This window comes from Prevotella sp. RM4 (assembly GCF_000701965.1).
GTDB classification, from domain to species: domain Bacteria; phylum Bacteroidota; class Bacteroidia; order Bacteroidales; family Bacteroidaceae; genus Prevotella; species Prevotella ruminicola.
In genome coordinates, this window is the sequence record NZ_JNKG01000013.1 from 56,402 (window position 1) to 111,652 (window position 55,251).

Consider the following 55,251-nt stretch of genomic DNA (forward strand, 5'->3'; position numbering starts at 1 on the left):
CAACGACGGGTTTGCCCGATGCCATGTAATCACGAAATTCTTGTATTGTCATTGTTCTTTATTTCCATTTTACCACATCTAAATCATTCTTATACAGGCACATACTTTGAGCGAATAGCCTTTGGAAGTTTCGATGCAATGAGTTGGTAGGACTCTTTAATCAACCCCGTTACTATTGCTTCGTCCATTTCTTCGTAATAGACATCGCTCCAGTGCGTCTTGTTCCAATGGTAAGCGGGTCTCACGGCTGAGAATTGCTCTCTAAGTTCGATATTCCTGTCTGGAGATAGCTTCAAGGCAATTCTTGAAACTCCTTCCTTCATATCATACCTGCCACCGCCTAGCCATAGGCAGACGAATATCTTTCCCTCCAAGCGAAAGTTAAGAATATCATCACCAAAAGCTTGGTCTTCGGTCACTCTTGGGAGTGACAACGTGTACTCTCTGACCTGCTCAATGTTCATACCCACTCAAAATTCACTTCTCCGGCACCAATCTCAAAGTGGTATTTGGCAATGCCTAAATCCATCTTTGTATAGCCAATCATGGAGAATCCTTTCTTTGCTCTCACTTGATGGCGATTGTTACTTGTACCGACATACTCAAACGAAAATTTCTGCTGGTTTACGGCTGTTGGAGCAAGCAGGGCTGCTTCAACTCCCTTCTTGAACCATGACGGAGTGATGTCACTCACATTGCTCACTTGCTCGACGGTCTTGATCTTATGACCGACACCTTGCGTCTCACCATAGCCGATGGCAATGTAGCAGGCAATCTTTTCACCTTCGTCAAGCACATACGTTCCTGGCACCTTGGAGTAGGAGAGACCCACCCAGCAGGTGTTCAGTCCGAGAGTCTGAGCCAGCAGTACCAATTGCTCGCCATAATAGCCTACGCGCTCATCCAAGTCATCAGCTTTCTGTCCTGCCATGACGATATAGTTGCCTACATTACGGAACTTCCCATATTTGGCCATCGTTCCTAAGAATGCCTTCGGCTCGTTCTGAATAAGCTGTATATGCAACTTACCCTCACGGTTCAGTACCGCGATTTTCTCTTCTAGCACCTTGACTACATTCTCTGCCAACGGCTGTTCCTTATATGCCCTTACACTGTGACGGGCTTCAATAGCTTCTTCTAGGGTCATTTCACAAAACATATTAAATCTGGGTGTAAAGATACGAAAAAATGAAAAATTATTGCTATCTTTGTGCCAAGATTTGAGAATTATTAGGATTTGATTCAGAAACAGATATCTATAGAGAATGCTAACGATGGGCAATTGAAACAGCTCTACGAAACGGCATTCCCCAAGGAAGAACAGATTCCCTGGGATGACTTGGTGCGACTAATTGGTGAGATGCATCTTGACTTCACAGCCTATTACGAGGGAGAAGAGTTTATCGGCTTTACGATTGTCTATCCCAGACCCTCGTTTAACTGGTACTGGTATTTCGCCGTTAAGGAAGAACTGCGAGGGAAAGGTCTTGGTCAGAAGATTCTTAATCAACTGATAGAACGTTATAAGGGACAGTCATGTGTCCTGGACATGGAGTCACCTCGTCAGGAGTGTGACAACAAGGAGCAAAGGCAGCGCCGCCATGAGTTCTATCTCCGTAACGGGTTCCGCGATACTAGTGTCTATCGCTGTTGGGACGACTTGGAGATGACCATTATGATGATAGGGCCAGGAACGTTCACCCTACAGGATTGGGAGGAGATTGTTGGAGAATTAAGGAAATATTGGACATGGGATAAAAATAAGGATTAACTGCATGAGTGAGTTTCGTGAAATGAGGCGCAAGCGCCAACAGCTTTCAAAAGAGGAAAGCATCGCAATACTGGAGAAAGCAACGGCAGGAACACTGGCATTGCTTGGTGATGATGACTATCCCTATGCCGTTCCCATCAGCTATGTATATCATGAAGGAAAACTGTATTTCCACAGTGCTCTGGCTGGTCATAAGGTGGATGCTATCCGCAAGTGTGAGAATGCTTCGTTCTGCGTCATCGAGCAGGATGATGTGCAGCCGAAGAAGTACACCACTTTCTTCCGTAGCGTGATAGCATTTGGCAGAATCCATATCATCGAGGATGAACAGGAGAAGTTGGAAACAGCCCGAATGCTTGGCAACCGCTACAATCCAAACGATGAGGAGAACCTGCAAAAGGAAATAGAGAGTGGCTTCGCCCGTATGCTAATGATACGCTTTGACATCGAGCATTTGACGGGCAAGGAGGCAATTGAATTGGTAAGACAAAGAAATATATGACAGAAAAAGAGAAGATGTTGGCGGGCGAAATTTATTCCGCTGTTGACCCGCAGCTGATAGAAGAACTGACGGAAGTTAAGGAGATAATCCATGACTATAACCTGTTGCGCCCGTCGGAGAAGGAGGAGGCAAGGGAGATTCTGAAAGGTCTCTTGGGACACATCGCTGATGACAATATTCTGATTAACCAGCCCTTCTATTGCGACTATGGCAAGCAGATTAGTGTGGGCAAGCGGTTCTTTGCCAACTTCAACTTCACCGTGCTCGACGAAGCACGTGTCACCATTGGAGATGACTGTTTTATCGGCCCTAATGTAAGCATCTACACGGCCAGCCATAGTACAGACCCCGTGGAGCGCAACAGCCGTAGAGAGTGGGCAGAACCAGTCACCATTGGCAATAATGTATGGATTGGTGGCAGTGTGACCATCCTGCCTGGTGTGACAATTGGTGACAACGTGACCATAGGTGCAGGTAGTGTAGTGACGAAAGATATTCCTTCGAACTCCATTGCAGTAGGCAACCCCTGCAAAGTAGTAAAGACTATATGACACTACGTGAACTCATAAATTCAGTAGATTCTGAGCAGTACAGCGAATCAACGTTGTACCAGAAGCTACGTGAGACGAAGCCTGAGTATGGTTCCAATAGACGTATTCAGGTTAAGTTGGTAAATGGTGAGGTCGCTATTACCAACGTTCACGTCGGCTCGTTGGGCGATATTCTTACTTACCAGATTGATGTGGCTCCAGACCTGCAGGTTACGAAGATGCAACTGTTGGATGAAATCCTCAAAGAGATGGCTTCGAACACCTTCAGCGATGAAGAACAGGCAGAGTTCTGGGGTGACTTTGATAACCTGCAAAAAGCAAAGATAGTAAGATGACTGACTACGATTCCATATGGCGCACGCAAGATGAGATTCGAACGGTGGTGAATGCCGTTCTGGGTGAATGTATCTGGAATCTCAGCTACAGCGAGCGACGTATGGCCATTGAACTGGAGTTGACTGTCACCCTTGATGATGATGCTATCGGCAATCTCTGCTGCCAATTCTCAATTACTGCCGACTACGAGGGCGTCGGCGCAAAAGGATCGAAATTCGCATTCTATCTTTGAATGCCTAAATAATCGAAGTCATTGACCTTTGTCGCTTAGCAAGGCTAAGAACTTATCTGGCCAACAATTCATAATCAGCTTGTTTGGGAATTCCGTTTCTGCCAGCAGCGGATAGAGTCGTTCATAATCGGCTATCTGGAAAGAAATGTCGTATGAGCCTGAAATATTTGTATCAATAAACTTACGGAGTGTCTGAGTGTCGCAACATTCAGAATACACGTTTGAATGTCATGCTTGGTTATTGATAAGCCTTGAAAATCAGCAGTTTATATATCTTTTTGATAATGTGTGAGTCTTATTTTAGTAGTTCCACTTTTGGATATGATTACCATTTTTGGAAATAAAATTGGCGCAAAATGTTTTAGATATAATATATAAGTCGATTCCTTGGTATTTTGTAATGATGTAATTACTTAAGAATCAGATATTTGTAACTGGTTTCTATCTAAAGATTCTAAATTTGATTTTGCGCCAATATTTCCTGTTTTAACATAAAACCGTTGGAATTTAAGTTAACGTCTTAATTTAAGGATAAAAAGAAAAACCTTGTAAGTTGTTGACCTACAAGGTTTTATGAGGGTGCCCGGTGGGACTCGAACCCACGACATTCAGAACCACAATCTGACGCTCTAACCAACTGAACTACGGGCACCATTTCTGAATTGCGGGTGCAAAGGTACGGAGATTTTTTTAATCTACCAAACATTTGATGTAGTTTTTTATAAAAATTTAGTTTTTGGTTAAAAATGTATAACAAAGAGAGGCCGCTCGCGCGCGTTTCAATTATTCTTTGTAATTTTGCAGCCGTGAAGATAAAAGAAGTGCTGAGCGCCCTTGAACGTTTCGCGCCTCTGCCCTTGCAGGAAAGTTGGGATAATGCTGGCTTGCAACTGGGACTGACAGAGACGGAGGTTTCAGGGGCATTATTGTGTCTGGACGTGAACGAACGTATCGTTGACGAGGCTATGGCGAAGGGTTGCAATCTGATTGTAAGCCACCATCCGCTGTTGTTTCGTGGTTTGAAAACCATCAGCGATCTGACCGACGTTCAGCGCACCGTGATGCGTGCTATTAAGCAGGGCATATCGGTGGTATCGATGCACACCAATATGGATAATGCCCGTGGCGGCGTGAACTTTAAGATAGCCCAGAAGCTGGGTCTGCAGAATGTGGCGTTTTTCGCGCAGAAGCAGGTTGACGGCATTGAGGCTGGCAGTGGGGTAGTGGGCGAGTTGCCCGAAGCTATGGCTGCCGACGACTTTATTATTGGTGTGAAGAAAGCCTTTGGTGTGGAGTGTGCGATGTGCAACGAGTTGCTGCGCCGTCCCATTAAGCGCGTAGCCATCTGCGGTGGTGCGGGCGATTTTCTGCTCGACGAGGCCGTTAAGAATCAGGCTGATGCGTTTATTACTGGCGAGATGCACTACCATCAGTACTTTGGCTACGAGCAGCAGATACAGATTTGCGTGATAGGTCACTATCAGAGCGAACAGTACACTGCCGAAATCTTTGAGGAGATTATCCAGAAGGAGTGCCCCGGCGTAAAAACCTGCATAGCCGAAACATGTACGAATCCCATTTTGTACATTTGACATTGAACATTGAGAATTGAACATTAATATTATAAATTTATTAGAATTATGGCAAAGAAAGATCCATCAGAACTGTCAGTTGAAGAGCGCCTGAAGACGCTGTATCAGTTGCAGACCGCCCTCTCGGCTATTGACGAGAAGCGTATGTTGCGCGGTGAGCTGCCCCTGGAAGTACAAGACCTGGAAGACGAGATTGAGGGTTTGACCACTCGTGTTGAGAAGATTGCAAACGAGATTGCGGACTACCAGAGAGCTATCAGCCAGAAGAAGGGCGAGATTGCCGATGCCGAGGCCAGCGTAGAGCGCTATAAGGCTCAGCTGGATGAGGTTAAGAACAACCGTGAATACGACACACTCTCGAAGGAGATTGAGTTCCAGACACTGGAAATTGAGCTGTGTAATAAGAAGATTCGCGAGGCTAACAACAAGATTGCCGACAAGCAGCGTGAGCAGGAAAGCAGCGAGGCCCTGATTGCAGAGCGCCAGAGCGACCTGGAGGTTAAGAAGAACGAGCTTGAGGAGATTATGGAAGAGACTCGCGTAGAGGAGGAGAAGCTGAAGGAGCAGGTTAAGACACTCGAGGCTAAGATCGAGGGCCGTTTGCTTACTTCGTTCAAGCGCATCCGTAGAAACGCTCGCAACGGTCTGGGTATCGTTTATGTACAGCGTGATGCCTGCGGTGGTTGCTTTAACAAGATTCCACCCCAGCGCCAGTTGGATATCAAGATGCACAAGAAGATTATTGTTTGCGAGTACTGCGGACGTATCATGATCGACCCAGAGCTGGCAGGCGTTAAGATCGACAAGGCAACAGGTGCTACCGAGGAGAAGAAGGGTCGTGCAAAGCGCTCTATCCGCAAGACTTCGACCTCGAAGAAGTCGACCGATGCCAACGATATGGAATAATCGGAAATGTTATAAATTCTGATAGTCGGGGATATCCTCTAAAAAGTAATATTTTTGGTTGGCATAATCCATCTTACAGCAAATGTGCTGCATGCCGTTGCTAACTATCAGATAATCTACCTTCAGCAAAAGATTGTAGGCCGATATTTGGTTGAACGTCTTTTGCTGAAGTTTTATTTGTGGGGCTTTGTACTCGATAATCATCTGTGGGGCTGCCACCTTATTATATAATACGGTATCGCAACGCAGACGTTTTTCGCCCACGCTCAGTTCAATCTCGTTGCCCATCAGTCCGGCTGGGTAACCCTTGTGTTCAACCAGATAATGTACAAAATGCTGGCGAACCCACTCCTCGGGTGTCAGCGCTACGTATTTTCGACGTAAAAAGTCGAAAATTACCTGTTTATTGCCCTGCTGGGCTATTTTTATTTCGTATGTAGGGAGGTTTAATCGAAACATTTTTGTAAATTTGCAGGCAAAATTACAAATAATAAATGAAATAGCAACATGGCTGAGGCAAAAAATGTGAGTTTTGAGAGCATTATGCGCGATTTAGAGGCTGGAAAATTTGCGCCCGTCTATTATCTGATGGGCGACGAATCGTATTATATCGACAAGATTGCCGATTATATAGCCGACCATGCATTACGCCCTGAGGAACGTGATTTTAACCAGACTGTGGTGTTCGGATCGGACGTAAATGCGTCGCAGATAGCCGACCTGGCACGCCGCTATCCTATGATGGCCGAGCGCCAGGTGGTGATAGTAAAAGAGGCGCAGAATATTAAAAATACCGAGGCACTTGAGCGCTATTTTGCGCAGCCTATGGCCAGCACCGTTTTGGTGATGTGCCATAAGAACGGCAAGGTTGACGGTAGAAAATCGGGGTACGTGAAGGCTATCAAATCGCACGGCATACTGTTTGAGAGTATGAAACTCAAGGATAGAGAGCTGCCAGGTTTTATTGAGAACTATCTGAAAAAACACCAGATCAGGATTGATGCCAAATCTGTTCAGATGATAGCCGAGAATATTGGCGCCGATTTGAGTAGACTGACAGGTGAGCTGGATAAAGTGATCATTTCGTTGCCCGAAGAGAATAGGGTAGTGACCCCACAGGTGGTTGAGGAGCAGATTGGTGTGAGCAAAGAGTTTAATGGATTTGAACTTCGCGATGCCATTGTGAACCGAAATGTTTTTAAGGCAAATCAGATAATAAAATATTTTGACGAAAATCCAAAGGCTGGTTCCATCTACTCGTTTCTCCCTTTGCTCTTTAATTACTTCCAGAATTTAATGATTGCGTTTTACGCGCCAAATAATAAGAGCCAGGAGGGCGTTGCAGAGTGGCTGGAATTCAAAAATCCATGGCAAGCCAAGGACTATATGACGGGTATGCGAAACTACTCTGGAATGAAGGTGATGCAGATCATTTCGAAGATGCGAGAGATTGACGCCAAAAGTAAGGGTCTGGATAACCCAAATACACCTGCTGGAGAGCTTATGAAAGAACTGATTTTTTACATTTTGCACTAATTTAGGGCAAAATGTTATTCTAGAATTTATAAAAATGGCGCTTTTGATGAGCGCCTTTTTTATGCCTAAATGTCTGTAAAATAGGGGAGTTACGGCATTTTGCACCCTCTCAAAACTCGCGTATTTCCAGTTTTTCGACCGATGGTTCAGAATACGCGAGAAATGGCAAAATCTGGAATTTTGGAGCTTGTGGAATTCGACGTTTACATTTATTAGGATTTAATTCCGTTGATTTAAATTCTTAAATCCGAATACCTGTTTAGGGATTTATTGGTTTATGGATGTTGATTTTAGAATTTAAAAGGTTAAATCAGATATTTAGATTCGGATATTAATATCTAAATACTATGATTCTGTTTTGTATATTGATATTTATGCATACTAATTATTGTGCATTTAAGTAGTTAAATATCAATTAGTTATGTGATTTATTTATAAATACCTTGCAGAAATAGCCACCTTATTAAACCGAAAGCTGCAAAATGGGCTTTAAAAGTATAAAGTTTACGTAACTACCTTATTTACATCCAATTAGTTAGCTTGAAACATTAAAATAAACCTTTGTACAGATTTATAATCGCAAATTTAGATTTAAAAATATAAAGCCCCGATTTATTCCTAAACATCTTTTGATTTACAAATATAAAACTATAAACTAAAATTATAAAATCTTAAATTGTATCTACATTTGTTGTATATTTCAATTTTTTGTTTTACCTTTGTAAACTGAAAGAAAACAGGGCCTAATAGCCCCATTAAGCACTTAGTTACAGCAATGAAAGATAGAATCAGGCAAATTATGGAGAGCCAGCACATGACTCAACAGCTCTTCGCCGACTACATCGGTCAGAGTCCAGCTACCCTTAGTAGCATCTTCAACGGTCGTACCCGTCCTACCCTAAACATCGTTGAAGCCATCAAAAAGAAAATTCCTAACATCAATACCGATTGGTTGATGTTTGGCTCGGGTGACATGTATCTGCCCCAAAACAACCCCGATCAGGATCTGTTTTCGGAGGCTGAAGGTACCCCTGGTACCCACCCTATCGAGCAAAATCTGATGTTGAATTTTGATGATGCACCTGTACAAGCCCCCCAAAATGTGGCTCAGCAGCCCCAAAATTATAATAGTGTACGTAATACACACCAAGAAATCGTTCGCGAGGAGGTAAAATTCGTTGACAAACCGCAGCGTAAGGTTATCGAGATTCGTGTGTTTTACGATGATCAGACATGGGATACTTTTGTACCTGCGAAGAAATAAAGTTTTGTGGTTTCAAAAAATAATAGTACCTTTGTACCCGAATTAAAAATTTGAAGTATGAAGAAGTATATACTTGACCTCAAGGTGAAGCAGGTAGAGCAGATTCATCAGCGTTATGTACTTATAAAACTAACTGATGATAAACCTCTGCCCGATATGCTGCCCGGTCAGTTTGTCGAGGTGCGTGTAGATGGTTCAACATCTACCTTTTTACGCCGCCCCATTTCCATTAACTTTGTTGATCGCAACGCCAACGAGCTTTGGCTGTTAGTAGCTACCGTTGGCGACGGAACCCGAACATTAGCTAAACTGCAACCTGGCGACACGCTTAACTGTGTGCTGCCATTAGGCAACGGCTTTACTGCTGCCAAGGCTGGCGAAAAGGTGCTGCTGGTTGGTGGTGGCGTAGGAGTGGCCCCCCTGCTGTATATGGGTGCCGAGATGAAGCGCCTGGGTATTGAGCCTACATTCCTGTTAGGAGCGCGTACGGCTAACGACCTGCTGATGCTGCCTATATTTAATATGTACGGGCGCGTGTACGTAACAACCGAGGACGGATCGATGGGCGAGAAGGGTTTTGTAACTAATCACTCGCTGCTGAGCGAGGAGCGTTTCGACCGTATCAGTACCTGTGGCCCTACGCCGATGATGAAGGCTGTGGCTCGTTATGCCCGTCAGAATAGCATCGACTGTGAGGCCTCGTTAGAGAACCTGATGGCTTGCGGACTGGGTGCTTGCCTGTGCTGCGTAGAGAAGACTACCGAGGGCAATTTGTGTGTTTGTAAGGATGGACCCGTGTTTAATATTAAGAAACTGTTATGGCAAGACTAAATGTAAAGATTGCTGACTTGGAGCTGAAGAACCCTGTGATGACTGCATCGGGTACTTTTGGCTACGGATTGGAGTTTGCCGACCTGATGCCTCTGGATGGTATCGGTGGTATTATTGTGAAGGGAACCACCCTGAATCCACGTGAGGGAAACGACTATCCACGTATGGCCGAAACAGCTAGCGGTATGCTGAACTGCGTAGGACTGCAGAATAAAGGCGTAGATTACTTCTGTGAGCACATTTATCCGCAGATTAAGGATATAGATACCAATATGATTGTAAACGTGAGCGGATCGAGTCCTGAGGATTATGCTGAGTGTGCTGCCCGTATCGATGCATTAGAGAATATCCCTGCCATCGAGCTGAATATCTCGTGTCCTAACGTAAAGGATGGAGGTATGGCTTTTGGTGTTACCTGTGCAGGTGCTGCCAGCGTGGTAAAGGCTGTGCGCCAGCGTTACCACAAAACGCTGATAGTAAAGCTGAGTCCTAATGTAACTGATATAGCTGAGATTGCGCGAGCTGTAGAGGCTGAGGGTGCTGATAGCGTATCGCTGATTAATACGCTGATGGGTATGGCTATTGATATCGAGAAGCGCAAAACGCTGTTGAGCATTAATACAGGCGGATTGAGTGGCCCTTGTGTAAAGCCTGTGGCGCTGCGTATGGTATGGCAGGTGGCTAAGGCCGTTAAGATACCTGTAATAGGCTTAGGAGGCATTAGTTGTGCCAAGGATGCCATCGAGTTCCTGATGGCTGGTGCAACGGCCATCGAGATAGGTACAGCCAACTTCCTGGATCCGGCAGTAAGTATCAAGGTGAGGGACGGCATTAACGAGTGGCTTGATGCACACGGCTGTAAGGATGTTAGCGAAATCATAGGGGTTATTTAACCCCTTTTTTTGTGCCGTATAGATAAAAATTTGGGGGCTACCAATCGGCAGCCCCCAACCAACACAAAAACTAAACTAGACTTAACTAAAGCAATTCCGGGGTTTTCCCAAATCCCTGATTGCGGTGCAAAGATACGCATAGTTTTTGAAACTACCAAATCTTTTTTGCATTTTTTTGCAATCGGGGTGTCCTTTTCTATAAAATTACCGCATTTCGCAGTAAAATATAGTCTAAAATTGTCATTGCAGCCATCGATTCAACAACTGGTACTGCTCTGGGCAAAACGCACGGATCGTGGCGCCCGTGAGCAGTGAAAGTGGTGGCATTTCCTTCCTTATCTACCGTTTGCTGTTCGGTAAGAATTGTGGCTACTGGTTTAAAGGCCACACGGAAGTAAATGTCCTGCCCGTTGCTGATGCCGCCCTGAATGCCGCCACTGTGATTGGTTGTGGTGGTGATGGGCTGCTGATCGCCAGCTGATGGTACGAACACGTCGTTTACCTGACTGCCGCGCATGGTGGCACTGTTGAAACCATCACCATATTCAAAGCCCTTAACGGCATTGATGCTGAGCATGGCCTGACCTAACGAGGCGTGCAACTTATCGAACTCAGGCTCGCCTAAGCCTGTGGGGCATCCCTTAATCACACAAGTAATGATACCGCCAATGGTGTCGCCCTCGGCCTTTACCTTTGCTATCAGCGCCTCCATTTCGGCTGCTTTCTGCTGGTCGGGGCAACGTACGGCGTTAGTCTCGGTAAGACTAAGGTCGTAGCGGCTGTAATCCTTATCAAGTGCAATATCGCCTACCTGTGATGTGTAGGCCTGAATACTGATTCCCTTCTGGCGCAATACCAGTTTGGCCAATGCGCCGCCCACGCAACGGCTGATGGTGATACGTGCCGATGAACGGCCGCCACCACGATGATCGCGGATGCCGTACTTCTCGAAATACGTGTAATCGGCATGCGATGGACGGAAAAGATTGCGCATATTCTCGTAATCGTTGGAGTGCTGATTGGTGTTACGAACGATGAATCCGATGGGGCAGCCTGTAGATTTGCCCTCAAACACGCCGCTCAGCAGTTCTACACGGTCGGCTTCCTGTCGTGAGGTGGTGATAGCACTCTGACCAGGGCGACGGCGATTCAGTTCGCTCTGAATAAACTCCATGTCGATGTCGATGCCGGCTGGCATGCCATCAATCACGCCGCCAACGGCCTCGCCATGACTCTCGCCGAAGGTTGTGAGTGTGAATATGTGTCCAAATGTGTTGCGCATAGGGGTAGGGGGAATTTTTTATGGGTTAGTGACAGTGTCCGCAACCGCAACCACAGCCATCGTCGTGGTGGTGATGCTCGTGATCGCAGCCTTCGTGATTGCAGCCCTCGTGGTCGCCTCCGCAGCCACCACAACCGCCGCATCCACCTGTCATATGCTTAATCAGGTGCTGAATCTCCTCGTCGGTAGCCTCGCGGTTCTCAATCACCTTCCCCTTGAAGTTCAGGGTTTTGCCAGCCAATGGGTGGTTGGTATCAACGGTAACACCGTCTTCCTCGATCTTTACCACCTTAGCCATGAACTGATGGTCCTCGTTGTCCATCAGGGTGATAACAGCGCCCTCGAAGATGTTGTCGTGATCGAAATGACCGTTAACAGTAAATACCTCGCGGCTAACCTTGTGAACGCCCTCAGTTACATACTCGCCGAATGCCTGAGCTGGAGCCAGCTCGAAATCAAAGTCGCTGCCCTTTTCAAGACCCTTTACCTTCTCCTCGAAAGCATCGAGTGCTACGCTGAATCCGGTGATAAACTCAAATGGACGGTCATCGCCAGTCTGCTCCTCAAGCTCACTCTTGCCATCCTTCAGGCTGTACAACTGGTATACAACCGACATGAATCTGTTTTTTGTCTCTTCCATTATACCTATTATATATATTTAGTTTCAGCCTGCAAAGTTACGCATTTTCTGCCAAATACACGAACGTTTAATTGGAAAAAGTAAAAAAATACTTATTTCTGCCTTTCTTTGATATGTATCAATAAAAAAGCTGTGTTCGCACACAATTGCACAAAAATGCTTGTGAGTATCAAAAAATCGCCGTACCTTTGCACCGTCAAAAAGACAAAAGGATAACAAATTAAAGTATAAAAGTAGGTTGGCTGTAAAAAGTCACCGAGTAAAAAAAAGAAAGGGTAAAAAGATGAAAAAGATGATGATGACATTGGTAGCAATGCTGAGCATGACAACTGCATTTGCTGAGGGTGAGAACACTAACGCTGTAGCAAACGTAGAGGCTTACAAGATGGACGTAAACATGGATAAGCTCTCAAAGGTTCTGAACCTGGCTATCGACCAGCGCGAGGCTGTTGAGAACATCCACAATGTATTCAATACTGAGATCTCATATGCAGCTCAGGCTAGCAACAGCGAGCGCGAGGCTATGGTTAAGCACGCTATCGATACCGACGTTAAGCGTATGCGCTACGTACTCAGCGAGGATCAGATGCGTACATACCTGCTGCTGCTGAACACCACTATCAACAACCGTGGTTTGAACAAGTAAATTCGTAGTTTTTTAGTTATTATTGGTCATTCTTTATAGAGGCATTCCTTTGGGGATGTCTCTATTTTTATGCTTAAAATTTGCAAATGTCGATTTTTTTTGCTTACTTTGCACGCTGAAAACGATAATAACTAAATAATATCATAACAAGGTATGAAGAAAATTAAGTTTTTACTCATGTCGATGGTTGCCGCTGTGCTGGTTAGCTGCGGTACCACAAGTACTGTGCCTATCACAGGACGTAAGCAGAATCTGATGGTTAGCGATGGTGAGATGCTGAGCCTGTCGACCCAGCAGTATCAGGAGTTTATGAAAACAGCCAAGCTTTCTACCGATGCCACCAAAACCGCTATGGTTAAGCGCGTGGGACAGAATCTGGCCAACGCTGTGGTAAGCTATCTGAATGCTAACGGTATGCAGAACGATGTGCAGAACTACAAGTGGCAGTTTAACCTGGTGGCCGATAAGCAGGCCAACGCATGGTGTATGCCTGGCGGACTGATTGTGGTTTACGAGGGACTCCTGCCTATCACTCAGGACGAGGCTTCGCTGGCTATCGTGCTTGGACATGAGATTGCCCACGCTGTGGCACGTCACTCAGCCGAGCAGATGAGCACCCAGATTAAGCAGCAGTATGGTATTCAGGGTGTAGGTGCGCTGGCCAGTGTATTAGGTGTTGGTACCAATACCATTTCTCTGGGTCAGGCTATGGCATCGGCAGGTTTGAATCTGGCTAACCTCAAGTATTCGCGTAACCACGAGAGCGAGGCTGATTACATGGGACTGATTTTTGCTGCGATGGCAGGTTATAATCCTGAGGCTGCTGTTACTTTCTGGCAGCGTATGGCTTCGGCCAGCACCAGCAACACATCTGAGTTCCTGAGCGATCACCCATCAGATGCTACACGTATCAAGAACATTCAGGGATGGTTGCCCGAGGCTAAGAAGTACTACAAGCCAAAGACCACCACTACGGCTAAGAAGACAACCACCACAAAAAAGACTACAACTAAAAAAACTACAAAAAAGAAGTAAATAAATGAAAAGAAGTACAATTACTATCGCGTTTGCTGCCTGCGCAATGATGGCACAGGCGCAGACACAGGGTGGAGGCATTTCTGCCCAGATGTTACAGGAAATCCAGAAGGAGCAGAAACAGTGTGGCAAGGAGCGTGTTATCGCTAATGCCATCTATGGTATGAGCATTGATGCGCTGGCCAAGAATTACAAGGTGGCCGCCCTGCCTATCGACACTCATTTCTCGGTTGAAACCCGTAAGCAGTCGATTACCGACCAGAAATCATCTGGACGTTGCTGGATGTTCAGCGGACTGAACGTGCTGCGTTCAAACTATATGGCTCAGGCCGATTCAGTAAGCATCGAGTTCTCGCAGGCTTATCTCTTCTTCTGGGATCAGTTGGAGAAGTCGAACCTGATGCTTCAGGGCGTGATTGATACCGCCAAGAAGCCTATGGACGATCAGCGTGTGCAGTTCTTCTTCCATTCGCCTATTGGTGATGGTGGTACTTTCTGCGGTGTGGCCGACTTGGCACCCAAATACGGACTGGTTCCCTCGGAGATTATGCCTGAGAGTTTTACCAGCGAGAACACCTCGAAGGCTCGCAGCCTGATTTCGTCGAAGCTGCGTGAGTTCGGACTCCAGCTGCGTGATATGGTAGCTAAGAAAAAGAGTGCTGCCGATATCCAGAAGGCTAAGACTGAGATGCTGGGTCAGATTTATCGCATGCTGAAGCTGACACTGGGTGTTCCCGTTGAGAAGTTCACCTACGCTTTCCACGATAAGAACGGTCGCCAGCTGGGCGAGGCCAAGGAGTACACTCCACTGAGTTTCTATCAGGAGGTTGTTGGTGGCGATCTGAATGGCACCTTCATTATGGTTATGAACGACCCACGTCGCGAGTACTACAAGACTTACGAGGTAGAGTATGATCGCCACACCTATGATGGAAGCAACTGGCGCTATCTGAACCTGCCTATGGAGGAGATTGAGCAGTTGGCTATTGCCTCGCTGAAGGATGGCCGTAAGATGTATAGCTCGTACGATGTAGGCAAGTTGCTTGATCGTAAGCGCGGCTATGCTTCGTTAGATAATTTCGACTACGGATCGGTATTCGGGACTACCTTTAAGATGGACAAGGCTCTGCGTATTTCTACTTTTGACAGTGGTTCTACCCACGCTATGACATTGACTGCTGTCGACCTGGATAACCAGGGTAAGCCCATTAAGTGGAAGGTTGAGAACTCGTGGGGTGCTACCAGCGGCCAGCAGGGCTGCCTGATTATGACTGCCGACTGGTTCCGTGAGTATATGTTCCGCTTGGTTGTAAATAAAAAGTATGTGTCGGAGAAGATGCTGAAGGCATACAATTCCAAACCGGTTATGGTAATGCCCGAGGACCCATTGTTCTTGCCCGATGAGTAAAGCTATTATTGTAGGCGCCTCATCAGGTATCGGACTCGAAGTGGCCCGTCTATTCATCCAGCGCGGCTGGACGGTAGGCGTGGCCGCTCGTCGTTTAGACCTGTTGCAAACCATTGGCGCCGCCGATGTGGAGCAGATTGATGTGACCAGTGCTGATGCACCCGAAAAGCTGATGCAGTTGGTTGATCGCCTGGGTGGTATGGATTTGTTTTTCTATGCCTCGGGTATCGGAAAGCAGAATCGTGAACTAACGCCCGATATCGAGTTGGCTACAGTTGAAACCAACGGCTTGGGCTTTACCCGTATGATTGGCTGTGCCTATCGCTATTTTGCCCAGCAGGGCAGGGGGCATATTGCAGCCATCACCTCTATCGCTGGTACCAAGGGGCTAGGTCCCGCACCAGCCTATTCGGCTACCAAAGCCATGCAGAACGTGTATCTGCAGGCCTTAGAGCAGCTGGCCAACGCCCGAAAGCTCGATATCAGGTTTACTGATATCCGTCCTGGTTTTGTGGATACCGCCCTGTTGAGTGGTACGTTCCACTATCCCATGATGCTGAAGCCACAGGCTGTGGCACGCGAGATTGTGAGTGCTATCGAACATCATAAGCACATTCGTGTGATCGACTGGAAATATCGCATCCTGACTGCCGTTTGGCGCAGAATACCCAGATGCATCTGGCGTAGAATCAAGTTATAATTCAGTTAAAACTAAACTATATAATAATGAATAAGGTAGAGAAATATCAGTTGCTGCAGCAGCAGATTAAGGCGCTGAGCGCTGGTGAGACCGATCAGGTGGCTGTGATGGCTAATGTGGCTGCAGCCATACATTTGGAGATGGGATTCTGGTGGACAGGATTCTATCGTGTACAGAACGGCGAGTTGGTACTGGGGCCATTCCAGGGACCTGTGGCCTGCATGCATATCGGCTATGGCAAGGGCGTATGCGGAACCTCGTGGAAACAGGGTGAGACCATTGTGGTGCCCGATGTAGAACAGTTCCCTGGTCATATTGCCTGCAGCAGCGAGTCGCGTTCGGAAATCGTTGTGCCTGTAAGATCGGCCGAAGGCGAAATAATAGCTGTACTCGACATCGACAGCAAGGATTTGGCAACATTCGATGAGGTTGACAAGCAGTGGCTGGAAGAGATTGTCAAGGTGTTCGAATAAAAAATAAAAAAACGCAGAGAAATTTTTGGCAGTGTGGGCAGAAATGCTTAAATTTGCACCCGATTTAAATAGTTAACGCCCAAGTCGCATCCTCGTGTAGGGTGTGAGCGAACTGACAAGACGACGGCTCTCGGGTAGGGCTGGCACGGAACGCAGGGATTAAGTACAACTCCTTGGCAAGCTTATTGGCGAGCCGAGTAAAAATTTAAAGCTATATGGCACAAATGAATTTCGGTGGCGTAACAGAAACTGTTGTCACCAGCAAAGAGTTCTCACTTGAGAAAGCACGTGAAGTATTGAAAAATGAGACCATCGCTGTAATCGGTTATGGCGTTCAGGGACCAGGTCAGGCCTGCAACCTGCGTGATAACGGATTTAATGTGATTGTGGGTCAGCGCCCAGGCAAGACCTACGACAAGGCTGTGGCCGACGGTTGGGTTCCTGGCGAGACTCTGTTCTCTATCGAGGAAGCCGCTGAGAAGGGTACTATCCTTTGCATGCTGCTCTCTGATGCTGGTCAGATTCAGCAGTGGCCCACCATCAAACAGTATCTGAAGCCTGGCAAGACTCTTTATTACAGCCACGGTTTCGCCATCAACTGGAGCGATCGTACAGGTGTAGTTCCTCCAAAGGATGTTGACGTAATTATGGTTGCACCTAAGGGTAGTGGTACCAGCCTGCGCACTATGTTCTGCGAGGGTCGTGGTTTGAACTGCTCGTATGCTGTTTATCAGGATGCTACTGGTAAGGCTAAGGAGAAGACTCTGGCCTTTGGTATCGGTATCGGTGCCGGATATATGTTTGAGACCACCTTCGAGCGCGAGGCTACATCAGACTTGACTGGTGAGCGTGGTTCGTTGATGGGTGCCATTCAGGGACTGCTGCTGGCTCAGTACGAGGTACTGCGTGAGCACGGACACTCTCCCTCAGAGGCTTTCAATGAGACTGTAGAGGAATTGACCCAGAGCCTTGGCCCTCTCTTCGGTGCTAAGGGTATGGACTGGATGTATGCTAACTGCTCGACCACCGCACAGCGCGGTGCGCTCGACTGGGCTCCACGATTCCACGATGCTATCAAGCCCGTTATGGAGTGGTTGTACTACTCGGTACAGACGGGTAACGAGGCACAGATTACCATCGACGCTAACTCGAAACCCGACTACCGCGCTGGACTGGAGAAAGAGTTGGAGGCTATGCGTAATCAGGAAATGTGGCGTGCTGGCGAGACCGTACGTAAGCTGCGTCCTGAGAACCAAGACGTATAACACTACAATCACGGGGGTGCACACGCATCCCCGTGATTCATTTTTAAATATGATATGGGAAAATTAGTAATTAATTCGTACGATGAATTCGCAGCCCACTTGGGTGAGGAGCTCGGCGCTTCTGACTGGCTGCAAGTAGACCAAGACCGTATTAATCTTTTTGCCGACGCTACACTGGACCATCAGTGGATTCACGTTGACGTGGAGCGCGCCAAGAAGGAGAGTCAGTATCAGAGCACCATTGCTCATGGCTATCTGACCTTGTCGCTGTTGCCTTATATGTGGGACCAGATTATCGAGGTGAACAACATCAAGATGCTGGTTAACTACGGTATGGACAAGATGCGATTCGGACAGCCTGTCATCACAGGCTCAAAGGTACGTTTGGTAACCAAGTTGCACAACATTCAGAACCTGCGTGGTATCTGTAAGGCAGAGATTGAGTTCAGAATTGAAATCGAGGGACAGCGCAAACCCGCACTCGAGGGTATCGCTTCGTTCCTGTATTATTTTAATTAATAGGTATGGGTGGATTTTTTGGAACCATTTCCACAAAGTGCTGTGTAAACGATTTGTTCTACGGCACCGATTATAATTCGCACCTGGGTACCAAGCGTGCAGGACTGGTAACATTCGATGAGGAGAAAGGTTTTAGTCGTAAAATCCATAACCTGGAGCGTGATTACTTCCGTTCTAAGTTTGAGGATGAACTCGACTCGTTTTCAGGAAAACAGGGTATTGGCGTAATTAGCGATACCGACCCACAACCCATACTCGTTAACTCACACTTAGGCCGCTATGCCGTAGTTACCGTAGCGAAGATTAACAACCTGGAAGAGATAGCACAAGAACTACTGGATCGCCGCATGCACTTTAGCGAGTACTCGGCCAATACCATCAACCAGACAGAGCTGGTGGCCCTGCTTATTAATATGGGTCGCACATTTGTTGAAGGTATCAACCTGGTGTACAAAAAGATTGAGGGATCGTGCTCGATGCTGATTCTGACCGAGAAGGGTATTATTGCTGCCCGCGACTTCCTGGGCCGCACACCTATCGTTATCGGACAGAAGGATGGCGCCTATGCCGTAAGTAGTGAGACTACCAGTTTCCCCAATCTCGACTATAAGCGTGTTCGTGACCTTGGTCCTGGCGAGATAGTATTCCTTACTGCCGATAAGCTGGAGGTACTGCAGGAGCCTTGGAAACGTGAGCAGATCTGCTCGTTCCTTTGGGTTTACTATGGTTTCCCCGCATCAGATTATAATGGTATCAACGTAGAAAACGTACGTGAGACCAATGGTAAGATGATGGGTGAGAAGGATGAGACTGAGGTTGACTGCGTTTGCGGTGTGCCCGATTCGGGTGTCGGTATGGCGCTCGGTTATGCAGAGGGTAAGGGTGTACCTTACAAGCGTGCCGTGCTGAAGTACACACCAACCTGGCCCCGTTCGTTTACTCCTGGCAACCAGGAGCGCCGTTCGCTGGTGGCTAAGATGAAACTGATACCTAACCCAGCTTTGCTGAAGGATCAGCGCGTGGTATTCTGCGACGACTCTATCGTACGTGGTACACAGCTCAAGGATAACGTAAAGACTTTCTTTGAGTATGGCGCTAAAGAGGTGCACTGCCGTATCTCTTGTCCTCCATTGGTTTATGGTTGTCCATTCATCGGCTTTACCTCGTCAAAGAGCGATATGGAGTTGATTACACGCCGTATCATCAAGGACTTTGAGGGCGACGATAAGAAGAACCTGGAGAAGTATGCTACCACCGACTCGCCTGAGTACAAGCGTATGGTAGATGAGATTGCCAAGCGTCTGGGCCTTACCTCGCTGAAGTTTGCTAAGCTCGAGGATCTGGTTAAGAGCATTGGTATGGACAAGTGCCGCGTGTGCACACACTGCTTTGATGGCAGTAGCTACTGTCACGAGCATGATAAGGAAGACGATCGTCAGCTTAAGTTGGATTTCTGATTTAAGACTTTGCGATACAACCATCCTCCAGTCGGATGATATATTCTTCGTCTGTGAGATATTCAATTGCAGCATCGAGTTCGCTTACGGGCAGCTCGATGCTTTTTAATTCGGTAATAAAGTGGGGTTTGCCATCATCCAGCAACTGCAGGATTTTCTGGGCAGCCGCATTTAGGCGGGCTTCAACCACCATGCCCTCTGCGCGATGAGCCAGACATACATCGCACTGCTCGCAATTATGATCGTTCTCCTCGCCAAAATAGCGTAACAGTTGTCGGCTACGGCACACCTTATCGTTGGTAGCGTAGCGAATCATAGCCTGAATATGTGCTCCGAACTGTACTTTGCGCTCTTCGTACACCTCAGGCATCAGCTGTATAAACTCCTTATCCTCGCGTCGCTGGGTGTAGCGTATGTAAGGTGTCTTCTTCTGTGGTATAAAGTGCAGGATATGTCGTTGCGACAAACTCTTGAGTATCAGGTAAACCTGCTGTGGCTTTAAGTTGGTGGCCTGCGCCAGGAAGGCCTCGTCGATAAAATTGTAATCGGTAAACAGGCCGCCGTAGTTGCGCAGCAGGGCCGTGATGATAGCCTCTTCGTTCGGACTGTTGTTTTCCAATCGATACAGGTCGTTACGGCTCACGGTAAACATAACACGTGCCTTGTTGTCCTGCTCTTCGGTATATTCCAGATAGCCTGCGCGCTGCAGAATCTTGAGGGCCGAATCAACACGGATAGGGAAGTGGTTGAAGTTGTGGCAGAACTTATCGATATTAAACTCGAACGTATGGTTATAACCCGAGCCCACACCTATCTGATAATAATAGGCCAGATGCTCATAAACCTGGCGGATGTAATCCTTATCAGGGAAGGTGTCGGTAATGCGTTTTTTCAGTTTGGTTTCGTCGTGACGGTTATACAGCAGCACAGCATACGCCTTGAAACCATCGCGACCAGCACGCCCTGCCTCTTGGAAATAGGCCTCGATACTATCCGGACAATCCATATGTATCACCACGCGTACATCGGGCTTGTCGATACCCATGCCAAAGGCGTTGGTGGCCACCATTACACGATACTTGTTTTCCTGCCACTCGCGCTGTCGCTCATCTTTCGTGCTGGCATCAAGGCCTGCATGATAGAATGTGGATGTGATGCCGGCCTCGCTGATAATCTGCGAAAACTCCTTAGTGCGCAGGCGACTGCGGGCATACACAATAGCCGAGCCCTTCACGTGTTTCAGAATGTGTATCAGTTGTTCAGTCTTATCCTCAGCATGCCTTACCACATAAGCCAGATTCTTGCGTTCAAAGCTCATCTTGAACACGTTGAAATCACCCGTCAATTTTGCTTGGATATCGTCAACCACTTGTGGCGTGGCTGTGGCGGTAAGTGCCAATACGGGCACGCCAGGCACCAGTTTGCGTATCTGGGCTATCTGCAGGTATGAGGGACGGAAATCGTAACCCCATTGCGAAATACAGTGGGCTTCGTCGACCGTAATAAAGCTCACCTTCATGTGGCGGAGCTTGGTTTGGAATAAGTCGGATGAGAGTCGCTCAGGTGAAACGTAGAGTAGCTTGATGGCGCCAAAGATGGCGTTTTCGAGTGTTACAATGATTTCTTCGTGGGTTAGTCCGCTGTAGATAGCGGCTGCTTTAATCCCTCTGCGGCGCAGATTCTCAACCTGGTCCTTCATCAGGGCTATCAGCGGGGTAATCACAATGCAAGTACCCTCGTGTGCCAAAGCTGGCACCTGGAAGGTAATGGATTTACCACCACCTGTAGGCATCAGTCCTAATGTATCGTGGCCACTACCGATAGACTCGATGATTTCGCGCTGAATACCGCGGAAATCATCGTAGCCCCAGTAGCGATGGAGAATCTCCCTATAATTATCAATTGTCAATTGTCAAATGATTAATTATTCCTCAGAAGGCTGAATATCTTCAATCTGCAGCTGCACTTCGGTGCGCTTGTAGATATTATCTTCGATCGTGTAGACAATATCGAACGAACGCTTTGATTTAATGTAGCGTGCCGATGCACTCTGTCCGAAGGCAATGCCATTGAGCACGTTGCTCGACTTTGAATCAACCAGCTCGAGTTTGATGTGCTCCTGCTGGCGGCCCACTACCTTCGAGGTGCCGTAATCGTAAACATTGCGTGTACAGAACAATGGTTTGGGATTATCGGGACCGTGAGGTGCAAACTTCTTCAGATCGTTGTGCAGACGCTTGGTAACATCCTTAAAGTCGATAACCGCATCGATATCGAGTGTAGCCTCAGTCTGTTCAGGCTGAATGTGCTCCATGACATATTTCTGGAAACGGCTGCGGAACTCAGGGATGTTCTCGATCTTGAGCGAAAGACCTACAGCATAGGTGTGACCGCCAAAGTTCTCGAGCAAGTCGCGACAGCTCTTGATGGCATCGTACACATCGTAGCCAGCCACACTGCGGGCCGAACCTGTAGCAATGCCGTTGAACTTGGTGAGTACTACCGTGGGGCGGTAGTAAAGCTCAGTGAGTCGCGAAGCCACAATGCCGATAACACCCTTTTTCCAGTTCTCGTCGTAAAGTACGATACTGGCGTGGTGCTTCTGGCTCTCCAGCTTTTCTACAATCTGGTTGGCCTCTTCGGTCATCTGCTTGTCAACATCCTTACGCTGCTCATTATACTCATTGATATGGTTAGCCTCGGCCAGCGCCTTGTTCAGGTCTTTCTCAACTAGCAGGTCGACAGCCTCGGTACCATTCTGCATACGTCCTGATGCATTGATACGTGGTCCAATCTTGAATACGATATCACTCATGGTGATTTCGCGACCGGTCAAGCCACAGATATCAATAATAGCCTTTAAGCCCACCGACGGGCTCTGGTTCAGCTGTTTCAGTCCGTGGTAGGCCAGAATACGGTTCTCGCCCATGATAGGCACGATATCAGCTGCAATACTTACAGCACAGAAATCGAGCAGAGGTATCAGTCGCGAGAATGGGATGCCATTGTTCTTGGCAAATGCCTGCATAAATTTAAAACCTACACCGCATCCACACAGGTCTTTGAATGGGTAGGTGGAATCTTCGCGCTTGGGGTTGAGTATTGCGACAGCATTGGGCAACTCATCATCGGGCACGTGGTGGTCGCAAATGATGAAATCTATGCCCAGACTCTTGGCATAGGCAATCTCTTCGATGGCCTTGATACCGCAATCCAGTACAATGATGAGCTTGATGCCTTTTTCTGCAGCATAATGTAGTCCTTTCTTGCTGATACCGTATCCCTCTTCATAGCGGTCGGGGATATAATATTCGATGTTAGAATAGAACTGCTGCAGGAATTTGTACACCAAGGCTACCGCCGTACATCCATCGACATCGTAGTCGCCGTAGACCATGATACGCTCTTTGCGCCCCATCGCATCGTTGAGCCTGTCTACCGCTACATCCATGTCGTTCATCAGGAACGGATCTATCAGCTCGTTGAGCATCGGACGGAAGAAGCGCTTGGCAGCGCTCTCCGTTTTGATGCCTCGCTGGATAAGGAGATTGGCGAGTATCGGACTCATGCCGATTTTCTCACCAAGCTCCTTAGCCGCCGTCTGTTGTTCTGATGTAGGTGGTTGGTAATTCCACTTAAAATGCATTAGATACCTAACTTTTTACGTATGTCGGCAGGAATAGCATTCTTATTAATCAGGAAGTCCATCGTGTTCAGAGCGATGTAATCCTTTGTCATATACCAGATTCCCTTGTAGGCACCAGTCTCGCCCCAAGAGTTCTTCACCAGATAATACTCCTTACCATTCTGATCCTTGGCAACACCGTAAATCAGCATACCGTGGTCGTCGGTCAGCTCCCAGTTGTCGAAACGCTCCTGGCGCATCTCCTGTGTAGGCTTAACCTCAGGCACCTTGCAACCCAGTGAGTCGATGATGTTACGTTTCTTGTCCTGAGCCAGGTTCAGCCAGCGAGCCATATCGCTACCAGCGAGGCTCTGAGCAGCCTTACCGTCAACGGCATAAGCCAGACCGTTACGTGTGAATCCCTCTTCTGATACGTCGCCGCCCCATGCGATGGTGTAACCGTTCTCAACAGCGTTGTCGATTACGCGCATCATCTCGTCCATAGGCAGGTTGTAGCTCTGTGGGAAACGCCAGTTGTCCTGTACCTCTACAGCGAAAGTAGAGTAGAAGGGGTGGTGAGTATAGCTGGTAATGCTAACATAATCGTCGAGGTTGATACCTAACGAAGCCATGAAGCTCTTTGGAGTGTACTCCTTACCCTCGAAGGTGAACTTCTCAGGGCACTTACCCAGATAAGCATCCAGGATACCCTGCAATCCAACCTTCCACTGGTTAGAAATCTTGCGAGCGCTGCTCTTTGCAATAGCTGCAACGTATGGCTCCATCTGACCAAAGAACTCGTTGAAGTTGTTGAGTGAGTCGCCATAGAGTGAGCCTGGGAAAGGCATGATGCCCTGTGGCACGATACCGTGGGTCTTCAGTGTGTGGAGCACGTCCTCAGCACTTCCACCCTGAGAGAACTGGCAATCGCCATGGAAACGAACCACCTGAATGGCACGATCCATGTAGGTCTTGTTGGCTACGAACGACTCGTCGAGGTCGTAGCTCTTACCTGTTGCCTTCAGAATCTCAGCCTCAAAGAAAGAGAGGGTAGAGTAGTCCCAGCACGTACCCGAACGGTTCTGGTCCTTAATGCTAGTGATAGGGTTCTCCTTGATGGTTGTGAACACGGGTTTGTTCGCATCCTTTGCGGGCGCCTTTTTCTTGGCTGCCGAAGCACTCAAGGCCATGATAGCCACGAGTGCGAGTGTTGTCATTTTCTTCATTTTGTTTTTTATTTTTAATTTATTGATTATTCATTGCCATAAACTCCTCAACATCCTTGGGGTGATAAGGAATTCTGTTTTTGCCCAGGAATCGGCAACCGTCCTTGGTAATCAGGATGTCGTCCTCGATACGGATACCACCAAAGTCCTTGTAGGTCTCGAGCTTGTCGAAGTTCAGGAATTCCTTGCAGTGTCCGCTGGCTTTCCACTCGTCGATGAGCTGCGGAATAAAGTAGATACCAGGCTCGTCGGTAATCACAAAGCCCTCTTCAAGCTTGCGACCCATACGCAGACAGTTGGTACCAAACTGCTCCAGGTTAGGACGTGTCTCTTCGTCAAAGCCTACGTAAATCTGGCCCAGTCCTTCCATATCGTGTACATCCATACCCATCATGTGTCCCAGTCCGTGAGGTAGGAACATGGCATGGGCACCGGCACGAACAGCCTCGTCGGTATCACCCTTCATCAGGCCGAGCTCCTTCAGGCGCTCAGTCATCAGTCGGCATACTGCAAAGTGTACATCCATATATTTTACGCCTGGTTTAGCCACCTCGATTGCATAATCGTGACAAGCCTCTACAATCGAGTAGATTTCCAGCTGGCGCTGACTGAACTTACCGTTAACAGGCATGGTGCGGGTGTGATCCGAGCAATAGTCGTCCAGTTCGCATCCTGCATCGCAAAGAGCCAGTCGGCCAGCTTCCAGTTTAGCATCCGATGGGTTGCCGTGCATAATCTCGCCATGCTGGCTGAAGATAGTTGCAAAGCTGGTACCCTGAGCCAGACTGCGGGCGATACCGTCCACCTGTCCGCCGATATAACGCTCGGTTACACCTGGACGAATCAGCTTCTGGGCTGTGGTATGCATCATATAGCCCACCTCGCAGGCACGCTCAATAGCCTCAATCTCCTGTGGCTCCTTGGTGGCGCGCATTTTTACTACAGCCTTAATCAGCTGCAGCGAGGCCTGCTCCTTCTGCTGGTTGGGATGAATGCCCAGCAGGTCCATAATCTGTATCTTGGTATCGAAACGGTATGGGGGCAGGAAGTGATATTTGGTATTTGGTGAGAGGTGATGGATATATGTAGCCAGTTCCTTCATAGGAGCGGTCTTCTTTACACCAACCTCAGCAGCCAGATCGGCTACCGATGGTGTAAAGCCCATCCATACGATATCCTCTACGTCGATATCGTCGCCAAAAATCATCTCTTCGTTGTTGTCGATATCAATCACACCTACTAGTCCGTCGCGGTGCTGTCCGAAGTAGTAAAGAAATGAAGAATCCTGTCGCATAGGAGCATAAGCGTTGGCCGGATAATTAACCGGTGCATCGTTGTTTCCAAACAGAATAACAACTCCTTCGCCTACGAGTTTCTTCAGTTCTTCGCGTCTCTTAATATAAGTATCTATGCTAAACATTTGTGGAAAATACGTTTAATTTTATCAATTTGTCGGCAAAGATACACATTATTTATCAAAAAGCCATCCCTTTACTCCTATTTTTTACAATAATTATGCAGATTAGTAGAATTTATTTCGTACCTTTGCACGCAAAATTAGAAAAATAAGACTAAAAGACATATGGGAAAAGTAATTTTGACGGGCGACCGTCCCACTGGTAAACTTCACCTTGGACACTATGTCGGTTCACTCCGTCGTCGTGTTCAATTGCAGAATCAGGGCGATTTTGATCGCATGTTTGTGTTTATGGCCGATGTGCAGGCTCTGACTGATAATGCTGATAATCCTGAGAAAATTCGTCAGAATATCATCGAGGTAGCGCTCGACTACCTGGCTGCAGGTCTCGATCCTGAGAAGTGTACGCTCTTTATCCAGAGTCAGATTCCTGAGCTGGCCGAGCTTACCACCTATCTGATGAACCTGGTTTCGGTTAGTCGTGTACAGCGCAACCCAACTGTTAAGACCGAGGTAAAAATGCGTGGTTTCGAGGGCGAGAGTATTCCTCTCGGATTCTTCTGCTACCCTGTATCACAGGCTGCCGATATCACACTGTTCAAGGCTACCACCGTTCCTGCAGGTGAGGACCAGGAGCCTATGCTCGAGGTAACTCGCGAGTTGGTTCGCCGTTTCAATCAGATTTATGCACCTGTATTGGTTGAGCCTAACATCATGCTGCCTGAGAACCTGACTGCACGCCGCTTGCCTGGTACTGATGGTAAGGAGAAAATGTCGAAGAGCCTTGGCAACTGCATCTACCTCTCGGATACTGCCGATGATGTATGGCAGAAGGTTCGCTCTATGTACACCGACCCTGAGCATGTAAACCTGAACGATCCTGGTCACGTAGAGGGCAACGCTGTGTTTACTTATCTCGACGCTTTCTCTACCGATGAGGATTTTGCCAACTTCCTGCCTGAGTATCAGAATCTCGACGAGCTGAAGGATCACTACCGTCGTGGCGGTCTGGGCGACATGAAGTGCAAGAAGTTCCTGAATCAGGTGCTCAACCAGTTCCTGGAGCCAATGCGCCTGCGTCGTGCAGAGTTTGAGAAGGATATCCCAGAGATTTACAATATTCTGAAGAAAGGTACCGAGCAGGCCCGCGAGGTAGGCGCCCAGACGATGGACGAGGTTCGCAAGGCCATGCGTATCGACTACTTCAACGATGCAGAGCTTATCCGCCAACAGAGTGAGAAATTCGCAAAATAAATAAAAATGGTGCTCAAGTCGAGCACCATTTTTTTATTTCTCTTTTAGTAAGTCGGGACGGAGACGGCGTGTGCGCTCCATGGCTTTTTCAAATTCCCACTCGCGTATCTTGGCCTCGTTGCCGCTCAGCAGGATATCGGGCACCTTCCAACCTTTGTAGTCGGCAGGGCGGGTGTAGATAGGTGCTGCCAGAATATCATCCTGGAAGCAGTCGGAGAGTGCACTCTGCTCGTCGCCAATCACGCCAGGCACCACTCTTACAATGGCATCGGCAATCATGGCTGCCACCAGCTCACCACCCGTCAGCACAAAGTCGCCAATCGAAATCTCCTTGGTAATCAGGTGTTCACGAATACGCTGGTCGATACCTTTATAGTGGCCGGCCAATATGATCAGGTTGCCCTTCATGGAGAGGTCGTTGGCCATGTGCTGGTCGAAACGCTCACCATCTGGCGATGTAAAAATTACTTCATCATAATCGCGTTCAGCCTTCAGGGCTGTAATACAACGATCGATAGGCTCGCACTGCATCACCATGCCTGCGCTGCCGCCGTATGGGTAATCATCCACGCGGCGCCATTTATCCAGAGTGTAGTCTCTCAGGTTGTGTAAACGGATTTCGGCTAATCCTTTCTTTTCTGCTCTTGCCAGGATCGACTCGTGTACAAAGCCTTCCAACATCTCTGGCAGTACGGTTATAATATCAATTCTCATTTAAAAAATGCTTTAATTCGTTCTATGTATTTCATGCCTGTTTTGCGGCCAATATCGTAAACACGCTGCATTTCGTCGGGGTTATGCGAAATATGACCGATGGGTAGTTTCTCGTCGGGACGGATAACCAGCGCGCGGCCAGTACTCTCAGCCTGATAAACATATGCCAACTGCTGGTTGTACATCACGTGTCGCTTGTCCATAGCCTCAATCATCTTGGGATATTTTCTCAGCGCTATGCGCATCAGCGGCATCAGCTTGTTGTGCTCCTTCACGTAGCCATCGGGCTGGGTGAGTATCACCAGATTCTTTTCGTAGCCGATGCTTTCAAAATACTCTAGTGGTATCGAGTCGGCCACACCGCCATCCAGCACCTTCATGCCTTCCAACTCAACCACCTTCGACACCAGTGGCATCGAGGCCGAGGCGCGAATCCAGTCGTAGGTGGTGGGTGTCACCTTCGGCAGACTCTTATATACCGCCTTACCCGTCTCGACATCCGTACAAACGGCGATGAACTCCATGGGGTTGGCATCGTAGGCCGCATTGTCAAACACGTCATATTTGGTAGGGATCACATGGTAGCCGAACTCGGCATTGTAGAGATTGCCCGATTTCAGCAGCGACTGCCACGAACAGAATCTGCTGTCGTGGGCAAACGCCTTGTTATAGCGTATGGCGCGCCCTATCTGGCGACTCTTATAATTGCAGCCGAAGGCAGCACCGGCCGAAACGCCAATCAGTCCGTCGGGCTCAATCCTGGCCTCCATCATCACATCGATGATGCCTGCCGTAAACAGCCCGCGCATAGCGCCTCCTTCTAATACCAGTCCCTTTTTCATGGGTGCAAAGGTAATAAAAAAGATTGATATCTTGTTAAATTTTACTGATTATTTGGCGTTTTCGCTTTTTCTACTTACTTTTGCACACGTAATGAAAAAGTTTGGATTGCTTGTTTTCGTACTGATGGTGGTGCAGATGGCTTGGTGTCAGGCTATCTACGATCCTAAGTGTATCACCATGATGGATGCTCCTTTAGAGGGTACCGATTCGGCATTCGTACCTACACTTAAAAGTATAGGTTTTGTACCTGTTGATGACGAAGAAGCAGAGGAGGGTACCTATCATTTTACGGGCGACTTTTATGGTATTAAGGATGCTCGCCTTGAGGTAACGGTAAACGAAAAAACTAAACTGCTCAGTGAGGCTACTGTAACCTGTGGTCCTTATCGCACCCGCGAACTTTACGAGCGTAATCAGAAGTATCTGCTGGGTAAGCTGCAGCGCGAATGGGGAAACTTTAAGGCCAAAGGCGATGGTTCGCTCTATATCCTGACTGAATACGGCTATATCCGTCAGAGTGTGACGCTCCACGAGAATGGGGCGCACTCCATCAGCTACTATTACCTGAATATGGCACCTTATTATAAAGATGTGTCGAACATGGGACTGAAGGGCTTTGTGCAGGAGGTGATCACTGAGAATCCTGTGGCGGAGAACCCCATTGAGCATTTCGATGAGATGGGTAAGATTGAGTCAACTGAACTCACTGATCGAAAGTATAATCAGGTGGGCTATCTGATCTCAGCAGCTACCACCGATGGGGGCGAGAAAAAGTTGATTGCCTACGAGTATAACGACGAGGGTAATCTGAAGCGCACAATTCAGACAAACACAGTTTCAGGTTTGAAACTGGTTACCGAATACAAGTGGAACGATGATGGCGAGATGGTTCAGCAGAGTCAGAAAGCTTTTGACAAGACCAACGAGTGCATCATGAGCGTTACGATGAAATACGATATACAGGAACGCGACGATAACGACAACTGGACTAAAACGAATCTCCACATCACCAACTGGTTAAAAGGACAGCGTGCCCAGACGATGGAAGTCGTCCAGACACGCACAATCTCTTATTGGGATGAAGATTAACCTATCATCTCCAAAAATTCCTCTTCGCTTACGATTCTGATGCCTAATTTCTCTGCTTTCTGCAGTTTTGATGGGCCCATGTTCTCGCCGGCTAAGATAAACGATGTTTTGCTGCTGATGCTGCCCACGTTCTTACCACCATTCTGCTCGATGATGGCCTTATACTCATCGCGACTGTGCTGCGCGAACACACCACTGATCACGATGCTTTGCCCCTCAAGCTTAGTGGATAGTTGAGAGTTCTGCGTTGCCAGTTCCATCTGCAAACCGTAATTTCTGAGGCGTTCGATAATCTTCAGGTTTTCCTCGGTATGGAAGTAGGTGATGATACTCTTGGCCATCACCTCGCCGATACCTTCAATCTCTTGCAACTCCTCGATGCCGGCATTCATCAGCGCATCTATATTCTTAAAATGGCGTGCCAACAGCTTGGCTGATGTTTCACCCACAAAACGGATGCCAAGAGCGAATACCACGCGCTCGAAAGGTACTTTTTTCGAGGCGGCAATGCCGTTTACAATGCGCTGGGCCGACTTGGTTCTGCTACCGTCGCCATTAATCTGCTGCACATCAATGTCGTACAGGTCGGCAATGTTATGTATCAGTCCGTGGCGGTAGTAATCATCCACCGTCTCGGGACCCAGTGAATCGATATTCATGGCCTTGCGGGCAATAAAGTGCTCGATACGACCCTTAATCTGTGGCGGACACCCCGAGTCGTTAGGACAGTACCACGCTGCCTCACCCTCGTAGCGCACCAGAGGCGTGCCGCATTCTGGGCAACGCTTGATGAACTCTACCGGTTGGGCGATGATGGGGCGCTGATCGATATCCACACCCACTATCTTGGGAATAATCTCACCACCTTTCTCTACATACACGTAGTCGCCAATATGCAGGTCGAAACTCTTGATAAAATCCTCGTTGTTCAGCGTGGCGCGCTTTACGGTTGTGCCAGCCAGCTGTACAGGATCCATGTTGGCCACTGGGGTGATGGCGCCAGTACGGCCCACCTGATAGGTAACCTCGTTCAGGCGGGTGCAAACACGCTCGGCCTTGAACTTATAGGCGATAGCCCAACGTGGACTCTTGGCTGTAAAGCCTAAGGCACGTTGCTGACGGATAGAGTTTACTTTCAGCACAATACCATCTGTTGCTACAGGCAGTTTTTTGCGCTCAGTGTCCCAATAGTTTATGAAATCGTAAATCTCCTGCAGCGTTTTTACCTTCTTCATACCCTCCGAGATCTTAAAGCCCCACTGTCGAGCCACTTCCAGATTCTCAAAGTGTCCCTCGGCAGGCAGCTCTTCGCCTAGCAGATAATACAAGTAGGCATCCAGCTGGCGCGATGCTACCAAGCTCGACTTCTGACTCTTCAATGTGCCGCTTGCTGCGTTTCGTGGGTTGGCGAACAAGGGCTCCTCGGCCTCTTCGCGCTCCTTGTTAAGGCGTTCAAACACGCTCCAAGGCATCAGAATCTCGCCACGAATCTCAAATTCGCGAGGGTAGGCTGGGGCAGCAAACAAGTCGCCGGCAGCAGGTGGTGTAAGTACCAAAGGTATGCTTCGTATGGTTTTTACATTCGTGGTCACATCGTCGCCATGCACACCATCGCCACGTGTCACAGCCTGTGTCAGCTTGCCATCCACATAGGTGAGCGAAATCGACAGACCGTCGTATTTCATTTCGCAGCACACCTCAAAATCCTCGCCCGCCAGGCCTTTCTTCACGCTCTCGTACCAGTCGGCCACATCCTGCTCGTTGTAGGTGTTGGCCAGCGATAGCATGGGGTATTTATGCTCCACCTGTCGGAACTCTTCGTTCAGGTCGCTACCCACGCGCTGGGTGGGCGAATTTGGGTCCGCCATCTCAGGGTGCTTAGCCTCCAGATCCTGTAGCTCGTGCATCATAAAGTCGAACTCCTGGTCGCCTATAGTAGGTTGGCTCAGCACGTAGTATTTGTAATTATGCTCGTGCAGCTCTTTGCGGAGCTGTTCAATACGCTTAATTTCGTCCATTATTCATCTATTTTTGTTTGCAAAAATACAAAAAAACTCGAAATCGGAAAAATTTTCAATTATCAATTTTCAATTTTCAATTAATTTGCTACCTTTGTAGCCATTATGTGGATGATGTTTCGTGTGGTGCCCATCATGTGGCATGCTGTTCGTCCCAGTAGGGTGGTTGATATGCCTGCTGTGGTAAACTCTTTCTGGATGCGGAAGGGGTTCGAGGGGCTCACGTTCTTTGGTCATATCCTTACCCCGTCGCAAGCTGAGGCCGATCTATTTGGTCATCATCAAGAGATGAAGAACCACGAGATGATTCATCTGCGCCAAGCCCAGTCGTGTGGCGATTCGTGGTGGCGCTTCTACCTATTATATATATGGTACTGGCTCAAGGCCCTGCCTGCCAATCGGCAGCTAAAGCATGGCGCTTACCTGGTGAATCCCTTCGAGCTGGAGGCCTATCGCCACATGAACGATCTTACTTATCTGGCGAATGGCAAGGCCACTGAATGGCGCCAATACGCCAAAATGTCAATCAAAGAAAGAATCAAATTGTATGAACAAAAAACTCCAAGCGCATAGCGCTATCTTTTTAGCCAACACCATCTTCGGATTAGGTGTTCCTGTAACCAAACTGTTGCTCGATGAGTGGGTTACCCCTATGGGCTATATGGCCTCTCGTTCTTTGGGAGCTTGTATCGTGTTTTGGGCGATTGCGGCCTTTTTGCCTAAAGAGAAGGTTGAACGTAAGGACTTGATAACCATATTGTTAGGTGGTTTGCTTGGATTTGTAGTTTCACAAACCCTTACTGCCTGGTCGCTCGATTATACCAGCCCGGTTTACTTCTCGCTTATAGCCACACTTACCCCTGTTGCGGTAATGCTTTGTGCGGCACTCACCATTGGCGAGAAGATTACGCCTATGAAATCTATAGGTGTGTTGTTGGGTATAGCAGGTGCTGTGTTGATGGTGTTAATGAGTCAGTCGATGGGGTCGGGTAAGAACGATCTTATTGGTATCGTACTTGCCATTCTGAGTGTACTTACCTGGGCCATCTATCTCATTATCACCCGCAATGTGGCCTCCAAGTATTCCCCCGTTACCCAGATGAAGTATGTGTTCCTTATTTCAGCCATCGTTACCGTGCCCATCGCTTGGCCAGAACTCTCTGCCAATGCCCTCTATACCCCAGCGTGGGGCTGGGATGGTGTAGCCGAGATGGCCTTTATTGTGATTGGGGCCACAGCCTTAGGTTTCTTCCTCATTCCCTTTGCCATGAAGTATCTGCAGGCCACAACGGTAAGTATCTATACCAACCTGCAACCCGTTATCGCCTCGTTTGTGGCCATCCTTCTGGGACAGGATGTCATAACCTGGGATAAGCCCGTAGCTGGCGCCTTGGTGCTCATTAGTGCCTACATCGTCACCGTTGTTACCGAAAAGAAAAATAGTTGACAATTCCTACTTCGCTTATAAACTCCTTTTGTGCGTTGAATTAATTCAAAAAGGGTATTGAATTAATTCACGAGGGGTTTTGAATTAACTCAGGTGACATACTGTATTCTAAGTTCATGCAAAAACGTTTTTACGTTTTTTTACCTTACAGGCATTTGATGATGCTTGTTACTATGCCGATTATTGTGGTAAGGGCTAAATGAATGGCCCAGAGGATAATTGGGTGTAGCATACTGATTAAATTAAAATTGTGATTATTCGTCTCTATATTCAAGGATGTCGCCTGGCTGGCAACCTAACTCGCGGCAGATGGCTTCGAGTGTGCTGAAGCGGATGGCCTTGGCTTTACCAGTTTTCAGTATCGAGAGGTTGGCAAGGGTCAGACCTACGCGCTCTGCCAGTTCGCTGAGCGACATTTTTCGTTTGGCCATCTCAACGTCTAAGTTTACTACTATTTGTCCCATAGGCTTAAATCGTTAAATCCTGTTCCTCTTTCAACTTTAATCCGATAGCAAAAGCCTCGGCCATAATAAGGATAAAAATACCCTCGGCTGCGATAGTAATACAACTTCCCCAGGTTTCAATCAGATTATCTGTTTCTGGCGTCATCACTGCAGCTAATACAGTAGGCACAATAATGCTGCACCAACCTGCAATGCGTAGTAGCGATACATTATCCCATGTAAACACTTCGCCTTGATTCACACAAAGAATAAAACGGATAAAGCAGGCGATGGCGTATAAACCAACCAAAAAGCATATGAGTACTGTAAACATACACAATATGCCATAGCCGCCCATAGGTTCTTGGCTGTTGGAACCTTCCTCCCAGCCTCGGTGGAAATCGTCTGCACCAGCTATACAGCTCATTACAAAGCTGGCAATCATCAGCACCAGCAACAACACACACAGGATATTCAGTTTCTTTTTCATATAATTTATCGTTTATTATTGATTATACAGTAAGTTCTTGTTCCTTCTTAAGTTTGATGGTGTCCTTGATGAGTTTAGGCATGAAGATGAAGCTAAACACAATGAAATAGAGTGGGGCACCATATAGACTGCGGGCCATGGATGGTAAACGGTCAATGTATTCAGTTCCAATGTGGTTGAAAATATAGTCGAGCGTATTGCCTGCACATATATAATAAATAATAAACACTACTACTGCAAGATAATACAGCCATAGAATCCAGCGGCTGTACTGCTTATGTATATAAGTAAGGTAACACACAACGAAGTAGACACACCAGGTGATAGTCTTACCAATAAACTCAACCAGGTCGCAAAGGGCTTTACAATAATCGTAATCAGTTGTAGCTCGACGCATGGTCTGGATGTCGTCAATAATAGAATAGGCTACATAGCCAAAGAAGAGCAACAATAGAATTGTGCTAACTGGGTTCTTTTTGGCATTCTGAAATAAACTTGTACTCATAGTCGTATTTATCGTTTTAATTTGTTTATTTATCGTTTATCGATATGCAAAAGTAGAAATTAAATCAATACCAACCAAATAAAAACGATAAAAACTTATCGAAAAACGATAAATTTAACTTTCTATAACTAAATATTCCCCAAATACACATGCTTGATGCCCTCTTCTTCGGCTATCTGCTTGGCTGCATATAGTGTCTGACGAGGGGTAGGTGGGGTATCTTGCATTTTATAGCGAGGGTAGAATCGGCTGAAGTGCAATGGTGCTTCGGATAAGCCATTATCTTTCAACCATTTGCACATTTCTTTAATCATCTGCATATCGTCGTTGATGCCTGGAATCACCAGGTTGGTTATCTCTAACCAAACGCCAGCATCACGCATAGCCAGAATGGTGTCGAGTACAGGTTGCAGATGGCCGCCACTCACACGCTGGTATATACTTTCGCTAAACGATTTTAGATCTACGTTGGCGGCATCAAGATAAGGTAGCAGATGGCTCAGTGGTTCCTGGCAAACATAGCCAGCTGTAACCAATATGTTCCAGAGTCCGGCTTCGTGGGCTTTTCGGGCTGTATCAGTGATATATTCTATATAGGTAAGTGGCTCGGTGTAAGTATAGGCGATGCCTGGACTATGGTGCTTTTGGCATAGTGCAACCACTTCGCTAGGTTGTAGCTCATAGTAGTTCACATCTTGTGGTGAAACCTGCGATATCTCGTGATTCTGACAGTTTAAGCAACGGAAGTTACATCCTGTACAAGCTATGGAGAGACATGTAGTGCCTGGGTGAAAATGGTAAAGCGGCTTCTTCTCTATCGGATCGATGGCCAGCGAACAAGGCTTGGCATACACCTCGCTTACCAGCGTGCCGCCATGATTCCGTCTACTGCGGCAGATACCCGTTTGGCCATCGCTTATCTTACAGTGATGCGGACATAGTTCGCATTCCACTCGTCCATCCTCCAATCGATGATAATATCTGCACTCCATCAGAAAACTATTGCTTCGTAAACATACAATTCTGCATCGCGCCATCCATCCCAACCTATGCCAGCCTTATCTTGTGCGCAATGCCCTATGAATTCTTCTTTAGTCCAGTTCACCTCATCGGCTACTTGTGGAAGGAAAGTGCCGCTACGATAACCTTTCTTAATATAGATGCCATGATGATGCAATTCAAACTCGTCGATATTCTGTATGCGGCGCATAGGTGTGAGCACAGAAATCTCGATGTCAATATCAGCAAGTTCATCACTGGTAACGGGCATAAATCGTGGGTCTTCGAATGCTGCAGCACGAGCCATCTTGGCCACAATCTCATGTAGAGCAAAATCCTCGCCAAAGTGCCCTATACAACCACGCAATCGTCCATGTTTGTGCAGCGATACAAAGGCTCCGCATTTCGAATTGAGAATGGATGAGCGGATTGGTTGCTGTGCGATAGGCTTACCGTCAAGGGTATCTTTAATGCTTTGAAAAGCGATGTCCTTCAGCGCTTTCTTGTCGTCATCAGAAAGAGCGAAACTTGTGTTGTTACGCAGGATGGCGAACGAATGATAGCCCACCACGCGACTAAGATCGCGATTGTCGATATCGCCAGAGTTCTGATACATCAGGTGCTTAACGTCGTATCTACTATCCATCATCAGCATTAACGTAACGATGGCAAATTCACCGCATGCACTCGTTGCCAGATTGCGTTTGCCGCTATTTGCATTGGCTTCGATGGCGGCAATAAACTCCTCTACATCGCCTGTTTCGATGGCTTTGCCTGTTTTTGCATCCACCTCGTAGGCATCTTGGTACGATGGATAATGCGAAAAATCGCTGCTGATTACAAACAGATTCTCGTCAGTAAAATACGGTTTCAGCACATCGGCCATCCGTTTAAGTTTGTAGTAGTCGTTGGTCGAAATGATGATAGGCACTATTGGGGGCACTTCGCCCAGTTTGCGCTGCAGAAATGGCAGTTGCACCTCCAGACAATGCTCTTGCGCATGAGCCGAACGGTGATAGGCGAAAATGCTATCAGCCTTAGTCAGTTCGATAGCTGTTTCGTGGTCCACTTTTACATTGCCAAGTGGTGTGGCGTAATAGTCGGCCTCGGTGTTTACCGATGCACCATTAAGCCATTCGTGATGGCTTGGACCTAACAAGAAAATGCGTTTGTATTCTTTCTTGGCATCAATCGTCATATAGGCCGATGCTGCCACATTTCCAGAGAAATAGTAGCCAGCATGGGGTACAATGAGTGCTGCCAGATTATCGTAAACCTGACTATTGTGCTGTTTTAGCAGGCTATCCACCTCATTCTCAAGCTCTTCTGCATCGCCCGTGTAAAAGCGGTTGGCCTGTGTGGCTGGTCTTACTTGTCCTAATTTCATGTCGCAAAGATAGCAATAATCTCCATATCATCCTAATATTTTCGCTATTAAATTTGGAACTTCCCACTTTTTTGTTTACTTTTGTCGGTGAACTATAGATGTTAGCGTATGGCACATTATTATAAAACAATTATTGCAATGATGCTGATGGCAACAACGGCATCGGCACAGGAGAATCTGCAGCGCGGAGCCATTGCTTCGCAGGTAAAGAAATCGTTTACTACGGTGAAGGAACTTCCGATAACCAGTGTAAAGAACCAATATCGTAGTGGCACCTGCTGGGCATACGCTACATTGGGCTATTTTGAAAGCGAGATACTGCGACAAACGGGTAAAACCTACGACCTGTGCGAGATGTTTGTGGTTAACAACGACTATATGGACAATGCCACACACTATGTGCGTATGCATGGCTACAGTCAGATATCAGAGGGTGGCTCGTGCGATGATGTGCTTGAGGTGATACGTCAGCATGGCATCTGCCCTGAGAACGCAATGCCTGCACCAGGCTCGTTAACGGGCGATTCGCTGGCTAATTTCAAAGTGTTCTTCCCAGAGTTGGAACGTACTGTAAGCAGTATCGTAACAAAAAATGCCAAGGCCCCCAAGGCTCATTGGCAGGATAGCGTGCAGGCAGTCATAAATCGCTATATTGGCAGCTGTCCTGAGCAGTTCGTATATCAGGGAAAAACGTACACGCCAAAAACATTTGCTGAGAGTCTTGGTCTGAACCTCGACGATTATGTAAGTCTTACTAGCTTTACCCACCATCCGTTCAACCAATGGTTTGTGATTGAGGCACCCTACAAATGGCGACTGAAACCTAGTTACAACATCCCCATAGAGCAGTTGATGGATGTACTTGATAAGGCTATTGATGCAGGTTATACAGTAGCTTGGGGTGGCGATGTAACAGGCGATTTTACGCGCACAGGATTGGCTATGCTACCCGAAGGCGTGAAGCCTACCCAACAGTTACGACAGGAACAATGGGACGATTGGCGATTTACCTACGACCACGTTATGCTTATCTACGGCAAGGCCACAGACGAGCAAGGTAATCCTTACTATATGGTAAAGAACTCATGGGGTAAGAGTGGCGATTTCAAAGGTATCTGGTATATGTCGCGCGACTATATCGCCCTGAACACCACCTACATTTTCCTCAATCGCCACGCACTTAATCTAAACATATCAACAAAATAGTATTAATACTAACTGCAGTACGCCTTAGGGCGTACTGCAGTACTTTAGTAAGCGTACTCCAGTACGTCAGTATCCGTACTAGAGTGCGTAGTAGTGCGTACTTTGTTTAGTATTTATTGTCTATTCCCGAAACTTGATAGTTTGGGTTTCGTAGTTCATCTCTTCGATGATGGCGAGGGATTCTAAGTGGTAGCCTTCTTCACGAAGTATGCGACCGCCATTTTGGTTGCCCTTTTCTACGGCGATACCAATGCCTGTTATTGTGGCACCTGCCTGGCGGGCGATGTCGATAAGAGCATGCATGGCTTCGCCTTCGGCAAGGAAATCATCTACTATCAGCAGATGGTCGGAAGCTGAGAGATAGGGGACTGAAACAAACACCATGTTCTGCATCTTATGGGTAAAAGAATAGGCGTGCGACATGTATTTGTCGTCGCTGCTATTGAGTGTCTGGCTCTTCTTAGCAAACACTACGGGCACATCAAGACTGTTGCCAAGCATAGTGGCAATGGCTATGCCGCTGGCTTCGATGGTGAGAATCTTGGTAATCTTGGTGTCTGCAAACCTTCTCTTGAACTCCAGGGTAATAAACCGCATCACGTCCATCTGAATCTGATGATTGAGAAAACTGTCAATCTTCAGAATATTACCAGGTCTGACCTCACACTCTTGAAGGATTTTTTGTTCTAGATAGTTCATAAAAACACAAAAAGCCCCACCTTAGCGGTGAGGCTTTAATTATTATTTTAGTTTGCTGATTCGAATTCTTCGAGGAAACGGGTATCGTTCTCAGAGAACATACGGAGGTCGCTGACACGGTACTTGAGGTTGGTGATACGCTCAACACCCATACCGAAGGCGTAACCGGTGTACTCCTTTGAGTCGATGCCGCAGAGCTCGAGCACGTTAGGATCAACCATACCGCAACCCAGAATCTCTACCCAACCGGTGTGCTTACAGAAGCCGCAGCCCTCGCCACCACAGATAAAGCATGAGATATCCATCTCGGCGCTAGGCTCTGTGAATGGGAAGTATGATGGGCGCAGACGAATCTTGGTGTCGGCACCAAACATCTCCTTGGCAAACGAAAGCAGTACCTGCTTCAGGTCGGTAAAGGATACGTTCTTATCGATATACAAACCTTCTACCTGATGGAAGAAGCAGTGTGCACGGGCGGTGATGGCCTCGTTACGATATACGCGACCTGGACAGATAACGCGGATAGGAGCGGTAAGCTTACCGTTCTCGTCGTGCATGTGCTCCATCACACGAGCCTGAACACTTGATGTGTGCGAACGCAACAGGATATTCTTGGTAACATCGTTAGGATGCTGCGATACAAAGAAGGTATCCTGCATATCGCGTGCGGGGTGATCGGCTGCAAAGTTCATCTTGGTAAAGATGTGGTTATCATCCTCAACCTCAGGACCATCGGCGAGCACAAAGCCCATACGCGAGAAAATATCGATAATCTCGTTGGTTACGATTGTAAGTGGATGGCGTGTGCCAAGCTCAATGGGGTAGGGTGTGCGGGTAAGGTCGAGAGCCTCTTCGCCTCCCTCCTGGGTCTCGCACTCCTCGCGCAGCTGATTGATGCGCTCGGTGGCCAGTGTCTTCAGTTCGTTAATCTTCATGCCGACAGTTTTTTTCTGATCGGCAGCAACCTCGCGGAAGTCGTTCATCAGGGCTGTAATCTCACCCTTCTTGCTCAGATATTTCAGTCGGAGCTGCTCAACTTCCTCTGCGTTTTTGGCGCTTAAATTCTGTACTTCTTTCAGAAGTTCGTCTATCTTATCAAGTATCATAAACTATAAAAATTGCAATTTTGCGTGCAAAGGTACTTATTTTTTGGGATAAAAAGAACAAAAGAACAGAAAAAAGTTTGTTCTTGTGTACTTATATCTAAAAAAATGTGTATCTTTGCCGAAATTTTGAGAGAAATTAGAAAGATTAGGGTACTACATTAAGTAGATGAAAAGGTTTTTTATCGCGATTTTCGCAACGGTACTGATCATGTTCTCATGCACAGGGAACAAAGCCAATCAGACAGAAGAAGTGCCAGCCGATAGTGTGGCTGACTCTATTGACACCACGGATGTTGACTCGATGGAGATGCTGATTACAGAAACTCCAATGCCAAGAGCTGCTGATGCCATGTTCGACGATTTCTTGTTTAACTTCCTGGCTAACAAGAAACTGCAGAAGGAACGCATTGTTTTCCCACTCAGAGTAACGGAAAACGGCAAAACCACCACAGTTGAGAAAGCTAATTGGAAGATGGAACACTTGTTTATGCGTCAGGGGTACTATACCTTATTATTTAACGACGACAAGCAGATGCAGCTGATGAAGGATACGGCCGTGAGCGAGGCTGTAGTAGAAAAAATTCTGCTTTCGAAGAATCAGGTAAAGAACTACGTGTTCCAGCGTATCAAAGGCGCATGGCTGCTACTCGAAATCAGAGTTACGCCACTGCAGGCTGATGCTAACTCTTCGTTCTTGAGTTTTTATCGCCGATTTGTAACTGATAGCGCTTTTCAGGTTAAAAGCCTGAGCGAGACGGTGGATTTTGTGGGGCCTGATCCCGACGACGACTTTAATATGATGGAAGGTGTGATTACACCTGATACATGGGAGGCCTTTGCGCCAACCCTGCCACATAAAACCCTTTATAACATAATATATGGCAAACCACAGCCAGAGGGTAAACAGAAGATTTATCTGCTGCGGGGGGTAGCTAACGGACTCGAAATGGAGTTGCGCTTTAGAAAAGAAGGTGGCAAATGGCTGCTGAAGAAGTTGATGACATAAGAGTGAATAGTGATTAGTGAATAGGTAATAGTGAGAAGAGAACAGAACTATAGTCTGAAGCAACATAACACATTTGGTATTGAGGCCAAGTGTGCACAGTTTGTGGAGTACAGCACTGAGGCCGAAGCCAAGGAGGTGGCCGAGTTGCTTCGCACCACGCGCGTACCTTATATTATAATAGGTGGTGGCAGTAATTTGCTGCTTACTCGCGATTACGAGGGTGTCGTGGTTCACTCTGCCTGCAAGGGTATTGAGCGCCATGGCAACCGCTTGGTGTGTGGTAGCGGCGAGGTGTTCGACGATGTGGTGGCCCAGAGCATAGAAATGGGACTTTATGGTGCTGAGAACCTGTCGCTGATTCCTGGCGATGTGGGTGCGAGTGCCGTTCAGAATATCGGCGCTTATGGTGCTGAGGCTAAGGACTTGATTCGTAGCATTCGTGCTGTTGAGATTGCCACAGGAAATGTGTGCGTGATTGAGAATGCAGAATGCGAATATGGTTATCGTCAGAGCAAGTTTAAGCACGATTGGAAAAATCAGTACCTGATACTGAGCGTAGAGTACGAATTTGCAGCTACGTTCGAGCCCCGATTAGACTATGGTAATATACGTGCCGAGCTGGTGAAGGAGGGCATCAGTCAGCCTACAGCCCAGCAGTTACGCAATACGATTATCCGCATACGTGAGGCCAAGTTGCCCGATCCCAAGGTGCTGGGCAATGCAGGCAGCTTTTTTATGAACCCCATTGTGGATCGCCAGAGATACGAGGCGTTAGCTGCCCAGTACGAAGGTATGCCGCATTACGATATCGATGCCGAAAATGTTAAGATACCCGCAGGCTGGATGATTGACCAGTGTGGTTGGAAAGGCAAATCGATGGGTAGGGCAGGCGTACACGACAAGCAGGCTTTGGTGCTGGTAAATCGTGGTGGCGCAACAGGTCAGGAAGTAGTGGCACTTTGCCAGCAGATTCAGGCCGACGTGAAGCAGAAATTTGGTATCGATATCTATCCGGAGGTGAACGTGATATGAAGCTGACTTTCTTAGGTACAGGAACCTCGTGTGGCGTACCCGTTATCGGGTGCCAGTGTAAGGTGTGTAAAAGTACCGACCCTAAGGATAAGCGTACACGCTGTTCGGCATTGGTTGAAACAGATAATACGCGTATATTGATAGATTGCGGACCTGATTTTCGTGCGCAGATATTGCCACAGCCATTCCGCAAGATTGATGGTATACTGATTACCCACTCGCATTACGACCATATGGGAGGTATGGATGATATCCGTCCGTATTGTCAGTTTGGCGCTATCAATGTGTATGCCGATAAGCTGGCCAAGCAGTCGATGCTGGAGATGCTGCCTTATTGCTTTGCAGAGAACCGCTATCCGGGTGTGCCCGCCATCGGACTTCATGAAATCGAACCTCATGTGCCTTTGCAGATTGGCGATCTGGAAGTGCTGCCTATCCAGGTAATGCATGGTAAGTTGCCTATCCTTGGATATAAGATTGGTAAGCTGACGTATATCACGGATATGAAGACCATTGATGATGGCGAGCTGACATATCTGGAAGGTACTGAGTTGCTGGTGGTTAATGCCCTGCGTTTCGACAAGCCGCACCACTCGCACCAGCTGATGGACGATGCCATTGCTTTTGCCCGTAAGGTGGGAGCCAAGCAAACGCTAATCATCCACGTATGCCACGATGTGGGTTTGCACGAAGAGGTAAATAAACTGCTGCCAGAGGGTATTGATCTGGCTTACGATGGACAAGAAATATATCTGTAATTATGTAAAATATGTTGCTGGTTTCTTTAAAATAAGTTAATTAATAATCATATTTTAGAGGAATTTTTTGCAGGTGTCGAAAATAGTCGTATCTTTGCACCGTGTGTTTTTCATAGTATTAGATTTAAGGTTAACAAAGGTTAGGGTCACAGCGGTGACCCTTTTTTTATATCCATCTTCTGCGTTTGCCCTTATCTTTGCCAAACAGCGAGCTGTAGCCTTTCATGAGTTTGCGTACCAGTAGAATAGCATCTACAGCCATAAAACCATTGCTTACCAAGCTGGCAATATAGTCGCCCTTCGACACCTCGTCGCGCTTCAGGAATGTCTGGTTCCAAAGCGACGAAACCTTGTCCTTATCTTTTTGGATCTCGTCAAGCAAAGCATCCTTGCGCTCGCGAATCTCTTCGAGCGTGCAAAAATCGGTGGTTGTTTTCTTGTTGTACGGCATAGTGCTTATTTACTGAGTAGCAAACCTGCCAAGAACCTAACCAGAGGTTTCTCGATCCAAGGTTTGCGGAAGATGATAAATAGAATGAACAGCAGCAGATAGAGTAGCGATATGATGAGGAAAGCCAGAGCCGTACCAGTATATGTTGCCAACCAGAAGGCGAGGGCAAACGACAGGTAGGTAAGGCAAGCCGCTATCACCAGTATAAACACGATAGCCAAGGCGGCAGCCGTAACCAGACGTACCACCTTGTCTATCATATCGAGCTTAACGTATTCCGTTTGTAGCCCGAGATAGTGTTTCAGCACCTCTATCAGCTGTGCTATATTCTCAACGTTCTTATCGCTCGACAGCATGGGTTACTCCTCCTCGGTTGCTGCGTCCTGAATGTCGTCAACGAGATCAACTACCTCTTTACGGCTCAGTTTGATGTTGTGCTTCTTCAGGAAGTCCTCTACAGCATCAGTGATACGAACGCGAGTGTCCTGTCCCTTTTCGGGGGCTACCAGAATACCAAGAGCTGCGCCAGCAATGGCACCGCCAAGAAATGCGCCAATGTAACCTAAACTTTTCATAATCTTACTGCTTTTAAAATTAATACTTAATACTTAGACTATTTGTCTGCAAATATACGAAAGTTTTCGGTTGTTATGCAAAAATCAGCCAATTTTTTAATAAAAAAGTTGTGTTTTGCCCGATTTAACAAACTTTATGTGGTGTTTTGGCTCGCTTTTGCGCAATAATTAGTAATTTCGCACACAAAAATAGAATCAAATAAGTAATTAAAAAATAAAAATTAGGAAAAATGAAGAAGTACACTGTATTATGCGCAGGTTTGTGCATGGCATTGGCAATGACAAGTTGTAAGACTAACGAGAGTGCCTATAAGAAGGCTTACGAGAAGGCTAAGCAATACGATACAGCTCAGCAGCAGGCTGCTCCTGTTGTTGAAACAGCCCCCGTTGTAGCTCCTGTAGAGGCTAAGCCAGCTACTGAGACTCAGGTAGTAGACAATCTCGACAACGTATCAGTACGCCAGGAGAGTGTATCGCTGATTAGTGGTAGTGGTTTGAAAGCATTCAGCGTAGTTGTTGGCTCGTTTGGTGTTCGCGCCAATGCCGAGGGCTTGATGCAGCGCCTGAAGAATGCTGGTTACGATGCCCAGGTGGTTAAGAACGATGATAAGAATATGTATCGCGTTATCGCCTCTACCTTCTCTGATAAGGCTGCAGCAGCTGCTAGCCGCGATCAGATTCGTGCGTCATATCCCGATGCTTGGTTGCTGTATAACGCTCGTTAATTAGCAACATTGGCTCGAATATTATCAATAGATTACGGTAAGAAACGTACCGGACTGGCAGTCACCGATCCTCTACAGATTATAGCTGGAGGATTGGCGACTGTTGCTACATCCGAACTCTTCGACTTCCTGAAAGCTTATATTGCCCGTGAACAGGTAGAGATGATAGTGATTGGCGAACCACGTCAGCCTAATGGCGAACCTAGTGAGAACCTGGCACGTGTGCAGCAGTTTGTGAACCGTTGGCGCAAGGCTGTGCCCGAAGTTCCTATCCAGTATTACGACGAGCGTTTTACCTCGGTGCTGGCCCATCAGGCCATGCTGGATGGTGGATTGAAGAAAAAGGCTCGACAGAACAAGGGATTGGTAGATGAAATCTCGGCTACCATCATTCTCGAAGATTTTATGCGTTCAAAAAAATAATTATCAATTATTAATTTTCAATTAGAATGATATTACCTATTTATATATTTGGTCAGCCTGTGCTTCGTAAGGTGGCCGAAGATATTACACCCGATTATCCTCAGTTGAAGGATTTGATTGGTGATATGTGGGAGACACTCGCTGAGTCGGAAGGTATCGGACTGGCTGCTCCTCAGATTGGTAAGCCCATCCGCTTGGTTGTGATCGACCTGGATGTGCTTTCGGATGATCTGCCTGAGTACAAAGGCTTTAAGCAGGTGTTTATCAATGCTCATATCGTAGAGTACGATGAGAGTAATACCGATGTGTCGGAAGAGGGTTGTCTGTCAATCCCTGCTATCCACGAGAAGGTTACACGTCCTACCCGTATCCACGTAGAGTGGGATGACGAGAACTTTGAGCACCACGACGAGTGGGTTGAGGGGTATCTGGCTCGTGTTATGCAGCATGAGTTCGACCACCTCGACGGTAAGATGTTTGTCGACCGTATCTCGCCACTCCGCAAGCAGCTCATTAAAAGCAAGTTGCGTGCTTTGACACAGGGTCGTTTCCGTTGTGGTTACAAGACCAAAGTGGCCAGAAAATAAAAATGCGTCGCATTTTCCTGTTTCTGGCATTCCTGCCGTTATTGGTCCAAGCGCAGTTTAATACCGATCGCTTGGTGATGATAGGGCGCTCGGCACTCTATTACGAAGATTATGTGCTGTCGATCCAGTATTTTAATCAGGCCATCAGCATGAAACCTTGGCTCTATGAGCCTTGGTTTTTTCGTGGGGTGGCCAAATTTTATTTGGACGACTACCGTGGAGCCGAGAGCGACTGTACCGAGGCAATCGAGCGCAACCCTTATGTGGTGAGCGCTTACGAATTGCGCGGTTTGTGTCGCATTAACCAGAAGAAATATAGCGCAGCGGTGAGCGATTACGATCGTGCCCTGCGTTACGATCCTGACAATCAGGGACTTTGGCATAATCGTGTGCTCTGTTTGATTCAGGATAAGAAATACGATTTAGCTTTGGCGCAGATTGATACGATTTCGGCCCGCTGGTCGAAATATGCGCGTGCTTACTCGATGCAGGCCGAGATTTATCTGCTGCAGCAGGATACTGCCAAAGCTGTGAAATCGCTTGATAAGAGTTTGGAACTCGATCCTTACGATGGTGGCATCTGGGCCGAGAGAGCCGTGATTAGTCTGGCTCGCCAGAAGTGGAAGGAGGGCGAGGAGTTCCTGACTAAGAGTATCCACTTGTTGCCCAAACACTCGGGTAATTATATTAACCGTGCATTGGCCCGATTTAATCAGAATAACCTGCGTGGTGCAATGGCCGATTATGATACAGCGCTCGATTTAGATCCAAACAACTTCTTAGGTCACTATAACCGCGGACTGTTGCGTGCCCAGGTGGGTGACGATAACCGTGGTATTGAGGACTTTGACTTTGTGCTGAAGTTGGAGCCCGACAACCTGATGGCGCTATTTAACCGTGCCCTGTTGTTGGAGCAGACGGGAAACCTGCGTGCGGCCATCCGCGACTATTCGAAGGTAATCGAGGAGTATCCTAACTTCTGGTTCGGATTGCAGCATCGTGCCTCGTGTTATCGCCGATTGGGTAATACCAAACAGGCCGAACTTGACGAGTTCCGTATCCTGAAAGCTCAATTGGATAAACGATATGGTAAGCAGCCACGACTCTCGAAAAAGCAGATGCGTAAGCGCAGCGATATCGATCCTGATAAGTATAACCAGCTGGTTGTGGCCGACGAGCAGGAAGTGGAGCATGAGTACAAGAGCGACTATCGTGGACGAGTGCAGAACCGTAAGACTGCGGTAAGTTTGCAGCCCATGTACGGACTTACTTTTGTGCAGCCACAGAACGACGTGAAGGTTGAGAATCCATACGAAAACAGTGTGGATGCCTTTAATCAGACGTCGGGTTCGCATACTGTTTATCTTTCGTGCGAGCAGCGTAACCTGAGCGAGGTTCACATGAAGCGTACCTTTGCGTATATCGACTCGTTGAGTAATGTCATCGATCAGACGAAGGTAACGTCGAAAGTGGCACCGTTGCTGTTGCTTCGTGCCATTGCTTACGCCACTATCCAGAACTTTGATAATGCAATCGACGACCTGAGTATCTGCTTGCAGATCGACTCAACCTCGTCGTTGGCCTATTGGCAGCGAGCCGTTTGTCAGGCTAAGATTAATGAGTTTAATGCCTCTGAGGGTACCAATGTAGATCTTAAGTCGGCTAATGTGCTTGGCGATTTGTCGGATGCCATCATGTTGGCACCACATAACGCGTACCTATATTATAATAGAGGTAACCTTTACGCTATGCGTCGCGACTATCAGCGTGCCATCGCCGATTACTCGCAGGCACTCAAACTAAATCAGGATCTGGCCGAGGCTTGGTTCAATCGCGGACTGGCAAAAATCTACGCCAAACACGTGGATGAAGGTATCGAGGATCTTTCGAAAGCTGGCGAATTAGGACTCTATCAGGCATATAGTGTCATCAAAAAGTATCGCGAAAAGTAAATTTTTCGATTTATTTGCATTAATTTGGAATAAAAGCACTATCTTTGCACGCAATTTCAAAATTCAAACATATATTGTAGATATGATGATTAACATTACATTCCCAGACGGATCTGTTCGCTCGTATGAGCAGGGCGTAACTGGTTTCCAGATTGCAGAGAGCATCTCTCCGGCTCTCGCACGCAGCGTTGTAAGCTGTGGAGTAAACGGTGAGACAGTAGAGCTGAACCGTCCTATCAATGAGGACGCTACCATCGAGCTCTACAAGTTCGACGATGAGCAGGGTAAGCATACCTTCTGGCACACATCGGCCCACTTGCTGGCCGAGGCACTGCAGGAGTTGTATCCTGGCATACAGTTCGGTTTCGGACCTGCTGTCGAGAATGGTTTCTTCTATGATGTACTGCTGAAGGACGGCGAGAGCATCAAGGAGAGCGATTTCCCAAAGATTGAGGCTAAGATGAAGGAACTGGCTGGTAAGAAAGAGCCTGTTGTTCGTCGTGAGGTACCTAAGGCCGAAGCCCTGAAGCAGTTTGCTGAGTGGGGACAGACCTATAAGTGCGAGCACATCGAGCAGGATCTTGAAGACGGTTCAATCACTACCTATACCCAGGGTAATTTCACCGATCTGTGTCGTGGTCCACACCTCGTGGATACAGGCGAGATCAAGGCCGTTAAGCTCACCTCAGTAGCAGGTGCTTTCTGGCGTGGCGATGCTAACCGCGAGCAGATGCAGCGCTTGTATGGTATCTCATTCCCAAAGAAGAAGATGCTCGACGAGTATCTTGAGATGCTGGAGGAGGCTAAGAAGCGCGACCACCGTAAGATTGGTAAGGAGATGGAACTCTTTATGTTCTCAGAGAAGGTAGGTAAGGGTCTGCCTATCTGGTTGCCAAAGGGTACTGAGCTCCGTCTGCGTCTGCAGGATCACCTGCGTAAGGTGCAGAAGCGTTTCGGCTATCAGGAGGTTATCACTCCGCACATCGGTTCTAAGAACCTCTACGTTACTTCTGGTCACTATGCTCACTATGGCAAGGATTCGTTCCAGCCTATCCATACCCCTGAGGAGGATGAGGAGTACATGCTGAAGCCAATGAACTGTCCTCACCACTGCGAAATCTTCGCATGGAAGCCCCGTTCATACCGCGATCTGCCTCTGCGTATCGCTGAGTTCGGTACTGTATATCGCTATGAGCAGAGTGGTGAGCTGCACGGACTGACTCGTGTACGTTCGTTCACACAGGATGATGCGCACCTGTTCTGTCGTCCCGACCAGGTTAAGCAGGAGTTCCTGAACGTGATGGATATTATCAGTATCGTGCTTACTGCCTTCGGATTTAACTTCGAGGCTCAGATTTCTCTGCGCGATCCTAACGACCATGATAAGTATGTAGGTACTGATGAGGACTGGGCTCTGGCTGAGAAGGCTATTGTTGAGGCTTGTCAGGAGAAGGGCCTGCCTGCAAAGGTTGAATATGGCGAGGCTGCTTTCTATGGTCCTAAGCTCGACTTCATGATCAAGGATGCTATCGGTCGTCGTTGGCAGCTGGGTACTATTCAGGTTGACTATAACCTGCCTAAGCGTTTCAACCTCGAATATACCGATGAGGATAACCAGAAGAAGACACCTGTCATGATTCACCGTGCACCATTCGGATCGATGGAGCGTTTCTGCGCTGTGCTGATCGAGCACACCAGCGGTCACTTCCCCTTGTGGCTGACACCTGACCAGGTAGCTATCCTGCCTCTGTCGGAGAAGTACAACGATTATGCTCAGGAGGTTGCCAAGAAGTTTGATATGGGTGGTGTTCGTGCTACCGTTGACATGCGTAACGAGAAACTGGGTCGTAAGATTCGCGACAACGAGTTGAAGCGTATTCCTTACATGGTTATCGTAGGTGAGAAAGAGGCTGCCGAGGGTACTGTAGCTGTACGCCCACAGGGTGGTGGCGAGCAGAGTGTTAAGAGCATTCAGGAGTTCATCGACGAGGTAAATGCTCGTGTAGCTGAGATGACCAAAGACTTCTAAAGTTAAATATTTATAAAATTATTCAGATAATTAATAGTCCAGAGCTCAAAGTTCAAAGAAAATTAGTAATTTTGCAGCCGATTTCTTAAAAAGTAGTTAATGAAGAATGACAAATTGAAGAATCAGTACCGTATCAATGAACAGATTCGAGTACGTGAAGTCCGCATCGTAGGCGACGAGGGATCGTCGGTTATGTCTACGCGTGATGCACTCAACCAGGCCCGTGACATGGGAGTAGACCTCGTGGAGATTTCTCCTAATGCCAACCCGCCAGTGTGTCGTCTCATCGACTACTCCAAGTTCCTCTACCAGCAGAAGAAGCGCCAGAAGGAAATGAAGGCCAAGCAGGTAAAGGTTGAGGTAAAGGAAATTCGATTCGGACCTCAGACTGATGAGCACGACTATCAGTTCAAGCTGAAGCATGCTCGTGAGTTCCTCGAAGAGGGCAACAAGGTACGTGCATACGTATTCTTCCGTGGCCGCTCTATCCTGTTCAAAGAGCAGGGCGAGGTGTTGCTGCTCCGTTTTGCTAACGACCTTGAAGAGGTTGGAAAGGTTGAGGGCATGCCATCACTCGAAGGCAAGAAGATGTTCCTCTACTTGGCTCCTAAGAAGGCTGGTTCGGCCAAGAAGAGCCAGCAGGCTCGCGACCGTGAGGCCGCTCAGCTCGAAGCTAAGGAGGCAGCAAAGCAGCAAAAAGAGGCTCAGACTGAAGAGACAGCTGAGATTCCAGCAAACGGTGGTCTTTTGGGTAATGCCAAGATTAGTGCCGATGCACTGAAGAAGCTGACTGAGAGCGAGGATTAATTAGAGAAGAAAAAAGAAGGTGGCGCGCCCGGTATATGCGTGGCCGCTGGATATTAATAACAATTTAAATTTTTAAAACAATGCCAAAAGTAAAGACAAACTCTGGTGCAAAGAAGAGATTCTCTTTCACTGGAACAGGTAAGGTAAAGAGACGTCATGCCTTCCACAGTCACATTCTGACAAAGAAGACCAAGAAGCAGAAGCGCAACTTGGTAGGTACAACTATCGTTGATCCTAGCAACATGAAGCAGGTTCGTGATCTGTTGTGTCTCCGTTAAACCTATTGTCTAACATTTAAAAGAAGTAAGAATTATGCCAAGATCAGTAAATCACGTTGCATCAAGAGCAAAGCGTAAGAGAATTTTGAAGCTTACCCGCGGTTACTTCGGTGCCCGCAAGAATGTTTGGACAGTAGCAAAGAACACATGGGAGAAGGGTTTGACCTACGCCTATCGTGATCGTCGCAACAAGAAGCGCAACTTCCGCAGCCTGTGGATCCAGCGTATCAACGCTGCCGCTCGCCAGGAGGGTATGAGCTACTCAGTTCTGATGGGTAACCTCGCTAAGGCAGGTATCGAGATTAACCGTAAGGTTCTCGCTGACCTCGCTATGAACAATCCCGAGGCTTTCAAGGCCATCGTAGAGAAGGTAAAGTAAATTAAACGACTTACCAAGTCTTAAAATAAAACCCCTGCCAATTGGCGGGGGTTTTACTTTTGTTAATCCTTAAACTTAAACAGATGTACAAAGCCTGTAGTTTTGAACACGTCGTACACATTAGGCTGCAGGCCATGGATGAATATTTCGCAGTGGTTGATCCAGCCCTGCTGGGCGATGTGCATCAGTATTCGCAGACCGCTCGACGATATGTATTCGAGCTGGGTGCAGTCAATTACTATTTCTTGCTCAAAGTAGTCGTACAGCGGCCTAACTTCTCTTTCGGCGGCTGTTGATACCGATGTGTCCAAGCGCCCTATCAGTATCAGTGTTACCTGGCGCTCGCCTGTTTTCTCGATTTTAATTTCCATCTCTATCTCTTCTCTTTATTTTTATTTCTCAATTATTTTCTGCATGGTGAGTATGTTCTCATCATTCTTGCGCTCGTAGCTGATATGGTCCATATAGTGACGCATCAGATGGATACCCAATCCGCCCTCAACGCGCTGCTCGGCTTGCTGCTCAACATCTACTTCGGCTGCCTTGGTGGCATCAAAGGGCATACCTTTGTCGTGGAGTATAAATGTCAGCATCAAGTCGTTAGCCTCGGCCTCCAGTATAATATGACTTGGTTCGCGGTCGGGGTAAGCGTATTTCATGACGTTCACCACAGCCTCTTCAACAGCCAGGGTGGTATAGGTTGTAGCCGTCTCGTTCATCTCGAGGTCTTGGCAGATGCTGTTCACGAATGCTGTCAGCTCAACTACCTCTTCTACATCGTTGCCTAATGTGAGGCAGCGGTGATAGAGACTGCCGTAGGCAGGTTGGGGGAGGTATCTGATAGCCATCAGTGAAATGTCGTCGTTTTGTGGCGTGTCGCCCACAAAGTTCTGTGCTGTTTCAAAATGCTGATGTGCATATTGACGCGCATCCAAATGCAGATCGGCCAGTCGGTTGGCTCTGTTACTGATGCGATCGCGACCAAACTGTTCGTGGTTGGCCGTCTCGGCCTCGGTATAACCGTCGGTATACATAAACAGTATCTCGTTGCGATCCATGAGTATGGTCTGATTGGTGTACTCCCACTCTGGGCGCAAACCCAATGGTATGTTATTATCTACATAAATAAAGCGTGCCAGTGTGCCTACCAGCATGGGGGGCTCGTGACCGGCATTGCTGTAGTTCAGTTGGCCTGTCTTCAGGTCGAGTACGCCTAAGAAGAGAGTAACGAACATGTACGAGTCGTTGGTGTCGCATAAAGTCTTGTTCATGCGACTGATAATGTTACTTGGATCAGTATCCAGCATCGCCTCGCAACGGAACAGTGATATGGTTTCGGCCATCATCAATGCTGCAGGTACGCCCTTGCCGCTCACGTCGCCAATGCAGAAGAACAGCTTGTTGTCGTGCATCAGGTAGTCGTATAGGTCGCCGCCTACCTCCTTGGCCGTTACTATCTCACCGTAGATGTCAACATCTGGGCGCTCGGGGTAGGGAGGATATTTCTTGGGAAGCATCGACTGCTGTATGTGACTGGCAATCTTCAACTCCTGCTCGATACCTGCCTTCTGGGCTGTGGTTTTTCTCAACTGGTCGATGTTGCGTATCAGGGCGCGACTCAGGAAGAAGATAACTATCAGACCAAAGAGCATAACAGCCAGAATGATGGCGCCAAGCACGTTGCCCTGATGGTTAATTATGGCCTCGGGTACAACAATCACTACTGTCCACTCGGCATATTTCACAAACGAGTAGAACAATACTGAGCTCACACCATCTTTGGTAATCTTACAGCTACCGCTCTCATGGTTTCTCATGTGGTTGGCCACTTCGTCATCTGCAGTGTCGGCTGTTTGGGATGCAACCTCCTGGAAAGTGGTTTTCAGAATAAGATCCTCGTTGGGATGAATGAGATAGGTACCATCGTTATCGAGTACAAAGCTGTACGATTTTTCCTTAAATTCCTTTTCAAAACGCTCATGGTTTTGGGCGTCAATACGCTTGTGGCGCAATCGGAGCCACTCCAGCGACACATCGGCACCCAGCATGGCCACCTTATTACCATTCTTATCGTGAATGTGTGTCATATAAGTGGTGGTAAGCTGTTGCGATGCAGCCTGATCGAAGTAAGGCGGTGTCCAATCGCCTTCATCGCGTTCATAAGCTGTTTGGTACCAGGGGTGCGTCAGGAAATCGGGATGATCCTCGTTCATCTGCTTACCCTTGATAACGCCGTCCGAATCGCGCCAGGCATATATCTCGAAGTAGTGTCCACGCTGTGGGTAGAAGTCGGGTTCAAATATCAGGCGACAGCTCGACATGTATTTGTTAAGCTTTACCATTTGCTCCAAATGTGCCTGCAACTTGTCGGGATTGTCGAGATCGTTCTCAATCACACTTGTGTTATTGATGGCTGCCACATACACGTCGGACAGCACACCACGTATTTTCTCGTTGGCGTGCAGCATAATACCCTCGTAACGCGATTCAACCTCGCGTGCGGTAGAGTTACGTGTAATGACAAATACAAAGCTCATAATGGTGGCCCACATGACTAACAGTACCACCATGATGATTAAGCTTAGTTTGTATGCAGATGCTTTCTTCATTATTCTTCCTTTTACTTTTTATTCATTCCAATTTTGTTTTAGGAGCGATGTTGGCAACAAAGGTACGTTTTTTTAGGAAAATAGCCAAATTTTTATTGTATTTTTACAAAAAAATAGTCGGATTCTGAGAGCAGAAATACTAAAAAATACAATTATTTCTTGTTTATATCACCAAAAACATGTAATTTTGTCGCAGTTATTAAAAATTACCAATATGAATAAGAACGAGAAATTTGTAATTACTATTAATCGAGAAGTAGGAAGTGGTGGACGTACCGTAGGCCGTAAACTGGCTGAAAAGCTCGGTGTGAAATATTGTGATAAGTCTGTTATCAACGGACTGACTCAGCGTTTTGGTCTCTCTGTAGAAAAGATTGAGGAGATTAAGGCACAGAAGAAGACATGGTGGAATGAGATTACCACCTATTATAATACATTGGTAAATAGTGCCTCTTTGCCTATGGAAGCTGAGGTGAAGCTTGATAATGCCAGTCTTTTCGAAACCGAGAAACGTATTCTGCTTGAGTTAGCCGAGCAGACATCGTGCGTGGTGGCAGGTCGTACGGGCTTTATGGTCTTCCGTGACCATCCTAACCGTATCAACGTTTTCATTCAAGCCTCGACCGCCCATCGTATCCAGCGCATTATGCGTCGCCAGAATGTCAACGAGCAGGAGGCACGCAACATTATAGCCCAGCTTGATGCCAGTCGTGAAACTTACATCAAGAAGTTCGAGGATACGTCGCGCTATGATACCCGTAACTATCAGCTCGTTATTTCGATGGATGGTCTGACCGAAGATGATGCCGTTGACATCATCTTGGATTATATCAATCGTACCAGTAAGTAGCTATCATTGCCTCAATACTGGTGCCATGGGCTATAGGTTTTTCATGGACAGAGAGATGCGCTGACGACGGTGATCAACCTCGGTTACGCGTACTTGTACGTGCTGGTGAAGCTTAACCACGTCGAGTGGGTGAGCAATACGGCGGTTGGCCATTTGCGAGATGTGTACCAAACCGTCGTGATGCACACCAATATCTACAAAGGCTCCAAAGTTGGTGATGTTGGTAACAATACCGGGTAGCACCATGCCCTCAACCAAATCGTCGATGGTACTAACGTTCTTGTCAAATTCGAAAGCCTCAAGCTGCTGGCGTGGGTCGCGCCCAGGCTTTTCTAGTTCGGCCATAATATCGGTAAGTGTAGGCATACCCACATCGGCTGTTACGTAGCGGGGCAACTCCAGAGCTTCGCGCTTTTCCTTGTTATGAATAAGGTCGGCTACGGTGCAGCCCTGATCTTTGGCCATTTGCTGCACAATAGGATA

General features: G+C 47.4%; 63 protein-coding genes and 1 tRNA gene (2 of these 64 only partly in view). 36 read left to right on the forward strand and 28 right to left on the reverse strand.

Going from position 1 to position 55,251, the window contains the following annotated elements; all coding sequences use genetic code 11:
- The 3 genes in view from T499_RS0112255 to T499_RS0112265 are tightly spaced (at most 37 nt apart) and all read right to left on the reverse strand, a layout consistent with a single transcriptional unit that may run on beyond the window.
- Positions 1 to 52, reverse strand: partial view of a DapH/DapD/GlmU-related protein gene (locus T499_RS0112255; protein ID WP_033151217.1) — the 5' portion only. Its footprint begins 527 nt before the window's first position; 52 of the gene's 579 nt are visible here — the first part of the coding sequence; its start codon is at positions 50 to 52; its stop codon lies beyond the left edge, outside the window.
- A gap of 37 nt (positions 53 to 89) precedes the next feature.
- Positions 90 to 464 carry an MmcQ/YjbR family DNA-binding protein gene (locus tag T499_RS0112260; protein ID WP_033151218.1) on the reverse strand — a complete coding sequence of 125 codons (375 nt, stop codon included), beginning with the start codon at positions 462 to 464 and terminating at the stop codon, positions 90 to 92.
- Complete coding sequence (locus tag T499_RS0112265) at positions 461 to 1,147, reverse strand: nitroreductase family protein (RefSeq protein WP_033151219.1); 687 nt, start codon at positions 1,145 to 1,147, stop codon at positions 461 to 463. The genes T499_RS0112260 and T499_RS0112265 overlap by 4 nt, the downstream gene beginning before the upstream one ends.
- A gap of 90 nt (positions 1,148 to 1,237) precedes the next feature.
- Here T499_RS0112265 and T499_RS0112270 point away from each other — a divergent pair, with 90 nt between their 5' ends.
- Genes T499_RS0112270 through T499_RS0112290 form a run of 5 tightly spaced genes read left to right on the forward strand, consistent with a single transcriptional unit; the run spans position 1,238 to position 3,392 of the window.
- On the forward strand, positions 1,238 to 1,771 hold the full coding sequence (locus tag T499_RS0112270; RefSeq protein ID WP_033151220.1) for a GNAT family N-acetyltransferase: 534 nt from the start codon (positions 1,238 to 1,240) through the stop codon (positions 1,769 to 1,771).
- A 4-nt stretch (positions 1,772 to 1,775) separates the two neighbouring features.
- On the forward strand, positions 1,776 to 2,273 hold the full coding sequence (locus T499_RS0112275; RefSeq protein WP_033151221.1) for a NimIJ family nitroimidazole resistance protein: 498 nt from the start codon (positions 1,776 to 1,778) through the stop codon (positions 2,271 to 2,273).
- Complete coding sequence (locus tag T499_RS0112280; protein WP_028903514.1) at positions 2,270 to 2,824, forward strand: sugar O-acetyltransferase; 555 nt, start codon at positions 2,270 to 2,272, stop codon at positions 2,822 to 2,824. Before T499_RS0112275 ends, T499_RS0112280 begins: the two co-directional genes overlap by 4 nt.
- A complete protein-coding gene (locus T499_RS0112285) occupies positions 2,821 to 3,159 on the forward strand; it encodes a hypothetical protein (protein WP_033151222.1) in 339 nt (112 codons plus the stop codon). The genes T499_RS0112280 and T499_RS0112285 overlap by 4 nt, the downstream gene beginning before the upstream one ends.
- Before the next feature lie 44 nt (positions 3,160 to 3,203).
- Positions 3,204 to 3,392: a hypothetical protein gene (locus T499_RS0112290; protein WP_157054612.1), complete on the forward strand. Its 189-nt coding sequence runs from the start codon at positions 3,204 to 3,206 to the stop codon at positions 3,390 to 3,392.
- An 18-nt stretch (positions 3,393 to 3,410) separates the two neighbouring features.
- On the opposite strand, the gene T499_RS14730 is transcribed toward T499_RS0112290, so the two are convergent.
- Both T499_RS14730 and T499_RS0112295 read right to left on the reverse strand, forming a co-directional pair.
- On the reverse strand, positions 3,411 to 3,611 hold the full coding sequence (locus T499_RS14730) for a hypothetical protein (RefSeq protein ID WP_091768024.1): 201 nt from the start codon (positions 3,609 to 3,611) through the stop codon (positions 3,411 to 3,413).
- 359 nt (positions 3,612 to 3,970) lie between these two features.
- Positions 3,971 to 4,044: transfer RNA gene (locus T499_RS0112295), tRNA-His, on the reverse strand.
- A gap of 154 nt (positions 4,045 to 4,198) precedes the next feature.
- Here T499_RS0112295 and T499_RS0112300 point away from each other — a divergent pair.
- Positions 4,199 to 4,984 (forward strand): Nif3-like dinuclear metal center hexameric protein, encoded by a 786-nt coding sequence (locus T499_RS0112300; protein WP_033151224.1) that lies wholly within the window; start codon positions 4,199 to 4,201, stop codon positions 4,982 to 4,984.
- Between the two features lie 48 nt (positions 4,985 to 5,032).
- Positions 5,033 to 5,890 (forward strand): zinc ribbon domain-containing protein, encoded by an 858-nt coding sequence (locus tag T499_RS0112305; RefSeq protein WP_028907532.1) that lies wholly within the window; start codon positions 5,033 to 5,035, stop codon positions 5,888 to 5,890.
- Between the two features lie 9 nt (positions 5,891 to 5,899).
- Here the strand turns inward: T499_RS0112305 and T499_RS0112310 are convergent, their stop codons facing one another.
- Positions 5,900 to 6,349 carry a type I restriction enzyme HsdR N-terminal domain-containing protein gene (locus T499_RS0112310; protein ID WP_013065492.1) on the reverse strand — a complete coding sequence of 150 codons (450 nt, stop codon included), beginning with the start codon at positions 6,347 to 6,349 and terminating at the stop codon, positions 5,900 to 5,902.
- 48 nt (positions 6,350 to 6,397) lie between these two features.
- Here T499_RS0112310 and holA point away from each other — a divergent pair, with 48 nt between their 5' ends.
- From holA to T499_RS0112330, 4 genes are all read left to right on the forward strand, one after another.
- On the forward strand, positions 6,398 to 7,426 hold the full coding sequence (gene holA / locus T499_RS0112315) for a DNA polymerase III subunit delta (protein ID WP_033151225.1): 1,029 nt from the start codon (positions 6,398 to 6,400) through the stop codon (positions 7,424 to 7,426).
- A 775-nt stretch (positions 7,427 to 8,201) separates the two neighbouring features.
- Positions 8,202 to 8,690: a helix-turn-helix domain-containing protein gene (locus T499_RS0112320; protein ID WP_033151226.1), complete on the forward strand. Its 489-nt coding sequence runs from the start codon at positions 8,202 to 8,204 to the stop codon at positions 8,688 to 8,690.
- Positions 8,691 to 8,747: 57 nt separating this feature from the next.
- Positions 8,748 to 9,521 (forward strand): dihydroorotate dehydrogenase electron transfer subunit, encoded by a 774-nt coding sequence (locus T499_RS0112325; RefSeq protein ID WP_033151227.1) that lies wholly within the window; start codon positions 8,748 to 8,750, stop codon positions 9,519 to 9,521.
- Positions 9,509 to 10,414 carry a dihydroorotate dehydrogenase gene (locus T499_RS0112330; RefSeq protein WP_013065029.1) on the forward strand — a complete coding sequence of 302 codons (906 nt, stop codon included), beginning with the start codon at positions 9,509 to 9,511 and terminating at the stop codon, positions 10,412 to 10,414. The genes T499_RS0112325 and T499_RS0112330 overlap by 13 nt, the downstream gene beginning before the upstream one ends.
- A 196-nt stretch (positions 10,415 to 10,610) precedes the next feature.
- On the opposite strand, the gene aroC is transcribed toward T499_RS0112330, so the two are convergent.
- Together aroC and T499_RS0112340 are read right to left on the reverse strand one after the other, a co-directional pair.
- Positions 10,611 to 11,696 carry a chorismate synthase gene (gene aroC / locus T499_RS0112335; protein WP_033151228.1) on the reverse strand — a complete coding sequence of 362 codons (1,086 nt, stop codon included), beginning with the start codon at positions 11,694 to 11,696 and terminating at the stop codon, positions 10,611 to 10,613.
- A 25-nt stretch (positions 11,697 to 11,721) separates the two neighbouring features.
- On the reverse strand, positions 11,722 to 12,336 hold the full coding sequence (locus tag T499_RS0112340) for an FKBP-type peptidyl-prolyl cis-trans isomerase (protein WP_033151229.1): 615 nt from the start codon (positions 12,334 to 12,336) through the stop codon (positions 11,722 to 11,724).
- A 283-nt stretch (positions 12,337 to 12,619) separates the two neighbouring features.
- Between T499_RS0112340 and T499_RS0112345 the strand changes: the two genes are divergently transcribed.
- The 8 genes from T499_RS0112345 to T499_RS0112380 all read left to right on the forward strand — a co-directional run bounded on the left by T499_RS0112345 (position 12,620) and on the right by T499_RS0112380 (position 19,839).
- Positions 12,620 to 12,982: a hypothetical protein gene (locus T499_RS0112345; RefSeq protein WP_013065240.1), complete on the forward strand. Its 363-nt coding sequence runs from the start codon at positions 12,620 to 12,622 to the stop codon at positions 12,980 to 12,982.
- A gap of 153 nt (positions 12,983 to 13,135) precedes the next feature.
- Positions 13,136 to 14,017, forward strand: a complete 882-nt coding sequence (locus tag T499_RS0112350) for a M48 family metallopeptidase (protein WP_033151230.1) — start codon at positions 13,136 to 13,138, stop codon at positions 14,015 to 14,017.
- 4 nt (positions 14,018 to 14,021) lie between these two features.
- Entirely contained in the window at positions 14,022 to 15,425 is a 1,404-nt protein-coding gene (locus T499_RS0112355; protein WP_033151231.1) for a C1 family peptidase, read from the forward strand.
- Positions 15,418 to 16,125 (forward strand): SDR family NAD(P)-dependent oxidoreductase, encoded by a 708-nt coding sequence (locus tag T499_RS0112360; protein ID WP_033151232.1) that lies wholly within the window; start codon positions 15,418 to 15,420, stop codon positions 16,123 to 16,125. Before T499_RS0112355 ends, T499_RS0112360 begins: the two co-directional genes overlap by 8 nt.
- Before the next feature lie 26 nt (positions 16,126 to 16,151).
- A complete protein-coding gene (locus T499_RS0112365; protein ID WP_013063368.1) occupies positions 16,152 to 16,598 on the forward strand; it encodes a GAF domain-containing protein in 447 nt (148 codons plus the stop codon).
- 215 nt (positions 16,599 to 16,813) lie between these two features.
- On the forward strand, positions 16,814 to 17,863 hold the full coding sequence (gene ilvC, locus T499_RS0112370; RefSeq protein WP_033151233.1) for a ketol-acid reductoisomerase: 1,050 nt from the start codon (positions 16,814 to 16,816) through the stop codon (positions 17,861 to 17,863).
- A gap of 54 nt (positions 17,864 to 17,917) precedes the next feature.
- Positions 17,918 to 18,382: a MaoC family dehydratase gene (locus tag T499_RS0112375; RefSeq protein ID WP_013065248.1), complete on the forward strand. Its 465-nt coding sequence runs from the start codon at positions 17,918 to 17,920 to the stop codon at positions 18,380 to 18,382.
- Positions 18,383 to 18,387: 5 nt separating this feature from the next.
- Positions 18,388 to 19,839 carry an amidophosphoribosyltransferase gene (locus tag T499_RS0112380; RefSeq protein WP_033151234.1) on the forward strand — a complete coding sequence of 484 codons (1,452 nt, stop codon included), beginning with the start codon at positions 18,388 to 18,390 and terminating at the stop codon, positions 19,837 to 19,839.
- A gap of 1 nt (position 19,840) precedes the next feature.
- Here T499_RS0112380 and T499_RS0112385 read toward each other — a convergent pair whose 3' ends face one another.
- From T499_RS0112385 to T499_RS0112400, 4 genes are read right to left on the reverse strand one after another with little or no spacing between them, the layout of a single operon-like run.
- Entirely contained in the window at positions 19,841 to 21,748 is a 1,908-nt protein-coding gene (locus T499_RS0112385; protein WP_033151235.1) for a RecQ family ATP-dependent DNA helicase, read from the reverse strand.
- A 15-nt stretch (positions 21,749 to 21,763) separates the two neighbouring features.
- A complete protein-coding gene (gene recJ, locus T499_RS0112390; protein ID WP_013063106.1) occupies positions 21,764 to 23,485 on the reverse strand; it encodes a single-stranded-DNA-specific exonuclease RecJ in 1,722 nt (573 codons plus the stop codon).
- Positions 23,485 to 24,690 carry a C1 family peptidase gene (locus T499_RS0112395; protein WP_033151236.1) on the reverse strand — a complete coding sequence of 402 codons (1,206 nt, stop codon included), beginning with the start codon at positions 24,688 to 24,690 and terminating at the stop codon, positions 23,485 to 23,487. The genes recJ and T499_RS0112395 overlap by 1 nt, the downstream gene beginning before the upstream one ends.
- A 19-nt stretch (positions 24,691 to 24,709) precedes the next feature.
- A complete protein-coding gene (locus tag T499_RS0112400) occupies positions 24,710 to 26,110 on the reverse strand; it encodes an aminopeptidase P family protein (RefSeq protein WP_033151237.1) in 1,401 nt (466 codons plus the stop codon).
- A 162-nt stretch (positions 26,111 to 26,272) separates the two neighbouring features.
- Between T499_RS0112400 and trpS the strand changes: the two genes are divergently transcribed.
- Positions 26,273 to 27,361 carry a tryptophan--tRNA ligase gene (trpS, locus tag T499_RS0112405; protein WP_033151238.1) on the forward strand — a complete coding sequence of 363 codons (1,089 nt, stop codon included), beginning with the start codon at positions 26,273 to 26,275 and terminating at the stop codon, positions 27,359 to 27,361.
- A gap of 33 nt (positions 27,362 to 27,394) precedes the next feature.
- Here the strand turns inward: trpS and trmD are convergent, their stop codons facing one another.
- Positions 27,395 to 28,075: a tRNA (guanosine(37)-N1)-methyltransferase TrmD gene (trmD, locus tag T499_RS0112410; protein ID WP_033151239.1), complete on the reverse strand. Its 681-nt coding sequence runs from the start codon at positions 28,073 to 28,075 to the stop codon at positions 27,395 to 27,397.
- Entirely contained in the window at positions 28,072 to 28,917 is an 846-nt protein-coding gene (locus tag T499_RS0112415; protein ID WP_033151240.1) for a patatin-like phospholipase family protein, read from the reverse strand. Before T499_RS0112415 ends, trmD begins: the two co-directional genes overlap by 4 nt.
- A 91-nt stretch (positions 28,918 to 29,008) precedes the next feature.
- Between T499_RS0112415 and T499_RS0112420 the strand changes: the two genes are divergently transcribed.
- Complete coding sequence (locus T499_RS0112420; RefSeq protein WP_033151241.1) at positions 29,009 to 30,007, forward strand: hypothetical protein; 999 nt, start codon at positions 29,009 to 29,011, stop codon at positions 30,005 to 30,007.
- Here the strand turns inward: T499_RS0112420 and ligA are convergent.
- Entirely contained in the window at positions 30,004 to 32,025 is a 2,022-nt protein-coding gene (ligA, locus tag T499_RS0112425) for an NAD-dependent DNA ligase LigA (protein ID WP_033151242.1), read from the reverse strand. The two genes, T499_RS0112420 and ligA, sit on opposite strands and share 4 nt — an antisense overlap.
- A 105-nt stretch (positions 32,026 to 32,130) precedes the next feature.
- Between ligA and T499_RS14335 the strand changes: the two genes are divergently transcribed.
- Positions 32,131 to 32,598, forward strand: coding sequence for a hypothetical protein (locus tag T499_RS14335; RefSeq protein WP_052173721.1), 468 nt, complete (start codon positions 32,131 to 32,133; stop codon positions 32,596 to 32,598).
- On the forward strand, positions 32,573 to 33,472 hold the full coding sequence (locus T499_RS0112435; protein WP_033151243.1) for a DMT family transporter: 900 nt from the start codon (positions 32,573 to 32,575) through the stop codon (positions 33,470 to 33,472). Before T499_RS14335 ends, T499_RS0112435 begins: the two co-directional genes overlap by 26 nt.
- Positions 33,473 to 33,726: 254 nt before the next feature.
- Here the strand turns inward: T499_RS0112435 and T499_RS0112440 are convergent, their stop codons facing one another.
- From T499_RS0112440 to amrB, 5 genes are all read right to left on the reverse strand, one after another.
- Positions 33,727 to 33,936, reverse strand: coding sequence for a helix-turn-helix domain-containing protein (locus tag T499_RS0112440; RefSeq protein ID WP_013065331.1), 210 nt, complete (start codon positions 33,934 to 33,936; stop codon positions 33,727 to 33,729).
- A gap of 4 nt (positions 33,937 to 33,940) precedes the next feature.
- Positions 33,941 to 34,405 (reverse strand): DUF2975 domain-containing protein, encoded by a 465-nt coding sequence (locus T499_RS0112445; RefSeq protein WP_033151244.1) that lies wholly within the window; start codon positions 34,403 to 34,405, stop codon positions 33,941 to 33,943.
- 22 nt (positions 34,406 to 34,427) lie between these two features.
- Positions 34,428 to 34,910, reverse strand: a complete 483-nt coding sequence (locus T499_RS0112450; protein WP_157054613.1) for a hypothetical protein — start codon at positions 34,908 to 34,910, stop codon at positions 34,428 to 34,430.
- 128 nt (positions 34,911 to 35,038) lie between these two features.
- A complete protein-coding gene (amrS, locus tag T499_RS0112455) occupies positions 35,039 to 35,902 on the reverse strand; it encodes an AmmeMemoRadiSam system radical SAM enzyme (protein ID WP_052173723.1) in 864 nt (287 codons plus the stop codon).
- Positions 35,902 to 37,296 (reverse strand): AmmeMemoRadiSam system protein B, encoded by a 1,395-nt coding sequence (amrB, locus tag T499_RS0112460; RefSeq protein WP_028912385.1) that lies wholly within the window; start codon positions 37,294 to 37,296, stop codon positions 35,902 to 35,904. The genes amrS and amrB overlap by 1 nt, the downstream gene beginning before the upstream one ends.
- Positions 37,297 to 37,404: 108 nt before the next feature.
- Here amrB and T499_RS0112465 point away from each other — a divergent pair, with 108 nt between their 5' ends.
- Positions 37,405 to 38,502, forward strand: coding sequence for a C1 family peptidase (locus T499_RS0112465; RefSeq protein WP_052173725.1), 1,098 nt, complete (start codon positions 37,405 to 37,407; stop codon positions 38,500 to 38,502).
- Positions 38,503 to 38,622: 120 nt separating this feature from the next.
- On the opposite strand, the gene T499_RS0112470 is transcribed toward T499_RS0112465, so the two are convergent.
- Positions 38,623 to 39,201 (reverse strand): xanthine phosphoribosyltransferase, encoded by a 579-nt coding sequence (locus tag T499_RS0112470; RefSeq protein WP_033151246.1) that lies wholly within the window; start codon positions 39,199 to 39,201, stop codon positions 38,623 to 38,625.
- A 47-nt stretch (positions 39,202 to 39,248) separates the two neighbouring features.
- Positions 39,249 to 40,307 carry a phenylalanine--tRNA ligase subunit alpha gene (gene pheS / locus T499_RS0112475; RefSeq protein ID WP_013064371.1) on the reverse strand — a complete coding sequence of 353 codons (1,059 nt, stop codon included), beginning with the start codon at positions 40,305 to 40,307 and terminating at the stop codon, positions 39,249 to 39,251.
- A gap of 166 nt (positions 40,308 to 40,473) precedes the next feature.
- Here pheS and T499_RS0112480 point away from each other — a divergent pair, with 166 nt between their 5' ends.
- From T499_RS0112480 to T499_RS0112490, 3 genes are read left to right on the forward strand one after another with little or no spacing between them, the layout of a single operon-like run.
- Positions 40,474 to 41,313 carry a DUF4348 domain-containing protein gene (locus T499_RS0112480; RefSeq protein ID WP_033151247.1) on the forward strand — a complete coding sequence of 280 codons (840 nt, stop codon included), beginning with the start codon at positions 40,474 to 40,476 and terminating at the stop codon, positions 41,311 to 41,313.
- A 30-nt stretch (positions 41,314 to 41,343) separates the two neighbouring features.
- Complete coding sequence (gene murB / locus T499_RS0112485; RefSeq protein ID WP_033151248.1) at positions 41,344 to 42,345, forward strand: UDP-N-acetylmuramate dehydrogenase; 1,002 nt, start codon at positions 41,344 to 41,346, stop codon at positions 42,343 to 42,345.
- Positions 42,342 to 43,103: an MBL fold metallo-hydrolase gene (locus T499_RS0112490; protein ID WP_033151249.1), complete on the forward strand. Its 762-nt coding sequence runs from the start codon at positions 42,342 to 42,344 to the stop codon at positions 43,101 to 43,103. The genes murB and T499_RS0112490 overlap by 4 nt, the downstream gene beginning before the upstream one ends.
- A 166-nt stretch (positions 43,104 to 43,269) precedes the next feature.
- Here T499_RS0112490 and T499_RS0112495 read toward each other — a convergent pair whose 3' ends face one another.
- From T499_RS0112495 to T499_RS0112505, 3 genes are read right to left on the reverse strand one after another with little or no spacing between them, the layout of a single operon-like run.
- Positions 43,270 to 43,554 carry a hypothetical protein gene (locus tag T499_RS0112495; protein WP_013063440.1) on the reverse strand — a complete coding sequence of 95 codons (285 nt, stop codon included), beginning with the start codon at positions 43,552 to 43,554 and terminating at the stop codon, positions 43,270 to 43,272.
- Between the two features lie 5 nt (positions 43,555 to 43,559).
- Positions 43,560 to 43,910 (reverse strand): phage holin family protein, encoded by a 351-nt coding sequence (locus T499_RS0112500; protein ID WP_013064154.1) that lies wholly within the window; start codon positions 43,908 to 43,910, stop codon positions 43,560 to 43,562.
- Positions 43,911 to 43,913: 3 nt separating this feature from the next.
- Positions 43,914 to 44,129, reverse strand: a complete 216-nt coding sequence (locus tag T499_RS0112505; RefSeq protein ID WP_013065308.1) for a YtxH domain-containing protein — start codon at positions 44,127 to 44,129, stop codon at positions 43,914 to 43,916.
- Between the two features lie 230 nt (positions 44,130 to 44,359).
- Here T499_RS0112505 and T499_RS0112510 point away from each other — a divergent pair, with 230 nt between their 5' ends.
- From T499_RS0112510 to rplT, 8 genes are all read left to right on the forward strand, one after another.
- A complete protein-coding gene (locus tag T499_RS0112510) occupies positions 44,360 to 44,854 on the forward strand; it encodes an SPOR domain-containing protein (RefSeq protein ID WP_033151250.1) in 495 nt (164 codons plus the stop codon).
- A 9-nt stretch (positions 44,855 to 44,863) separates the two neighbouring features.
- A complete protein-coding gene (gene ruvX, locus T499_RS0112515; RefSeq protein WP_013063827.1) occupies positions 44,864 to 45,277 on the forward strand; it encodes a Holliday junction resolvase RuvX in 414 nt (137 codons plus the stop codon).
- Between the two features lie 26 nt (positions 45,278 to 45,303).
- A complete protein-coding gene (gene def, locus T499_RS0112520; protein WP_013064617.1) occupies positions 45,304 to 45,864 on the forward strand; it encodes a peptide deformylase in 561 nt (186 codons plus the stop codon).
- A gap of 2 nt (positions 45,865 to 45,866) precedes the next feature.
- Complete coding sequence (locus tag T499_RS0112525) at positions 45,867 to 47,816, forward strand: tetratricopeptide repeat protein (RefSeq protein WP_013064898.1); 1,950 nt, start codon at positions 45,867 to 45,869, stop codon at positions 47,814 to 47,816.
- A gap of 85 nt (positions 47,817 to 47,901) precedes the next feature.
- Positions 47,902 to 49,845, forward strand: coding sequence for a threonine--tRNA ligase (thrS, locus tag T499_RS0112530; RefSeq protein ID WP_033151294.1), 1,944 nt, complete (start codon positions 47,902 to 47,904; stop codon positions 49,843 to 49,845).
- A 99-nt stretch (positions 49,846 to 49,944) separates the two neighbouring features.
- Entirely contained in the window at positions 49,945 to 50,652 is a 708-nt protein-coding gene (gene infC / locus T499_RS0112535; protein WP_013063391.1) for a translation initiation factor IF-3, read from the forward strand.
- Between the two features lie 80 nt (positions 50,653 to 50,732).
- Positions 50,733 to 50,930: a 50S ribosomal protein L35 gene (gene rpmI / locus T499_RS0112540; RefSeq protein WP_013064185.1), complete on the forward strand. Its 198-nt coding sequence runs from the start codon at positions 50,733 to 50,735 to the stop codon at positions 50,928 to 50,930.
- Between the two features lie 34 nt (positions 50,931 to 50,964).
- Positions 50,965 to 51,309, forward strand: coding sequence for a 50S ribosomal protein L20 (rplT, locus tag T499_RS0112545; RefSeq protein WP_013064385.1), 345 nt, complete (start codon positions 50,965 to 50,967; stop codon positions 51,307 to 51,309).
- A gap of 62 nt (positions 51,310 to 51,371) precedes the next feature.
- Here the strand turns inward: rplT and T499_RS14340 are convergent, their stop codons facing one another.
- On the reverse strand, positions 51,372 to 51,680 hold the full coding sequence (locus tag T499_RS14340; protein ID WP_013065147.1) for an STAS domain-containing protein: 309 nt from the start codon (positions 51,678 to 51,680) through the stop codon (positions 51,372 to 51,374).
- A gap of 21 nt (positions 51,681 to 51,701) precedes the next feature.
- The gene (locus T499_RS0112555; RefSeq protein ID WP_084163167.1) at positions 51,702 to 53,918 is read right to left on the reverse strand and encodes a SpoIIE family protein phosphatase; all 2,217 of its coding nucleotides are present in this window, start codon (positions 53,916 to 53,918) and stop codon (positions 51,702 to 51,704) included.
- Positions 53,919 to 54,132: 214 nt separating this feature from the next.
- Between T499_RS0112555 and T499_RS0112560 the strand changes: the two genes are divergently transcribed.
- Positions 54,133 to 54,768, forward strand: coding sequence for a cytidylate kinase-like family protein (locus T499_RS0112560; protein ID WP_013063974.1), 636 nt, complete (start codon positions 54,133 to 54,135; stop codon positions 54,766 to 54,768).
- A 30-nt stretch (positions 54,769 to 54,798) separates the two neighbouring features.
- Here the strand turns inward: T499_RS0112560 and T499_RS0112565 are convergent, their stop codons facing one another.
- Positions 54,799 to 55,251: the end of a Tex family protein gene (locus tag T499_RS0112565; RefSeq protein ID WP_033151252.1), read on the reverse strand. The gene runs 1,743 nt beyond the window's last position; the window shows 453 of its 2,196 coding nt (coding positions 1,744-2,196); its start codon lies off the right edge, out of view — the gene reads right to left on this strand; the stop codon is at positions 54,799 to 54,801.

What these genes read in the sequence shown, in the direction of transcription:
- T499_RS0112555 (WP_084163167.1), bottom strand. Translation starts at nt 53,918, where the DNA reads ATGAAGAAAGCATCTGCATACAAACTAAGCTTAATCATCATGGTGGTA.
- rplT (WP_013064385.1), top strand. Translation starts at nt 50,965, where the DNA reads ATGCCAAGATCAGTAAATCACGTTGCATCAAGAGCAAAGCGTAAGAGA.
- T499_RS0112470 (WP_033151246.1), bottom strand. Translation starts at nt 39,201, where the DNA reads ATGAACTATCTAGAACAAAAAATCCTTCAAGAGTGTGAGGTCAGACCT.
- T499_RS0112445 (WP_033151244.1), bottom strand. Translation starts at nt 34,405, where the DNA reads ATGAAAAAGAAACTGAATATCCTGTGTGTGTTGTTGCTGGTGCTGATG.
- ilvC (WP_033151233.1), top strand. Translation starts at nt 16,814, where the DNA reads ATGGCACAAATGAATTTCGGTGGCGTAACAGAAACTGTTGTCACCAGC.
- T499_RS0112320 (WP_033151226.1), top strand. Translation starts at nt 8,202, where the DNA reads ATGAAAGATAGAATCAGGCAAATTATGGAGAGCCAGCACATGACTCAA.
- T499_RS0112400 (WP_033151237.1), bottom strand. Translation starts at nt 26,110, where the DNA reads ATGTTTAGCATAGATACTTATATTAAGAGACGCGAAGAACTGAAGAAA.
- thrS (WP_033151294.1), top strand. Translation starts at nt 47,902, where the DNA reads ATGATTAACATTACATTCCCAGACGGATCTGTTCGCTCGTATGAGCAG.
- rpmI (WP_013064185.1), top strand. Translation starts at nt 50,733, where the DNA reads ATGCCAAAAGTAAAGACAAACTCTGGTGCAAAGAAGAGATTCTCTTTC.
- T499_RS0112480 (WP_033151247.1), top strand. Translation starts at nt 40,474, where the DNA reads ATGAAAAGGTTTTTTATCGCGATTTTCGCAACGGTACTGATCATGTTC.
- holA (WP_033151225.1), top strand. Translation starts at nt 6,398, where the DNA reads ATGGCTGAGGCAAAAAATGTGAGTTTTGAGAGCATTATGCGCGATTTA.
- amrS (WP_052173723.1), bottom strand. Translation starts at nt 35,902, where the DNA reads ATGGAGTGCAGATATTATCATCGATTGGAGGATGGACGAGTGGAATGC.
- def (WP_013064617.1), top strand. Translation starts at nt 45,304, where the DNA reads ATGATATTACCTATTTATATATTTGGTCAGCCTGTGCTTCGTAAGGTG.
- T499_RS14335 (WP_052173721.1), top strand. Translation starts at nt 32,131, where the DNA reads ATGTGGATGATGTTTCGTGTGGTGCCCATCATGTGGCATGCTGTTCGT.
- recJ (WP_013063106.1), bottom strand. Translation starts at nt 23,485, where the DNA reads ATGCATTTTAAGTGGAATTACCAACCACCTACATCAGAACAACAGACG.
- T499_RS0112340 (WP_033151229.1), bottom strand. Translation starts at nt 12,336, where the DNA reads ATGGAAGAGACAAAAAACAGATTCATGTCGGTTGTATACCAGTTGTAC.
- T499_RS0112465 (WP_052173725.1), top strand. Translation starts at nt 37,405, where the DNA reads ATGGCACATTATTATAAAACAATTATTGCAATGATGCTGATGGCAACA.
- T499_RS0112310 (WP_013065492.1), bottom strand. Translation starts at nt 6,349, where the DNA reads ATGTTTCGATTAAACCTCCCTACATACGAAATAAAAATAGCCCAGCAG.
- T499_RS0112375 (WP_013065248.1), top strand. Translation starts at nt 17,918, where the DNA reads ATGGGAAAATTAGTAATTAATTCGTACGATGAATTCGCAGCCCACTTG.
- T499_RS0112285 (WP_033151222.1), top strand. Translation starts at nt 2,821, where the DNA reads ATGACACTACGTGAACTCATAAATTCAGTAGATTCTGAGCAGTACAGC.
- T499_RS14340 (WP_013065147.1), bottom strand. Translation starts at nt 51,680, where the DNA reads ATGGAAATTAAAATCGAGAAAACAGGCGAGCGCCAGGTAACACTGATA.
- T499_RS0112305 (WP_028907532.1), top strand. Translation starts at nt 5,033, where the DNA reads ATGGCAAAGAAAGATCCATCAGAACTGTCAGTTGAAGAGCGCCTGAAG.
- T499_RS0112500 (WP_013064154.1), bottom strand. Translation starts at nt 43,910, where the DNA reads ATGCTGTCGAGCGATAAGAACGTTGAGAATATAGCACAGCTGATAGAG.
- T499_RS0112345 (WP_013065240.1), top strand. Translation starts at nt 12,620, where the DNA reads ATGAAAAAGATGATGATGACATTGGTAGCAATGCTGAGCATGACAACT.
- T499_RS0112435 (WP_033151243.1), top strand. Translation starts at nt 32,573, where the DNA reads ATGAACAAAAAACTCCAAGCGCATAGCGCTATCTTTTTAGCCAACACC.
- T499_RS0112525 (WP_013064898.1), top strand. Translation starts at nt 45,867, where the DNA reads ATGCGTCGCATTTTCCTGTTTCTGGCATTCCTGCCGTTATTGGTCCAA.
- T499_RS0112330 (WP_013065029.1), top strand. Translation starts at nt 9,509, where the DNA reads ATGGCAAGACTAAATGTAAAGATTGCTGACTTGGAGCTGAAGAACCCT.
- T499_RS0112355 (WP_033151231.1), top strand. Translation starts at nt 14,022, where the DNA reads ATGAAAAGAAGTACAATTACTATCGCGTTTGCTGCCTGCGCAATGATG.
- T499_RS0112260 (WP_033151218.1), bottom strand. Translation starts at nt 464, where the DNA reads ATGAACATTGAGCAGGTCAGAGAGTACACGTTGTCACTCCCAAGAGTG.
- T499_RS0112275 (WP_033151221.1), top strand. Translation starts at nt 1,776, where the DNA reads ATGAGTGAGTTTCGTGAAATGAGGCGCAAGCGCCAACAGCTTTCAAAA.
- trpS (WP_033151238.1), top strand. Translation starts at nt 26,273, where the DNA reads ATGGGAAAAGTAATTTTGACGGGCGACCGTCCCACTGGTAAACTTCAC.
- trmD (WP_033151239.1), bottom strand. Translation starts at nt 28,075, where the DNA reads ATGAGAATTGATATTATAACCGTACTGCCAGAGATGTTGGAAGGCTTT.
- infC (WP_013063391.1), top strand. Translation starts at nt 49,945, where the DNA reads ATGAAGAATGACAAATTGAAGAATCAGTACCGTATCAATGAACAGATT.
- T499_RS0112395 (WP_033151236.1), bottom strand. Translation starts at nt 24,690, where the DNA reads ATGAAGAAAATGACAACACTCGCACTCGTGGCTATCATGGCCTTGAGT.
- T499_RS0112505 (WP_013065308.1), bottom strand. Translation starts at nt 44,129, where the DNA reads ATGAAAAGTTTAGGTTACATTGGCGCATTTCTTGGCGGTGCCATTGCT.
- T499_RS0112415 (WP_033151240.1), bottom strand. Translation starts at nt 28,917, where the DNA reads ATGAAAAAGGGACTGGTATTAGAAGGAGGCGCTATGCGCGGGCTGTTT.
- T499_RS0112280 (WP_028903514.1), top strand. Translation starts at nt 2,270, where the DNA reads ATGACAGAAAAAGAGAAGATGTTGGCGGGCGAAATTTATTCCGCTGTT.
- pheS (WP_013064371.1), bottom strand. Translation starts at nt 40,307, where the DNA reads ATGATACTTGATAAGATAGACGAACTTCTGAAAGAAGTACAGAATTTA.
- T499_RS0112365 (WP_013063368.1), top strand. Translation starts at nt 16,152, where the DNA reads ATGAATAAGGTAGAGAAATATCAGTTGCTGCAGCAGCAGATTAAGGCG.
- T499_RS0112265 (WP_033151219.1), bottom strand. Translation starts at nt 1,147, where the DNA reads ATGACCCTAGAAGAAGCTATTGAAGCCCGTCACAGTGTAAGGGCATAT.
- T499_RS0112420 (WP_033151241.1), top strand. Translation starts at nt 29,009, where the DNA reads ATGAAAAAGTTTGGATTGCTTGTTTTCGTACTGATGGTGGTGCAGATG.
- T499_RS0112560 (WP_013063974.1), top strand. Translation starts at nt 54,133, where the DNA reads ATGAATAAGAACGAGAAATTTGTAATTACTATTAATCGAGAAGTAGGA.
- T499_RS0112325 (WP_033151227.1), top strand. Translation starts at nt 8,748, where the DNA reads ATGAAGAAGTATATACTTGACCTCAAGGTGAAGCAGGTAGAGCAGATT.
- amrB (WP_028912385.1), bottom strand. Translation starts at nt 37,296, where the DNA reads ATGAAATTAGGACAAGTAAGACCAGCCACACAGGCCAACCGCTTTTAC.
- T499_RS0112495 (WP_013063440.1), bottom strand. Translation starts at nt 43,554, where the DNA reads ATGCCGTACAACAAGAAAACAACCACCGATTTTTGCACGCTCGAAGAG.
- T499_RS0112360 (WP_033151232.1), top strand. Translation starts at nt 15,418, where the DNA reads ATGAGTAAAGCTATTATTGTAGGCGCCTCATCAGGTATCGGACTCGAA.
- ligA (WP_033151242.1), bottom strand. Translation starts at nt 32,025, where the DNA reads ATGGACGAAATTAAGCGTATTGAACAGCTCCGCAAAGAGCTGCACGAG.
- T499_RS0112450 (WP_157054613.1), bottom strand. Translation starts at nt 34,910, where the DNA reads ATGAGTACAAGTTTATTTCAGAATGCCAAAAAGAACCCAGTTAGCACA.
- aroC (WP_033151228.1), bottom strand. Translation starts at nt 11,696, where the DNA reads ATGCGCAACACATTTGGACACATATTCACACTCACAACCTTCGGCGAG.
- T499_RS0112510 (WP_033151250.1), top strand. Translation starts at nt 44,360, where the DNA reads ATGAAGAAGTACACTGTATTATGCGCAGGTTTGTGCATGGCATTGGCA.
- T499_RS0112440 (WP_013065331.1), bottom strand. Translation starts at nt 33,936, where the DNA reads ATGGGACAAATAGTAGTAAACTTAGACGTTGAGATGGCCAAACGAAAA.
- T499_RS0112350 (WP_033151230.1), top strand. Translation starts at nt 13,136, where the DNA reads ATGAAGAAAATTAAGTTTTTACTCATGTCGATGGTTGCCGCTGTGCTG.
- T499_RS0112380 (WP_033151234.1), top strand. Translation starts at nt 18,388, where the DNA reads ATGGGTGGATTTTTTGGAACCATTTCCACAAAGTGCTGTGTAAACGAT.
- T499_RS0112490 (WP_033151249.1), top strand. Translation starts at nt 42,342, where the DNA reads ATGAAGCTGACTTTCTTAGGTACAGGAACCTCGTGTGGCGTACCCGTT.